Annotated in this window: 48 protein-coding genes and 1 tRNA gene (1 of these 49 only partly in view); 20 read left to right on the top strand and 29 right to left on the bottom strand. The window is 69.9% G+C overall.

Annotated elements, in window-relative coordinates; all coding sequences use genetic code 11:
* Positions 1–337 precede the first annotated feature (337 nt).
* A complete protein-coding gene (locus AB0D14_RS19220; RefSeq protein WP_362780396.1) occupies positions 338–1,825 on the top strand; it encodes a DUF4157 domain-containing protein in 1,488 nt (495 codons plus the stop codon).
* An 82-nt stretch (positions 1,826–1,907) separates the two neighbouring features.
* Here the strand turns inward: AB0D14_RS19220 and AB0D14_RS19215 are convergent, their stop codons facing one another.
* The 3 genes from AB0D14_RS19215 to AB0D14_RS19205 all read right to left on the bottom strand — a co-directional run bounded on the left by AB0D14_RS19215 (position 1,908) and on the right by AB0D14_RS19205 (position 6,735).
* Positions 1,908–3,395: an oxidoreductase gene (locus AB0D14_RS19215; RefSeq protein ID WP_362780394.1), complete on the bottom strand. Its 1,488-nt coding sequence runs from the start codon at positions 3,393–3,395 to the stop codon at positions 1,908–1,910.
* Between the two features lie 256 nt (positions 3,396–3,651).
* The gene (locus AB0D14_RS19210; RefSeq protein WP_362780392.1) at positions 3,652–5,928 is read right to left on the bottom strand and encodes an MMPL family transporter; all 2,277 of its coding nucleotides are present in this window, start codon (positions 5,926–5,928) and stop codon (positions 3,652–3,654) included.
* Positions 5,929–6,144: 216 nt separating this feature from the next.
* Positions 6,145–6,735, bottom strand: a complete 591-nt coding sequence (locus AB0D14_RS19205; RefSeq protein WP_362780389.1) for a TetR/AcrR family transcriptional regulator — start codon at positions 6,733–6,735, stop codon at positions 6,145–6,147.
* A gap of 336 nt (positions 6,736–7,071) precedes the next feature.
* Here AB0D14_RS19205 and AB0D14_RS19200 point away from each other — a divergent pair, with 336 nt between their 5' ends.
* Positions 7,072–10,491, top strand: a complete 3,420-nt coding sequence (locus AB0D14_RS19200) for a S41 family peptidase (protein WP_362780451.1) — start codon at positions 7,072–7,074, stop codon at positions 10,489–10,491.
* A 157-nt stretch (positions 10,492–10,648) separates the two neighbouring features.
* Here the strand turns inward: AB0D14_RS19200 and AB0D14_RS19195 are convergent, their stop codons facing one another.
* The 4 genes from AB0D14_RS19195 to AB0D14_RS19180 form a co-directional block, all read right to left on the bottom strand.
* The gene (locus AB0D14_RS19195; RefSeq protein WP_362780386.1) at positions 10,649–10,924 is read right to left on the bottom strand and encodes a hypothetical protein; all 276 of its coding nucleotides are present in this window, start codon (positions 10,922–10,924) and stop codon (positions 10,649–10,651) included.
* Between the two features lie 81 nt (positions 10,925–11,005).
* Positions 11,006–11,896 (bottom strand): SDR family oxidoreductase, encoded by an 891-nt coding sequence (locus AB0D14_RS19190; protein ID WP_362780383.1) that lies wholly within the window; start codon positions 11,894–11,896, stop codon positions 11,006–11,008.
* Positions 11,893–12,819 carry an alpha/beta hydrolase gene (locus AB0D14_RS19185; RefSeq protein ID WP_362780381.1) on the bottom strand — a complete coding sequence of 309 codons (927 nt, stop codon included), beginning with the start codon at positions 12,817–12,819 and terminating at the stop codon, positions 11,893–11,895. The genes AB0D14_RS19190 and AB0D14_RS19185 overlap by 4 nt, the downstream gene beginning before the upstream one ends.
* The gene (locus AB0D14_RS19180) at positions 12,816–14,408 is read right to left on the bottom strand and encodes an NAD(P)/FAD-dependent oxidoreductase (protein WP_362780378.1); all 1,593 of its coding nucleotides are present in this window, start codon (positions 14,406–14,408) and stop codon (positions 12,816–12,818) included. The genes AB0D14_RS19185 and AB0D14_RS19180 overlap by 4 nt, the downstream gene beginning before the upstream one ends.
* A gap of 169 nt (positions 14,409–14,577) precedes the next feature.
* Here AB0D14_RS19180 and AB0D14_RS19175 point away from each other — a divergent pair, with 169 nt between their 5' ends.
* Positions 14,578–15,201, top strand: coding sequence for a MerR family transcriptional regulator (locus AB0D14_RS19175; RefSeq protein WP_362780450.1), 624 nt, complete (start codon positions 14,578–14,580; stop codon positions 15,199–15,201).
* 124 nt (positions 15,202–15,325) lie between these two features.
* Here the strand turns inward: AB0D14_RS19175 and AB0D14_RS19170 are convergent, their stop codons facing one another.
* Positions 15,326–16,129, bottom strand: coding sequence for an exodeoxyribonuclease III (locus AB0D14_RS19170; protein ID WP_362780375.1), 804 nt, complete (start codon positions 16,127–16,129; stop codon positions 15,326–15,328).
* 86 nt (positions 16,130–16,215) lie between these two features.
* Between AB0D14_RS19170 and AB0D14_RS19165 the strand changes: the two genes are divergently transcribed.
* Positions 16,216–16,692 (top strand): GNAT family N-acetyltransferase, encoded by a 477-nt coding sequence (locus AB0D14_RS19165; protein ID WP_362780372.1) that lies wholly within the window; start codon positions 16,216–16,218, stop codon positions 16,690–16,692.
* Positions 16,693–16,834: 142 nt separating this feature from the next.
* Here AB0D14_RS19165 and AB0D14_RS19160 read toward each other — a convergent pair whose 3' ends face one another.
* From AB0D14_RS19160 to AB0D14_RS19150, 3 genes are read right to left on the bottom strand one after another with little or no spacing between them, the layout of a single operon-like run.
* A complete protein-coding gene (locus AB0D14_RS19160; RefSeq protein ID WP_362780370.1) occupies positions 16,835–17,878 on the bottom strand; it encodes an alpha/beta fold hydrolase in 1,044 nt (347 codons plus the stop codon).
* 25 nt (positions 17,879–17,903) lie between these two features.
* Complete coding sequence (locus AB0D14_RS19155) at positions 17,904–18,404, bottom strand: DinB family protein (RefSeq protein ID WP_362780367.1); 501 nt, start codon at positions 18,402–18,404, stop codon at positions 17,904–17,906.
* Positions 18,405–18,457: 53 nt separating this feature from the next.
* Positions 18,458–19,084 (bottom strand): class I SAM-dependent methyltransferase, encoded by a 627-nt coding sequence (locus tag AB0D14_RS19150; RefSeq protein WP_362780364.1) that lies wholly within the window; start codon positions 19,082–19,084, stop codon positions 18,458–18,460.
* An 88-nt stretch (positions 19,085–19,172) separates the two neighbouring features.
* Between AB0D14_RS19150 and AB0D14_RS19145 the strand changes: the two genes are divergently transcribed.
* Positions 19,173–19,781 carry an XRE family transcriptional regulator gene (locus tag AB0D14_RS19145; RefSeq protein ID WP_362780361.1) on the top strand — a complete coding sequence of 203 codons (609 nt, stop codon included), beginning with the start codon at positions 19,173–19,175 and terminating at the stop codon, positions 19,779–19,781.
* 368 nt (positions 19,782–20,149) lie between these two features.
* Here the strand turns inward: AB0D14_RS19145 and AB0D14_RS19140 are convergent.
* The 7 genes from AB0D14_RS19140 to galU all read right to left on the bottom strand — a co-directional run bounded on the left by AB0D14_RS19140 (position 20,150) and on the right by galU (position 25,927).
* Positions 20,150–20,223: transfer RNA gene (locus AB0D14_RS19140), tRNA-Ala, on the bottom strand.
* Between the two features lie 115 nt (positions 20,224–20,338).
* Positions 20,339–21,718 (bottom strand): gephyrin-like molybdotransferase receptor GlpR, encoded by a 1,380-nt coding sequence (gene glpR, locus AB0D14_RS19135; RefSeq protein ID WP_362780359.1) that lies wholly within the window; start codon positions 21,716–21,718, stop codon positions 20,339–20,341.
* A 177-nt stretch (positions 21,719–21,895) separates the two neighbouring features.
* Positions 21,896–22,525, bottom strand: coding sequence for a GNAT family protein (locus tag AB0D14_RS19130; protein WP_362780357.1), 630 nt, complete (start codon positions 22,523–22,525; stop codon positions 21,896–21,898).
* A 26-nt stretch (positions 22,526–22,551) separates the two neighbouring features.
* On the bottom strand, positions 22,552–23,121 hold the full coding sequence (locus AB0D14_RS19125) for a MogA/MoaB family molybdenum cofactor biosynthesis protein (protein WP_362780354.1): 570 nt from the start codon (positions 23,119–23,121) through the stop codon (positions 22,552–22,554).
* Positions 23,118–23,597: a cyclic pyranopterin monophosphate synthase MoaC gene (gene moaC / locus AB0D14_RS19120; protein ID WP_361051903.1), complete on the bottom strand. Its 480-nt coding sequence runs from the start codon at positions 23,595–23,597 to the stop codon at positions 23,118–23,120. The genes AB0D14_RS19125 and moaC overlap by 4 nt, the downstream gene beginning before the upstream one ends.
* A gap of 100 nt (positions 23,598–23,697) precedes the next feature.
* Entirely contained in the window at positions 23,698–25,020 is a 1,323-nt protein-coding gene (gene glp, locus AB0D14_RS19115; RefSeq protein WP_362780351.1) for a gephyrin-like molybdotransferase Glp, read from the bottom strand.
* A gap of 4 nt (positions 25,021–25,024) precedes the next feature.
* Positions 25,025–25,927 carry a UTP--glucose-1-phosphate uridylyltransferase GalU gene (gene galU, locus AB0D14_RS19110; protein ID WP_362780349.1) on the bottom strand — a complete coding sequence of 301 codons (903 nt, stop codon included), beginning with the start codon at positions 25,925–25,927 and terminating at the stop codon, positions 25,025–25,027.
* 95 nt (positions 25,928–26,022) lie between these two features.
* Here galU and AB0D14_RS19105 point away from each other — a divergent pair, with 95 nt between their 5' ends.
* Positions 26,023–26,637 carry a 5-formyltetrahydrofolate cyclo-ligase gene (locus AB0D14_RS19105; RefSeq protein WP_362780347.1) on the top strand — a complete coding sequence of 205 codons (615 nt, stop codon included), beginning with the start codon at positions 26,023–26,025 and terminating at the stop codon, positions 26,635–26,637.
* A gap of 128 nt (positions 26,638–26,765) precedes the next feature.
* On the opposite strand, the gene AB0D14_RS19100 is transcribed toward AB0D14_RS19105, so the two are convergent.
* Complete coding sequence (locus AB0D14_RS19100) at positions 26,766–29,543, bottom strand: penicillin acylase family protein (RefSeq protein ID WP_362780345.1); 2,778 nt, start codon at positions 29,541–29,543, stop codon at positions 26,766–26,768.
* A 304-nt stretch (positions 29,544–29,847) separates the two neighbouring features.
* Between AB0D14_RS19100 and AB0D14_RS19095 the strand changes: the two genes are divergently transcribed.
* The 6 genes from AB0D14_RS19095 to mscL all read left to right on the top strand — a co-directional run bounded on the left by AB0D14_RS19095 (position 29,848) and on the right by mscL (position 35,803).
* Positions 29,848–31,380 (top strand): potassium/proton antiporter, encoded by a 1,533-nt coding sequence (locus AB0D14_RS19095; RefSeq protein ID WP_362780448.1) that lies wholly within the window; start codon positions 29,848–29,850, stop codon positions 31,378–31,380.
* Positions 31,381–31,679: 299 nt separating this feature from the next.
* Positions 31,680–33,077, top strand: coding sequence for an MFS transporter (locus AB0D14_RS19090; RefSeq protein WP_362780343.1), 1,398 nt, complete (start codon positions 31,680–31,682; stop codon positions 33,075–33,077).
* Positions 33,078–33,183: 106 nt separating this feature from the next.
* Positions 33,184–33,549, top strand: a complete 366-nt coding sequence (locus AB0D14_RS19085) for an FmdB family zinc ribbon protein (protein WP_362780341.1) — start codon at positions 33,184–33,186, stop codon at positions 33,547–33,549.
* A gap of 96 nt (positions 33,550–33,645) precedes the next feature.
* Positions 33,646–34,488, top strand: coding sequence for an S-methyl-5'-thioadenosine phosphorylase (locus AB0D14_RS19080; RefSeq protein WP_362780339.1), 843 nt, complete (start codon positions 33,646–33,648; stop codon positions 34,486–34,488).
* A gap of 73 nt (positions 34,489–34,561) precedes the next feature.
* A complete protein-coding gene (locus AB0D14_RS19075) occupies positions 34,562–35,185 on the top strand; it encodes a hypothetical protein (protein ID WP_362780338.1) in 624 nt (207 codons plus the stop codon).
* Between the two features lie 135 nt (positions 35,186–35,320).
* A complete protein-coding gene (gene mscL, locus AB0D14_RS19070; protein WP_362780335.1) occupies positions 35,321–35,803 on the top strand; it encodes a large conductance mechanosensitive channel protein MscL in 483 nt (160 codons plus the stop codon).
* 73 nt (positions 35,804–35,876) lie between these two features.
* On the opposite strand, the gene AB0D14_RS19065 is transcribed toward mscL, so the two are convergent.
* Positions 35,877–36,053 carry a hypothetical protein gene (locus AB0D14_RS19065; RefSeq protein WP_362780333.1) on the bottom strand — a complete coding sequence of 59 codons (177 nt, stop codon included), beginning with the start codon at positions 36,051–36,053 and terminating at the stop codon, positions 35,877–35,879.
* A gap of 128 nt (positions 36,054–36,181) precedes the next feature.
* Here AB0D14_RS19065 and AB0D14_RS19060 point away from each other — a divergent pair, with 128 nt between their 5' ends.
* The 3 genes from AB0D14_RS19060 to AB0D14_RS19050 all read left to right on the top strand — a co-directional run bounded on the left by AB0D14_RS19060 (position 36,182) and on the right by AB0D14_RS19050 (position 39,594).
* Complete coding sequence (locus tag AB0D14_RS19060) at positions 36,182–37,210, top strand: P1 family peptidase (RefSeq protein ID WP_362780330.1); 1,029 nt, start codon at positions 36,182–36,184, stop codon at positions 37,208–37,210.
* 276 nt (positions 37,211–37,486) lie between these two features.
* Entirely contained in the window at positions 37,487–38,692 is a 1,206-nt protein-coding gene (locus tag AB0D14_RS19055) for an Ig-like domain-containing protein (RefSeq protein ID WP_362780445.1), read from the top strand.
* Between the two features lie 155 nt (positions 38,693–38,847).
* The gene (locus tag AB0D14_RS19050) at positions 38,848–39,594 is read left to right on the top strand and encodes a DUF6227 family protein (protein WP_362780328.1); all 747 of its coding nucleotides are present in this window, start codon (positions 38,848–38,850) and stop codon (positions 39,592–39,594) included.
* 176 nt (positions 39,595–39,770) lie between these two features.
* Here the strand turns inward: AB0D14_RS19050 and AB0D14_RS19045 are convergent, their stop codons facing one another.
* From AB0D14_RS19045 to AB0D14_RS19030, 4 genes are all read right to left on the bottom strand, one after another.
* On the bottom strand, positions 39,771–41,885 hold the full coding sequence (locus AB0D14_RS19045) for a fructose-specific PTS transporter subunit EIIC (protein ID WP_362780326.1): 2,115 nt from the start codon (positions 41,883–41,885) through the stop codon (positions 39,771–39,773).
* A gap of 190 nt (positions 41,886–42,075) precedes the next feature.
* Complete coding sequence (gene pfkB / locus AB0D14_RS19040) at positions 42,076–43,023, bottom strand: 1-phosphofructokinase (protein WP_362780324.1); 948 nt, start codon at positions 43,021–43,023, stop codon at positions 42,076–42,078.
* 121 nt (positions 43,024–43,144) lie between these two features.
* On the bottom strand, positions 43,145–43,906 hold the full coding sequence (locus AB0D14_RS19035) for a DeoR/GlpR family DNA-binding transcription regulator (RefSeq protein ID WP_362780321.1): 762 nt from the start codon (positions 43,904–43,906) through the stop codon (positions 43,145–43,147).
* Positions 43,907–44,195: 289 nt separating this feature from the next.
* Positions 44,196–45,653 (bottom strand): MFS transporter, encoded by a 1,458-nt coding sequence (locus AB0D14_RS19030; RefSeq protein ID WP_362780443.1) that lies wholly within the window; start codon positions 45,651–45,653, stop codon positions 44,196–44,198.
* A gap of 328 nt (positions 45,654–45,981) precedes the next feature.
* Here AB0D14_RS19030 and AB0D14_RS19025 point away from each other — a divergent pair, with 328 nt between their 5' ends.
* Positions 45,982–46,959, top strand: a complete 978-nt coding sequence (locus AB0D14_RS19025; protein ID WP_362780318.1) for a WYL domain-containing protein — start codon at positions 45,982–45,984, stop codon at positions 46,957–46,959.
* Between the two features lie 576 nt (positions 46,960–47,535).
* On the opposite strand, the gene AB0D14_RS19020 is transcribed toward AB0D14_RS19025, so the two are convergent.
* A complete protein-coding gene (locus AB0D14_RS19020; RefSeq protein ID WP_362780316.1) occupies positions 47,536–48,534 on the bottom strand; it encodes a sigma-70 family RNA polymerase sigma factor in 999 nt (332 codons plus the stop codon).
* A 180-nt stretch (positions 48,535–48,714) separates the two neighbouring features.
* Between AB0D14_RS19020 and AB0D14_RS19015 the strand changes: the two genes are divergently transcribed.
* Positions 48,715–49,233 (top strand): N-acetyltransferase family protein, encoded by a 519-nt coding sequence (locus tag AB0D14_RS19015; protein ID WP_362780313.1) that lies wholly within the window; start codon positions 48,715–48,717, stop codon positions 49,231–49,233.
* A gap of 16 nt (positions 49,234–49,249) precedes the next feature.
* Here AB0D14_RS19015 and AB0D14_RS19010 read toward each other — a convergent pair whose 3' ends face one another.
* A complete protein-coding gene (locus AB0D14_RS19010) occupies positions 49,250–50,050 on the bottom strand; it encodes a class III extradiol ring-cleavage dioxygenase (RefSeq protein WP_362780310.1) in 801 nt (266 codons plus the stop codon).
* Positions 50,051–50,227: 177 nt separating this feature from the next.
* Between AB0D14_RS19010 and AB0D14_RS19005 the strand changes: the two genes are divergently transcribed.
* Entirely contained in the window at positions 50,228–50,731 is a 504-nt protein-coding gene (locus AB0D14_RS19005) for a MarR family transcriptional regulator (RefSeq protein ID WP_362780308.1), read from the top strand.
* Positions 50,732–50,849: 118 nt separating this feature from the next.
* On the opposite strand, the gene AB0D14_RS19000 is transcribed toward AB0D14_RS19005, so the two are convergent.
* On the bottom strand, positions 50,850–52,388 hold the full coding sequence (locus AB0D14_RS19000) for an MFS transporter (RefSeq protein ID WP_362780306.1): 1,539 nt from the start codon (positions 52,386–52,388) through the stop codon (positions 50,850–50,852).
* A gap of 266 nt (positions 52,389–52,654) precedes the next feature.
* Positions 52,655–53,299 (bottom strand): helix-turn-helix domain-containing protein, encoded by a 645-nt coding sequence (locus AB0D14_RS18995; RefSeq protein WP_362780304.1) that lies wholly within the window; start codon positions 53,297–53,299, stop codon positions 52,655–52,657.
* Between the two features lie 339 nt (positions 53,300–53,638).
* Here AB0D14_RS18995 and AB0D14_RS18990 point away from each other — a divergent pair, with 339 nt between their 5' ends.
* Both AB0D14_RS18990 and AB0D14_RS18985 read left to right on the top strand, forming a co-directional pair.
* Positions 53,639–54,934 carry a M6 family metalloprotease domain-containing protein gene (locus tag AB0D14_RS18990; RefSeq protein WP_362780301.1) on the top strand — a complete coding sequence of 432 codons (1,296 nt, stop codon included), beginning with the start codon at positions 53,639–53,641 and terminating at the stop codon, positions 54,932–54,934.
* Positions 54,935–55,181: 247 nt separating this feature from the next.
* Positions 55,182–56,777, top strand: coding sequence for an IclR family transcriptional regulator C-terminal domain-containing protein (locus tag AB0D14_RS18985; RefSeq protein WP_362780441.1), 1,596 nt, complete (start codon positions 55,182–55,184; stop codon positions 56,775–56,777).
* Positions 56,778–56,973: 196 nt separating this feature from the next.
* Here AB0D14_RS18985 and AB0D14_RS18980 read toward each other — a convergent pair whose 3' ends face one another.
* A protein-coding gene (locus tag AB0D14_RS18980; protein WP_362780298.1) for an enolase C-terminal domain-like protein crosses the window boundary here: on the bottom strand, positions 56,974–57,069 show its 3' portion. 1,233 nt of this gene lie beyond the right edge of the window; the window shows 96 of its 1,329 coding nt (coding positions 1,234–1,329); its start codon lies beyond the right edge, outside the window — the gene reads right to left on this strand; its stop codon occupies positions 56,974–56,976.

Below are 57,069 nucleotides of genomic sequence, written 5' to 3'. Positions count from 1 at the left end.
CTAGGGCCTGTCCCAGTGCCGCGACACTGGTCGGTGGGTGGGTGTGGGTCTGTGCAGCACGTATCTGTGCAGCACGTAGTTGATCGCGGGGTTGTCCGCACGGGTCGGCTCCGGGTCGCCCAGGCGCCGGTTGACGAAACGCCTCGACGCGCAGGACCAGTGTGCGGTCGCGGGTCTCCGGTGGCAGCCGGACGTCGTCGTCCACGGCGTGGGCGAACACCGCGGGCAACAGCTGTGCATCCATGGATGCCCTCGGGGTCCTTCCGTCCGCCGGTCCTCCTGAGGTTTCCTGGTCTGTCTGCTCCTGCCCAGCATCCTGTGAAGGAGAAGATTTCTTTTGCACGGCCACGAAGAGAAGTTGAACAAGAAAACTCCACCGGGCGGCGTCAAGGGGCGGCAGCCCGTCTCGCGTGCTCGGTCCACCGCCTCGCCTGCCACGGTGTCGCACGCCGCGACGGGCGCGGGAGCGGCCGCCCGGAGCCCGGCGTCGATGCTGGCGCTGCAGCGGTCCGTGGGCAATGCCGCCGTCATCCAGTTGCTGGCCAGCGAGCGGCACAGTCATTCCTCGTCGTGTGGTCACTCGGCGTCTGTCGACGTGCAGCGTCGTGTGGGCGCACCTGAGCACCGTGACGAGGCCGAGGAGCATCAGCGTCAGGCCGACAACGTGCGTGAGGTGCTGAAGTCTCCAGGCCGCCCGATGGACGAGCCGACGCTCAACGAGATGCAGGCACGGCACGGCGGCGTGGACTTCTCCACGGTCCGCGTGCACGACGATGCGAAGGCGCAGCGTTCGGCGGCCGAGATCGGGGCCCGTGCGTACACCTCGGGCGAGAGCATCGTGCGGGGGAAGGACGGTACCGACAAGAAAACCCTGGCGCACGAGCTCAAGCACGTGCTTCAGCAACGCAAGGGCCCGGTCGCGGGAACGCCGACCGGGGGCGGGCTGACGATGAGCAACGAGAACGACCACCACGAGCGCGAGGCCGAGGCCTCCTCGAACGAGGTCATGTCCGGCCCTGTGCCCGTTCAGTCGGCGCCGTCGGCAGAAGGTGCGGAATCCGGGTCCCCGGATGCGGTGCAGCGGTCGGCGTCGCAGGAGGGGAGCACGGACTCCGGATCGCTGAACACCGTGCAGCGTGCCAAAACCAAAGAGGAATCGAGAAGTTCCAGGAGCTCGGGGAAGCGGAAAGCGGACCGGGAGAAGGGCGAAAGTCCGCCGCGCGAGCGGCGGAAGACCCGCGGCAGCGACCGTCCTGAGGCAGATCTGGACAGGCCGGTCCTGACATTCGCTTCCGAATACACCGGCGATGCCCACCAGAACATCGACTACGACACGAACATAGGATTCCAGCAGACCGCCACCTTGCAGAATCCCGCGAACTCCACCTCGAGCGTCGCAGCCAACTACCACTTCTGGCAGGAGGTCACCGACTCGAGCGTGCAGGTCGTCGAATCCATGGGATTGAAGCGCAACCAACGTAGCCGCCGGAACTGGCAGGTGGACGGCCCGTATCGTCCGAACTACGACGACTGGAGCATCACCAATGGTGCTCAGGCCATCTCCTTCACCGACTCGCCCGGTTTCACCGGCACAGCGAGAATGTCCCAGGGGTACTTCTTGAAGTCCTACGAGGTCAGCTTCCGCTGGAAGGTCGCCAAGAACACCGGGCAGAGCTTCAGGAACACGACGGCCGGGTGGACCAGCCCTGTCATGACGCACACGGTGACGTCAGACTTCGACCCCGACAGCCCGAGGGACTCGTCCCATGTCGTCCACCAGGCGGCAGGCAACCGTGCGTGGCAGGTCGACCTTTCGGGGACGTAGGGAACACGTGGCGGGGAGCGGCGGCGTTGCGTGGGCGGGGGAGCCCGGGTCACGTCTTGTTCAGTGGCCTTCAGTGGCCCGGTCACGTCTTGTTCAGTGACCGGGTCACGCCCGCGACGACCGCCGTCGTCAGCAGCCAGCCCGCCGCGATCAGAGCGTAGGACAGCCATTGCGCGCCGCTGCCTTCCGGCCAGTACCAGGCGGTGCGCTGGCCGAGGCCGCCGATGGGGATCAGCAGGTCGAGGGTGTAGACGAGGGCGCTGAACGGCGGGCCCTTGCCGGGCTCGGCCCGTATCGGCGTGTGCGCGCCGAAGACAACTCTGCCGAGGATGGTCAGAGCCATGATCCACACTCCGGCCAGCCAGGGGCGGTAGCCGTAGCCGACCAGGGCGTCGAGCAGGTGCCCCCACACCCGCCCGGCCGGATGCAGGATGCTGCGGCGGTGACGCTGCTTGGCCAGAAGCACTTTGCGGGCGTCGTCCTCATGGCCGACCTGCCGGTACCAGCTCGCCAGTTGCTCGTAAGGCTGCGGGGCGTAGCCGGGTTCACGCCGGATCCACTCCACGCGGCGTGTCGCGTCGTAGCCTCGTAGGCCGTCCTTGGGCTGGATGGAGGCGTAGGTGAACCCTTGTAGCCGCACGATGCGCGGCCAGCTGCCCTCGCCGTCGTGAAGGGCTGTGACCTGGGCTCCCCGGAGGTCCACAGCGCCGGAAGGTGGGGCGGCGGGGGTGAAGTGCACATCGCCTGCCTGCATCCGTGAGCAGTCCAGGGCCACGTCCTCGCCGTTCAGGACGGCGCCGTCGAAGGTGAGCTGATCCGATATCTGCGCGCCGCGCAGACATACGGTCCCCTGCGCGGTGAACCCTTTGGAGAAGACCAGGGTCGAGGCCACGGCGTTGTCCGCGAGGAGTGCCGGACCACCGGGGTTGTCCAGTCGGGCTCCCTCCATGAACAGGCCGCCGGGCAGGTGGGCTCCCAGCAGCCGTATCCCGCCGTGTGCGGTGAAGCCTCTGCGGCAGAAGATCGCGCCTTCCATGACCAGGCCGCCGGCGAACAACGCCCAACCGTCCGGGGCCGACAACATCGCCTCGCTCAGTTTCAACTCGCCTGCGATCCGGGCTCTCATGAGCGAAACTCTGCCGTCGAGAACCGATCGCTGCAGATTGAGAGTGCCCTCGATCCGGGCCAGCGTGGCGTCCATGCCGGGCGCCCGACTGCCGATGAACCCAACCGTCCGGGTGGCCGCTCCATAGAGGTTGGGAGCCTCCTCGAACCAGCAGCCCTCAAACCGCAGCATGTGCCCGATCTCCGCGCCGGCGAGATCGAGACGACCGGTGATCCGCGCGCCGGCCACCCACAGAGCGGTGACCGCCCCCGGCGGCGCCTCGTTCCCTCCCCGCGCCAAAGCCGTGACGACGGCCGCCCGGAGCGTGCGCTCGGGCCCCCAGTCCGCCCCTCCGGTCGGATCGTCCTCGCCCGGCGTGCCCGCGCGCAGGTCCACCCGGCGGCCTTCGGGGAAGGCGTCCCACACCTCACGTTCGGGCGGGGTCAGTTCTTCGTACGGCAGCATCGACACAGCGTAGACAGCACAGGCCCGGAACAGCCCCGGAACAGTTCCGGATGGCGTCGCCGTGACCACGTCCACCCGGACCACTGGGCCGGACCGCCTGCCGGACCGCCTGCCAGACCGCGGGCGCATCCGTACCGTCACGGAACTCCGGTCACCGGCACCGGGGTTCCGGCAGGGACCGGAAGAGGAGGAAGCCGGTGAGGGCCGTCCGTCCCCACGGAGCCCTCACCGGCTGGTTGTTGATGGAGCCGGTGCGTCAGACGCCGACCAGCTCCCGGTCCTCGTCCACGCCCTTCGGGCGGTCGTCGAGTGCCCGTAGGCCCTCGCCCTCGACATCGACGTTCGGCAGGGCGCGGTCCAGCCACTTCGGGAGCCACCAGGCCTTCTTGCCCAGCAGGGCCAGGACCGCCGGGACGATCGCCATGCGGACCACGAAGGCGTCGAAGAAGACGGCGATCGCGAGGCCGAAACCGATCATCTTGATCATCGAGTCACTGGCGCCGATGAAGCCGCCGAACACCGCCATCATGATGATCGCGGCGGCCACCACGACCCGGGCGCTGTGCCGGAAGCCGGTCACGATGGCCTGGCTCGGCGACTCGCCATGGACGTACGCCTCACGCATCCGGGTCACGAGGAACACCTCGTAGTCCATCGCGAGGCCGAAGACCACGCCCACCATGAAGATCGGCATCATCGACATGATCGGGCCGGACTCCTCGACGCCGATCAGTCCGGCCAGCCAGCCCCACTGGAAGACCGCGACCACGGCACCGAGCGCGGCGAGCACGCTCAGCAGGAAGCCGAGCGCCGCCTTGAGCGGGACCAGGATGGAGCGGAAGACCACGATCAGGAGCAGGAAGGCCAGGCCGACCACCAAGGCCAGGTACGGGACCAGTGCGTCGTTGAGTTTCTGCGAGAAGTCGATGTTCATCGCGGTGGTGCCGGTGACCAGTACCTCGGCGTCCGTGTCCGCCTTGGTGTCGGCGCTCTGTCCACGGATGGCGTGCACCAGGTCCTCGGTCTGCGCCGAGGACGGCTTGGAACCGGGGATCACGGTGATCGTCGCGGTGTCGCCTGCCTTGTTGGGCGTCGGCGGGGTCACCGTCACGACGTCCTTGAGACCCTTGATCCCGTCGGCCACGTCACCGAAGGCGGCCTTCGGGTCGTCGCTTTCCTTGGCGTCGACCACGATCATCAAGGGGCCGTTGAAGCCGGGGCCGAAGCCCTCGGACAGCAGGTCGTACGCCCGGCGCTGCGTCGTGGACGTCGGCTGCGAGCCGTCGTCGGGCAGGCCCAGCTCCAGCTGGGCGGCCGGCACGGCGACCACGCCCAGGCCGACCACACCGAGCAGCAGCACGGCGGCCGGACGGCGGATGACGAAGCTCGCCCAGCGGGTGCCCATGTTGGGTTTGCCCGCCTTGCCGGCCGCCTTGTCGGCCGCCTTGTCGGCCGTCGTCTCGGACGGCTCCTCGGCCGTGCTGGTGTTCTTGGCCTTCTTGGCCTTCTTGCCCTTCGCGCCTGCCGGGCGGATCTTCCTGCCCGCGTATCCGAGCATCGCCGGGATCATCGTCAGGGCGATGAGGACGGCGACCACGACCGTGCCCGCCGCGGCGAGGCCCATCTTGGTCAGCATCGGGACGTTGACGACCGCGAGGCCGGCCAGGGCGATGACGACCGTGAGGCCGGCGAAGACGACCGCCGAACCGGCGGTGCCGGTCGCGCGGCCCGCCGCCTCCTCACGTCCGCGGCCCTCGGCCAGCTCGGCCCGGTAGCGGGAGACGATGAACAGCGCGTAGTCGATGCCGACCGCGAGGCCGATCATCAGCGCGAGCGTCGAGGTGGTGTCGCCGAGGTCGAGCGCGTTGGCGAGTGCGGTGATGGTGGAGACGCCGATACCGACGCCGATGATCGCTGTCAGCAGCGGCAGTCCGGCCGCGACCAGCGAGCCCAGGGTGACGACGAGGACGACCGCGGCGAGGGCGAGGCCGATGATCTCGCCGGTCGCGCCCATCTCGGCCCCGGCCTCCAGCGCGTCACCACCGACGTCGACGGTCAGCCCGGTGGCCCGGGCCTTCTCCCCCGCGGCCTCCAGGGCGTCCCTGGTCGAGTCCGCGAGTTCCATACCGGGGGCGTCGTACTTCACCGACGTGTAGGCGACGGTCCCGTCCTTGCTCACGGCGTTCGTCGTGAACGGGTCGGTGACGGAGACGACCTCGGAGCCGTCGCCCAGTGTCTTGACGGTCCTTTCGACGGTCGCCTTGTTGCCGGCGTCCGTCATCTTCTGGCCCTCGGGCGCCTTGAAGACGATGCGCCCGGTCCCTCCGTCGGCGCTGGCGCCGGGGAAACGCTGCTCCAGCAGGTCGAAGGCCTTCTGCGCCTCGGTGCCGGGGATGGAGAAGGAGGTGGTGCCCGCGGGGGGCGCGGAGGCCGCGCCGACACCCGCGAGCGTCAGCAGGGCCACCCATATCAGGACGGCGAAGTGCCGTCGCCTGAAGGCGAGTCGGCCGAGTTTGTAGAGGAACGTTGCCACGAGGGCGTACTCCCGATCAGGTCGGTGATGGCTGGCATCAGGGCAGGGATCATCGGCCCGACGACGTGAGCGGTCGCGTCAGGTACACGTGCACTGGGGAGGTGTGCGCGATGTTCGTGGGGCGCAAAGGGTCGAGTCTCGGGGCGTGCGACTCGGGTGGGCCCGTGGGTTCGGGGGCCCGTGGGTCAGGGGTTCGTGGACGCGTAGGCCCGTGGGTCAGGCGACGAGGGCTGGGAGAACCACTGCGTCGATGTACGAGGACAGGTAGGTCTGCGTCGGCGGCTCGTTGTCGATCATCGTCCGGGCCACGAAAGCACCGATGATCATGTGCAGCACGTAGTCAATCGCGGGGTTGTCCGCACGGACCTCACCGCGGTCGACGCCTCGCTGCACCACCGTGCGCAGCTCTGCCAGTTCCGGTTCGACCAGCCATTCCCGCAGGGCGGTCAGCAGATCGGGGTTCGTGTGAACCGCCGTACCCAAGGCCCGCATCAGGGCTGAGTCCTGCTCCATCCGGCAGTCGTCCTGGCGGGTCGTCAACGCCTGGAAGTCACCCCGCAGGGAACCGGTGTCCACACTGGCGATGTCGACCGGCTTGTGATGCCGGATCGCCCTCGCCACCAGCTCGGCCTTGCCGCCCCACTGGCGGTAGAGCGTGGCCTTGCTGGACCGGGTGCGGGTCGCCACGGCGTCCATGGTCAAGGAGTCGTAACCGACCTCCCGGAGCAGGTCGAGCACGGCCTCGTACAGCTCGGCCTCGCGCTCGGGCGTGAGCCGACTGCGACGCGTCGTTGCTGTCTCAGCCATCCCATTCACCGCTTCTGCTCGAACGAAACCGTCTCGTACGCCTATGAAGATACCCTGAGCGCCAACGAAACGAAACCGTTTCGTACGTGTGGTGCATCACGCGTTTTCCGGGAACCACGAGTTGCCGGGCCCCGCCCACCGGAAAAGCATGGGTGAGTGAGCGACGAGTCCGAGTACGGGTACGGGAGCGGGACCGGCTCCGGGGCGGCATTCGGCTCTGGGTCCGGAGCCGCGTTCGGGAGCGGGTCCGGGGCCGCGTCCGGGAGCGGGTCCGAGTCCGGGGCGGGAGCGGCGGCCGGAGCCGGGGCGCAGTCCGGGGCCGAGTCCGGCTCCTATCTGCGCTTCCCGCATATCAGCGGCGACCTCCTCTGCTTCGCGGCCGAGGACGATCTCTGGGTGGCACCCCTCGACGGGCCCGGCCGCGCCTGGCGGCTCACCGTCGACCGTACGAAGGTGAGTCACCCCCGTTTCTCCCCCGACGGCCGCCACATCGCGTACACGACCTGGCGCAGCCTCGTGCCGGAGATCCATCTGGCGCCGGTGGACGGCGGCCCGGCCCGGCGGCTCACCTACTGGGGCAACGCCGACACTCAAGTCTGCGGCTGGTCGCCCCCCGATGCGGACGGGAACTGCGACATCCTCGCCGTCGCCTCGCACGGCGAGCCCTTCTCGTACTTCACCTGGGCCTACAGCGTGCCGATCGACGGCGGCCCCGGCGGCAAGCTGCCGTGGGGCCCGGTCTCCGACATCGCGGTCGCGGACTTCGACGACGAGCGCAAGACCCTGCTGCTCACCGGCACACCGCCGCACGAGCCCGCCGCCTGGAAGCGCTACCGCGGCGGTGCCACCGGGAGGCTCTGGCTGCACGGGCAGCGCATCCTCGCCGGCCTCGACGGGCATCTGGACTCGCCGATGTTCGTCGGCGGCCGGATCGCGTTCCTCTCCGACCACGAGGGCATCGGCAACCTGTACTCGTGTCTGCCCGACGGGTCCGACCTGCGGCGACACACCGACCATAACGCCTTCTACGCCCGGCACGCGTCGAGCGACGGCGCCAGGGTCGTCTACCAGTGCGCAGGCGACCTGTGGATCGTCGACAGCCTGTCCCCGGACTCCCGGCCCCGCCGTCTCGACGTACGGCTCGGCGGGCCACGCGCGGGACGCCGTCCCTACCAGGTGCCGGCCGCCCAGCACGTCGACGGGATCTCCGTGGACGAGACGGGCCGGGCGAGCGCCGTCGTCGTACGCGGCAGCCTGTACTGGCTCACGCACCGCGACGGTCCGGCGCGCACCATCGCGGACACGCCGGGCGTCCGCGTCCGGCTGCCGGAGATGCTCGGTTCCGGCGGCCAGGTGGCGTATGTGACGGACGCGGACGGTGAGGACGCCGTCGAGATCGCGTATCTGCCGCGCGCGACGGGCGTGCGCGAGCCGCGCCGGCTGGCCTCCGGCGAACTGGGCCGCGTCCTGGAACTCGTCTCGGACCCCCAGGGCGAGCGGCTCGCGATCGCCTCGGACGACGGCCGGCTGCTGTTGCTGGTCGTCGACGGACCCACCGGAGCCAACGGAGCCAACGGACCCAGCGGGACCAGCAGAGCCAAAGGGACCAGCAGGACCAACGGAGCCAGCGAGGTCACCAGAACCGTCGGAACCAGCGAGGTCACCGAAGTAACAGAGCTCATCCGGTCCATCAACGGGCCGGTGCGCGACCTCGCCTTCTCCCCCGACGGGACATGGCTGACCTGGTCGCATCCGGGCATCGGCCGTACCCTCCGCCAGATCAAGATGGCGCGGATCGCGGGGCCGGGCGCGCCCACGATCGTCGACGTCACCAACGGCCGCTTCGAGGACGAGAACCCGGTCTTCACCCGGGACGGCCGCTTCCTCGCCTTCCTCTCGTGGCGCGGCTTCGACCCGGTGTACGACGTCCACACGGGCGACCTCTCCTTCCCGCTGGGCTGCCGCCCGTATCTGGTGCCGCTGTCCTCGGCGACCCCGTCCCCGTTCGCGCTGACCCCCGAGGGCCGCCCGGCGGCCGGTGGCCTGGACGACGAGGGAGCCGGGGGCGGCGGCGCGGGGAGAGGGACAGGCTCAGGGGGCAGCACGGTGACCGTGGAGATCGAGGGCCTGGAGAGCCGCGTGACGCCCTTCCCGGTCACGGCCTCCAAGTACTCGGCGCTGTACCCGGTCGCCGGCGGCGGTCTCGTCTGGCTGCGCTGGCCGATCTCGGGGGCGCTGGGCGAGACGTTCGCGAACCCGGACGACACGAGCGGCCGGCCCACCCTTGAGTACTTCAACATCTCCAAGGGGAAGAAGTCCGAACTCGTCGAGCACCTCGACTGGTTCGCACTCAGCGGCGACGGCAGCCGTCTCGTCGTGGTCGACGAGGGAGACCTGCGGGCCGTTCCGTCCACCGAGTCCGGCGACAGCGACTCGACCGTCTGGATCGACCTGCGCCGCATCCTGCACGAGGTCGACCCGGCCGCCGAGTGGCGCCAGGCGTACGCCGAGGCGGGCCGCCTCATCCACGCCTACTTCTGGGAACCGGGAATGTGCGGCATCGACTGGGCGGGCATCCTCGACCAGTACCGCCCGCTGGTCGAACGGGTCGCGTCCCCCGACGAGTTCGCGGACCTGCTCCGCGAGGTACTGGGCGAACTGGGCACCTCGCACGCGTACGTCTCCGCAGCGCGCCGCAACGAGGGCCCACCGCACTATCAGCGACCTCAGGGCCTGCTGGGCGCCAACTTCGTTCGCAGGAACAGCGGTTGGATTGTCACGCGCATCCTGCCCGGCGACTCCTCGGACTCCAGGGCGCGTTCACCGCTGGCCGGTACGGGCATCCGCGAGGGCGCGCGGCTCACCCACGTGGACGGCCGCCCGGTGAATCCGGTCACCGGTCCGTACCCGCTGCTCGCCGGGGCGGGCGGTACGACGGTGGAACTCACGTTCACCTCCGCGGAGGACTCGGAGGACGCAGAGGACGCCGCAGGTAGCGCAGGGGGCTCGGAGGGCGCGGGCCGGTCCCGCCGGGTCGCGGTGGTCCCGCTCGTCGACGAGCGCCCCCTGCGCTACCAGGACTGGGTGGCCAAACGCCGGGAAGTGGTACGGGAACTGAGCGGCGGCCGATGCGGTTACCTGCACATCCCGGACATGGGCGGCTCGGGCTGGGCCCAGTTCAACCGCGATCTGCGCATGGAGGTGTCACGCCCCGCCCTCATCGTCGACGTACGCGGCAACGCGGGCGGTCACATCAGCGAGCTGGTCATCGAGAAACTCACCCGCACGATCATGGGCTGGGACCTGACCCGCAACGCCCAGCCGGTGTCGTACACGTCCAACGCCCCGCGCGGCCCGGTGGTCGCCCTGGCCGACGAGATGACCTCTTCGGACGGCGACATGATCACGGCGGCCTTCAAACTGCTCGGCCTCGGCCCGGTGGTGGGCCAGCGCACGTGGGGCGGGGTGGTCGGTATGACCGGCCGCCACAGCTTGGGCGACGGCTCGGTCATCACGGTCCCGATGAACGCCGCCTGGTTCGGCACGTACGGCTGGTCGGTCGAGAACCACGGCGTCACCCCGGACCTGGAGATCCTCCGCACCCCCCTGGACTGGGCGGAAGGCCGCCACGCCCAACTGGACGACGCGGTCCGGCTGGCCCTGGACCTCCTGACCACCCACCCGGCAGCGACCCCGCCCCCCTACACCAACCTCCCCGACAGATCCCGCCCGCCTCTACCGCCCCGCGCCCTGTAGACCTCCGCGTCTCCGCGCCTCTGCACCTCTGCACCTCTGCACCTCTCAAGAAAACTGCAACAAAAAACGTGGGGTGCCCCGGAGAAGAAGGGCACCCCACGTCAGATCGTCAGATCCGGCCAAGGCCGAACACTGAAGCGTCAGCGTCAGCGTCGGCTCAGACGTCGAGCTCGTCGAGCCGCTCCCGCGAACCCTGCTGACGCTGCGCGTCCTCAGGCATCCGCCGCTCCGAACGCTCGGGGCGGTCGGGGCGGTCGGGGCGCTCCGAACGCTCCGGACGCTCACGGTCGGGGCGCTCCGAGCGTTCCGGACGCTCACGGTCGGGCATCTGCTGCCCACGCTCGCCCGCTTCGTCGCGCCGCTCGCCGAACTTCTGCTTCGCGTTCCGCTGAAGCTCGTCGGACTTGTCCTGGAACTGGTCCTTCATGGCCATGAGGTTCACTCCCGTTTGTGGGTGAGGGGATCGGGCCTCGACCAGCGTGACACGCCCGGACATCGCGCGCATTTCGGTCAGTTACGAACGGTGACGCAGAGTTTCACGGGCGGTCTCGTCGGCGGCCCCACCGGCCCCGACGAGCCCCTTCCCCACACTTCCCAGCCGCGGCGCGAACCGCCGCATCTCCCGCTGCCCGACCGTCCCGATGAGCGCCGGGAGATACCCGCGCACCCCCTGCATCCCCCGCAACCACCACTGCCCGTACACATGACTGGACCGCCGCTCGATCCCCGCCACGATCCGGTCGACGGCCGGCCCCAGCGGGTACGTCCTGTTGGCGGGCCACGGCAGCCGCTGGCGCAACTCCCGCATCACGTCGTCCTGATCGGCCCCGCGCACCATGTCGGTGTCGGTCCACGACAGATACCCGACCCCGACCCGTACGCCCTTGTACCCGACCTCGGCCCGCAGGCTGTGCGCGTACGCCTCGACGCCCGACTTGGACGCGCAGTACGCGGTCATCATCGGCGCGGGCGTGATCGCGGCGAGTGAGGCGATCTGCAGCAGATACCCACGGCTCTCCATGAGGACGGGCAGGAAGGCCCGGGCCGTGACGGCCGACCCGATGAGGTTCACCTCGATGACCCGCCGCCAGGCGACCGGGTCGGAGTCCACGAACGGCCCGCCGTTGGCGACACCGGCGTTGGCGACGACGATGTCGACCTTCCCGAACCGCGCCTTCACCTCCCGCGCGACCTCCGCCATCGCCTCGTGGTCGGTGACGTCGGCGTGCCAGTAGCCGCTCTCGCCGTGCAGCCGCCCGGAGACGCCCTTCAGTTCCTCCAGCTCCAGACCGACGAGCGCGACCATGGCGCCGCGGGCGGAGAGCTTGCGGGCGAGGAGTTCCCCCACGCCCCGCGCGGCCCCCGTGACAACGGCGACCTGTCCTTCCAGACCGACCCTGCTCATGCACCCTCCTTGATCACTGCGTACGTGGAGACGAGGTCCCGTATCCGGGCGGTGACCAGGTCGGGTGCCTCCACCGGGGTCATGTGCCCGATGCCGGGAAGCTCGGTGGAGCCGACGCAGTTCGGCAGCGCGGCGACCAGGGAGCGAGCGTGCACGGCGGGCGTCAGCCGGTCGGCCGTCCCCACGACCACCTCGGTCGGCACGGTCAACTCCCGTACCGCGTGGTCGAGGTCGAGCAGGTCGAGCACCTTCGACCAGGAGTACCGCACCTGCCGGGGACACGCGTGCACGATCCGCGCACACGCCTCGACCATCACCGGCGCCGAACCGGGGCCCATCGTCCCGTACTTGAGGATCCGCCGGGCGAGCGGCGTGACCGGTCCGAGCGGTGCCCGCGAGCCGAGGATCCGCTTCGTGAGCCAGGTCCGCGCACGCCCGGCCCGCATCGGCAGCAGCAGCGACTCGGCGACCAGCCGCGAACTGCCCGTGCTGCACAGCAGTACGGCGGCGGCGTGCTCCCGGAACCCGGCCCGCCCGGACGCGGCCATCAGCGTCATCCCGCCCATGGAGTGCCCGGCCAGGACCGCCTTCTCGCCCGGCGCGAGGGTGGCCGCGAGCACCGCCTCCAGGTCGTCGGCGAGCGCGTCCGTGCTGCACACGGGGTTGGCGGGGCTGCGCCCGTGTCCTCGCTGGTCGTAGACGATCACCCGGTGACCGGCGGCGAGGCCGCGTATCTGCGCGGCCCAGAAGGCGGTCGAGCACGTCCATCCGTGCGCGAGCACCACCGCGGGGGCGGCGGGGTCGTCCACGGCTCCGTGCACCTCGACGTGCAGCCGCGCCCCGTCGGCGGAGATCGCTGTCAGCTCGCGCGCGGCGGTGGGCGGTGCGTAGGCCCCGGTGGCCTCGTACGTCAGTCGGCTCATGCTTCGGCCTCGGCCTTCTTCTCCGTACGGCGTGTGGGTCGCGGGGGCTGCGCGGCCGAAGCCGTTACGGGTTCAGATGTCGGCACCGGCACCGGCACCGACACCGGCGCTGACGCCGGCTGCCGGATCAGGTCGTACTCCGCCAGGTCGACGCGCCGGGTGGCGCCGCGGAACTCGGTGGTCGTGCCGGGCCACACCGTCGTGTTGACGCCGTTCCCGTCGAGGTACCAGCTGTCGCAGCCGCCGGTGGACCAGACCGTGCGCTTCATGCGCTCCTGGACCCGGTCGTTCCAGGCGTCGACCGCGCCGGGGCGTGCGTCGAGGGCCGCCCGGCCACCGAGCACGTCCAACTGCCGTACGTAGTCGGCCAGGTAGTTCAGCTGGGACTCGATCATGAGGATCATGCTGGAGTTCCCGAGGCCCGTGTTGGGGCCGATGATCGTCATCCAGTTGGGGAACCCGGCGGCGGTCGCGCCCCGCAGCGACCTCATGCCGGACGACGACCATGTCTCGGCGAGCGTCCTGCCCTCCGCACCGACGACCCGGTCGGCGATGGGCATGTCGGTGACGTGGAAACCCGTACCGAAGACGATCGCGTCGACCTCGGCCTCGCTGCCGTCGGCCGCGACGACGGTGGAGCCGCGGATCTCGCTGAGTCCGCTCGCGACCACGTCCACATTGGGCTGGGCGAGGGCCGGGTAGTACGTGCTGGACAGCAGGATGCGCTTGCAGCCGATGCGGTAGGAGGGGGTCAGCTTGGCCCGGAGCTTCGGGTCCTTGATGGCACGGGACATGTTCCGCTTGGCGATCTGCTCGACCAGGCCCAGCTCGTCGGGGCGCTTCGTGAACGCCTGGACCTGCAACTCCCGGATGCCCCACAGGAGTCCGCGCCGGAGCCGGGCGGTGACGGGAAGCGTCCGGTGCAGCAGCCGCTCGGCCCCGCTGATGGCCCGGTCGAGGCGCGGCATCACCCAGGGCGGGGTGCGCTGGAAGAGGGTGAGCTTTTCGACCTGCGGCTGGATCGCCGGCACGATCTGGATGGCCGAGGCCCCGGTGCCGATCACCGCGACCCGCTTGCCGCGCAGGTCGTGGTCGTGGTCCCAGCGGGCCGAGTGGAAGACCTTGCCGGGGAAGGTGTCGAGTCCGGGGACGTCCGGCACCTTCGGATCGGAGAGCGGCCCGGTGGCGGACACGACGATGTCGGCCGAGAGGGTTCCGCTGCTGGTCTCGATCACCCACCGCAGCTGCTCGGCGTCCCAGCTCATCAGCTTGACCTCGGAGTTCAACCGCAGATGCGACCGCAGTCCGAAGACGTCGGTGACGTGCTCCAGGTAGGCGCGGATGTGTTCCTGCCCGGAGAAGGTGCGCGGCCAGTCGGGATTGGGCGCGAACGAGAACGAGTAGAGATGGGACGGCACGTCACAGGCGCAGCCGGGATAGCTGTTGTCCCGCCAGGTCCCGCCCACGCTGCCGGCCCGTTCCAGGACGACGAAGTCGGTGACGCCCTCCCGGCGCAACCGCACGGCGGCGCCCAGTCCCCCGAAACCGGAACCGATCACCGCCACCCGTACATGTTCGTGCTCGGTCATGCCGATGCCTCCATGCCGATGCCTCCGTGCCGCGTACGACCACGCCAGTGAACACTGGCGCAATGGCGAGAGTAGAGCAGCTCCGTACTGATGGGTAGGGGTTGCGCGCACGAAAGTTACCGGCGGTACGCCGTAGGGTGCCGGTGTGGCGGACAAGCGGGAGTACCGAATGGAGGAGCTGGCCGGGGAGGCCGGCATCACCGTGCGCACGCTGCGCTTCTACCGTGAGCGGAAGCTGATCCCGCCACCGCGCCGCGAGGGCCGGATCGCCTGGTACGACGAGGACCACCTCGCCCGCCTGCGCACGATCGCCGCACTCCTGGAGCGCGGCCACACGCTCAACGGCATCGCCGAACTGGCCGAGGCCTTCGACCACGGCCGTGACGTCGGCGAACTGCTCGGTCTCGGCGCGCCCACCGAGGAGACCCCGGTCCACCTCTCCCCCGAGGAACTGGCCGACGTCTTCGCGGGCCAGGCGACCCCGGAGAACCTCGCCGCGTCCCTCGACCTCGGCTACCTCGCCACCGACGGGACGGACCTCGTCCACATCAGCCGCCGGCTCCTGGAGTCCTCGGCGGCCCTGGTCCGCGAGGGCGTCCCCCTCACGGACATCCTCTCCGCCGCCCGCCGCGTCCGCGAACACGCCGACGCCCTGGCCGAGGTGTTCACCGACCTCGTCCTCACCCCGGAACGCACCCCGGAGGACCTCCAGCGCCTCAGGCCCCTGGCCAAGAGCGTGGTGGAGGCGGAACTGTCGATGGCCCTGGACCGGCGACTGCAGAAGCGACCGTGAGCCCCGGGACGACATCCCGCCTGCCCGCAAGGGCCTCTTACCAGCTGCCGCCCACCTACCGCCGCCCTACTGCTCGCCCGCCGCCCGCCTGCCCCTTGCCACATGTCCATGCCGATGTCACATGTCACATGTCGAAGACCACGGTCACCGGCGCGTGGTCGGACCAGCGCTCCCCGTGGCTCGCCGCCCGCTCCACGTACCCCTTGACCGCACGCCGGGCGAGTCCGGGAGTCGCGACGGCGAGGTCGATCCTCCAGCCTGAATCGTTGTCGAAGGCCCGCCCCCGGTACGACCACCACGAGTACGGCCCCTCCACATCCGGATGCAGCGCGCGTACGACGTCGACGTATCCGCCCTCCGCCGCGTCGAAGACCTGCCCCAGCCACTCCCGCTCCTGGGGCAGGAACCCGGAGTTCTTCTGGTTCGCCCGCCAGTTCTTGAGGTCGGCGGGGTGGTGGGCGATGTTCCAGTCGCCGCACACCACGACCTCGCGCCCGTCGGCGGCGGCCCGCTCGCGCAGCCCCTTCAGATAGGTGAGGAACTCGCCCATGAACCGGATCTTCTCGTCCTGCCGCTCGGTCCCGACCTCACCGGAGGGCAGATACAGGCTGGCGACGGTGACACCGGGCAGGTCGGCCTCGACATAGCGCCCACTGCCGTCGAACTCGGCGGACCCGAAACCGATCTGGACGCGGTCGGGCTCGCGGCGCGTATAGAGGGAGACACCGGCCCGCCCCTTCGCGGCGGCGGGGGCGTGCACGACATGCCACCCCTCGGGCTGCCGCACGCCCTCCGGGAGCTGCTGGGGCTCGGCCCGTACCTCCTGGAGGCACAGCACGTCGGCGGACGTCTCCGCCAGCCATTCCACGAAGCCCTTCTTGGCGGCGGCCCGCAGCCCGTTCACATTCACAGAGGTCAGAGTCAGCACCCGGGCACGATACCGGCACACTGGACGAGCACACGCGCCCCCTGTTCCCGCATTCCCTCCTACTGTATAGAAGTACGATAGCCAGCATGGATATACGCCGGGTCGCCTTCGACCACCCCGACGCCGTCAAGCTCAACGACCAGGTACAGGCCGAGTACGCCGTGCGCTACGGGGACGAGGGCGACGTCACCCCGCTCGACCCGTCGATGTTCAGGCCGCCGCTCGGCCTCTACCTGATCGCGTACGACGGCCTGGGCCGGCCTGTGGCCACCGGCGGCTGGCGTACCCAGGACGAGAACGACGAGGGCTACTCGGACGGCGACGCGGAGCTGAAGCGCATGTACGTGGTCGACGAGGCCCGCGGCAACGGCCTGGCCCGCCGCATCCTGGCGGCACTGGAGGCCGACGCCCGCGCGGCCGGCCGCACCCGCATGGTCCTGGAGACCGGCAACAAGCAGCCCGAGGCCATCGCCCTGTACGCGTCCAGCGGCTACGAGCCCTGCGTCAAGTTCGGCCACTACCGCTTCCACGAGGACAGCCGCTGCTTCGCGAAACCTCTGTGAGGACAGGGCGGCTTACGCGGCACGGGCCGCACGGGCGGCGCGTGACTGTGGCCTCGGCCACCCGGCTGCGGCTCGAAGGAACGCGGCCCCGGTCGGCTTCGCTCCCGCCCCGGTGGCGTGGTCATCCGCCCCGGTGGCGTGGTCATCCGTCGAGGAAGCGCAACAGCTCGGCGGTGACGAACTGAGGGTTCTCCTCTACGAGCCAGTGCCCGGCTTTCGGCACGTCCACCGCCCGCACGATGTTGGTTATCCGCGGGGCCACCGTGCCCTGGATCGCGTCGAGCTGTCCTTGGGCGGTCATGAGCAGGGCCGGGACACGTGTCGGTGCCGCTGCCACGGTGTCGCGGACGTCCTTGTCGAGGGCGCGGTAGAGCTCGAAGCCGCCCGCCAGGACCTTGGGCCGGCTGTAGGTTCGTGCGTACTCGTTGATCTCGGTGGTGGTGAACGGGGACCGGTCAGAGGTGCCACCGAACGCCGTGCCGCCGAACGAGACCTGGGGATAGAACAGTGCCAGGTACTCGCGGACATCGTCGCCCACGACCGCCTCGGGGACCCGTCGCTGGGAGTGAAAGGCGATGTGCCAGCTCAGTGAGCGGTAGGTGGGTCCGTCGATCGCGGGCCCAGGCAGCGGCAGGTCGAGGTAGCCGAGGCGTGCGGTGTCGTCGGGGAATTGGCTGGCGTACTGGAATGCCACTGCGGCGCCGAGATCGTGCCCGATGACACGGGCGTCACTCACCCCGAGCCGATCGGCGATCAGCGTGTGCACGTACCGTGCCAGCGTGGCTTTGTCGTAGCCGGTCGGTGAGCCCTTGCTGTCACCCAGTCCGGGAAGGTCGATGGCGTAGATGGTGTGGTGCTTGGCGAGTTCCGGCATGACCGGCCACCAGCCGTACCAGGTCTGTGGCCAGCCGTGGATCAGCACGACCGGCGTGCCGCTGCCGCCGGTCACGTAGTGCATACGGACGCCGTCGACGTCGGCGAACTCGTGCCGGAAGGTGTTCTTGAACCGGGGATCCTCCTGGGTGGCGGCGGCGTAGGCGGGAACATCGTCGCCGGCTGTCGGCGTGGACGTGGACGTGGAACAGGCTGCGGTGACGATCGTGAGCAGGAGGGTGAGCATCACGGTCGCCACCGTGTGTGCGGGTCGGAGGAAGCGGCGCGGCAACGGCCGTGGTGCTGTGATCATGTGTTTCCGTCCTGGAGAAGGTGGATCAGCGGCCGGTCGTGCCGTCGATGAGTTCGCGGAGGATGTCCGCGTGACCCGCGTGCCGGCCGGTCTCCTCGATCATGTGGGTGAGTGCCCAGCGGATGCTGGGAGCGGGCCGGGCCGTCCGCGGCCGGGGGACGGGTGCGCCGGGATCGGTGCACCCGTCGAGAACGTCGTTCGCGCGCTCGACCGCGTCTCGGTAACGGGCGACGACATCGGCCACGCCGGCCGCCGGTGCGGCCGCGAACGTCGCCTGCCAGTCGGTGACGTCGTCCCCGAGGAACATCGAGCGCTCGACGAACGTCAGGTGGTTGAGCAGGCCGAGCAGGTTCGTGCCCGACGGCACCGCGGCTGTTAGCACCTGCGGCTCGGGGGCACCATCGACCTTCCCGGCGATCGAGGTCCGGAGGTAGTCGAGGAATCCGCGCAGGACCTCGATCTCGCTGTTTCCGGTCCGGGGCGGTGGGGTGTCGCGGCGCTGGCTGCGGCGCGCGGTGTTGGACATCGCGGCCTCCCTTCCTTTGTCTCCTTTGTCGAGGGCGGGCGCCAACCGCCGTGTCAGAGGGTGCGGCGGATGAGAAGGACGTGGTCGGTGACCTCGGCGGTGCGCCCGTCCGGTCCGGTCGCGATCCGGCTGGGTGCGTCGGCCCGCTCGACCGTCCATGTCTCCGGGGCCAGGTCGATACCCGCGGCGACTTCCCGCGGGCTCGGGTAGCGGATGTCGGGATCCTGGTTCCACGACCACGGCGCGACCGAGCCGTGGTCGACGACCAGCAGCCGCCCGCCCGGGCGCAGTGCGTGCGCGGCCGAGCGCAGGACGGTGGCCCGGTCCAGGTCGAAGGGGGTCTGCAGGTAGTGGGCGCAGATCAGGTCGAATCCGCCGGGCGGGAAAGCCTTGCGCAAGTCCGCCCGTACGGTGGTGACGTGGTCGCCCAGGCCGTGTGAGCGGGCGAGGGCGGCGAGCCGCTCGACCGCCACGGCCGAGATGTCGGCGGCGGTGACCTGCCACCCCAGGCGGGCGAGCCACAGCACGTCGCCGCCGTCACCGCATCCGAGGTCCAACGCGTCCCCGGGCGGCAGGCCCGTCACCGTCTCGGTGAGGCGGGCATTCGGCTGCGGGTTGCCGGCTGCCGACCGGGCCGCGTAGACGCCGTCCCAGAACGCGACCGCATCAGTGGTGCTCATCAGGACTCCTTGTGTCGGGGTGCACTCAGTCTTGACAGGCGCACCACGAACTGGCACGAAATCTTGCGTTAATGGCAAGGTGGGCCTCATGGATCCCAAGACGGACGACGACGTGCTCGACGCGGTGGGGCCGCGGCTCCGTGCGCTGCGTCGTGACCACGGCATCACCCTCGCCGCTCTCGCGGCGATGACCGGGGTGTCGGAGAGCACCCTCTCCCGGCTGGAGAGCGGGCAGCGCCGGCCGAGCCTGGAGTTGCTGCTGCCGCTGGCCCGTATCTACGACGTTCCGCTGGACGACCTCGTCGGTGCCGCGCGCACCGGCGATCCCCGGATCCACCTCAAGCCGATCAGACGGTTCGGAATGACCTTCGTTCCCCTGTCCCGGCGACCGGGCGGGGAGCACGCCTTCAAGATGATCATCCCCGCCCGGCCGGAACCACTCGAACCGACCCCGCAGACCCACGAAGGCTTTGAATGGCTCTACGTGCTCAACGGACGCCTGCGACTCGTGACCGGCGAGCGCGACCTGACGCTGCCGCCCGGTGAGGCGGCCGAGTTCGACACGTCCTTGCCCCACTGGCTGGGCAGCGCCGACGGCGGCGCGGTGGAACTCCTCATCCTGTTCGGCCTGCAGGGGGTGCGTGCGCATGTACGCACCGACCCTCATCGGTCGTCTCAGTCCGGAAGCCGACGGTGAACTCAGCGAGAGATTCTGTATTCCCGATTCCCGTCAGCAGCGAGCCCTGCCTCGGGGAACATCGGTACAGCCGTTGGCGCTGAGAACGGTCATGGTCGGCCAGCACATCGGCCGGTTCCTCCCGGACGACCCGCTCAATGCCCCCGTGGCCGGTGGCTGGTGGCCCGTGGTCGAGCACCTGGCCGGGCCGGCGCGCACAGTCATGCCCGTGCACCTGCCACAACCCCCGCGACGCCGGCCACGACACCACAACCTGCGCGCCCAGACCTCCCGACGAGCCCAGAAACGACGAAATCCCGTCCGATCGAAGTGATCGGACGGGATTTCGTGAACCGCTTACGAGCTAACTCGTGAACGGCCCGATGCGGTGGACCTGTGGGGATTTGAACCCCAGACCCCCTCGATGCGAACGAGGTGCGCTACCAGACTGCGCCACAGGCCCTTGCAACGAGTGAAACTCTAGCATCCCGGTCAGGGTGCTCGGAAATCCGTTCCTGGAGGCTCTCCCGCTGGTCAGGGGCAGGGCCTCCGGTGGTCTCCTGAGGTGTCGTCACTCGTCACTCGTTGGCGGCGCGCGGCCGGTCGCCGTCCTCGTACTGGTCGAAGAGGGGTGTGCGGCCCCGTTCGCGTGCGCGGCGGGCCGCGGCCGCTCGCCGGGCGTCCGCTGCGCTGTCCGAGCTGTCGTCCCCGTCGGGCTCGCCCAGCTCGTCCTCCGCCTCGACCGGGTCGGCCTCCTCGGCCGTCGCGCGGTCCGCCTTCGGCTCGACCGCGCTGGACCGGGCCGAGCTCCACGCGTCGGGTGCGCCCAGGTCGACGTCGGACGTCGCGCGCGGAGCGACCGGCGCCGTCACATACGTCGGCAGAGGCACCGGAACGGGATCCCAGCTCTCGCCTCGGGCGGGCCCGTGCCGGCGCTCGCGCTGCTGGTCGACCCACTCCGCGTGGTCGGTCTGCTCGACGAGGGCACGGCGGCCGGCGGCGAGCGCGGACATACCGGGGTCGGTATCGGACTCGGGTCCGTCCTCCGGCCCGTCGGCGGCGCCCGGGTCGGTCGGGGGCCGCCGACGCGGCTGCCGCTCCCGCAGCCGCTGCGCCGCGACCTCGGCTCGCCTGCGGTCCATCACATACGTGAAGCGCCGGCGCTCCTGGGAGCGCAGGTACGCGATGTAGATGCTCAGCATCACCGCGGGCACCCCGGGCGCCCACAGGAACGCGAGCCCGCCGACGGCCGCCACGATCGCACCGAGCGAGAAGGCGAAGAAGAGGACCACGGTCGTACGCCGTCGGCGCGCGAGCACCTTAGAGCGCCGGGCGCGAGCCGCGGCCTCCGCCGCGGCGGCCCGTCGCGCGGGAGACGACGCCGACGCCCCGTTCGACAAAGGCTTACCGCCCTGCTGGGGCACGGGTCGGCCGCCCACCGCCCGGCCCTGCGCCTGGCCCTGCTTCGGCGCCGGGTGGGACTGGGCGTGCGCCTGGGCGTGGGCCTGGGAGCCGGGTTTCGGCGCCGTCGCGGACGCCTGCCGCGACGCCTGTTTCGGCGCCGGCCTGGAAGCCTGCTGCGCCTGCGCCTGCGCATCGGACCGCGCGCCGTCCCGGGTGTCGCGGGTGTCGCGGGCATCCCGGGTGTCGCGGGCGTCGTCGACGTCCGCACGTACTTCACGGCGCGTCGGAGGCATGGCGAAGGCCCGGACGTCCACCGAGTCGGTGACGCCGTCCGGGTCGGCGCGTTGCTCCCCCTCGTCGGTGGAGCGCGCCCGCAGGTCCTTGGCGTACCGGCGCTCCATGCCCGCCCGTCCGGACAGAAGCCGGATGGCGGTGCTGAAGCGTTCCGTCGGACGGGCCTCGTTCAGCTCGTCCTGCCTACGGAGCCACATCGGCACCAAGTAGGCGGCCCAGGCCCCGACAATGACTGCGTAGATGAGGCCGCTGCTGCTCACGCCTCACACGGTAGAGGGGTTTGCATGAGGCCATCTGCCAATTGAGCCGGTGTGTCGCACGATCTGGCTGATATTTCGAGCTTTTTTTGTGACCGATGCGATCAGCAGGCCGCCGAGAGGGCGAAATTATCGTCCGAGGATGGTCGATCCCCGATCATTTTCGAACACCTATTTCATTTATGCCGTGTTGCGGGGCGTGTCCCGTGGTGAGTTTTCGGACGCGTTCCTGGAGCGTGTCCGCCGCCAGCGGTTCAGCAGTCCTTCGGGAATCTCCTCGGCTGTGAGCGCGAAGACGAGGTGGTCACGCCAGGCCCCGTCGATGTGGAGATACCGTGGACGAACGCCTTCGTCACGGAATCCGAGTTTCTCGACGACCCGCCGGCTCGGCCCGTTCTCGGGCCGAATGCAGACCTCGATGCGGTGCAGACCAACGGTTCGGAAGCAGTGGTCGGACGCGAGTGCCACGGCCGTCGGCATCACCCCGCGTCCGGCGACCGCCTCGTCCACCCAGTAGCCGACATGGCCCGAACACATGGAACCCCAGGTGATTCCGGCGACTGTCAGCTGCCCGACGAGCCGTCCCTGGTACTCGATGACGAACGGCAGCATCCGTCCCGAGTTCGCCTCGGCGCGCAGATGCCGGACCATTTGCCGGTACGTCGGCCGGTGGATGATCGGCCCGCTGGGCGTGGGCGGCGGGATGGTCGCCTCCCAGGGGCGCAGCCAGTCCCGGTTGCGCCGGTTGACGTCACGCCAGGCTCGCTGGTCGCGCAGCTTTATGGGCCTGAGGACCACATCGCCGTCCACCAGCTCGACCGGCCAGGATGGGCTGTTCAGCTCGCACCCCCACGGCCGCCGGGTCTGGGGTGGTCGCCGCCGCGGATCTGGTCGACGGCATGCGTCAGGAGGGGTTCGAGGACGGCCAGTCCGTCCCTGACCCCGCCGGTGGAGCCCGGCAGATTCACGATCAGTGTCCCTCGCACGACTCCGGCGAGACCCCGGGAGAGTGCCGCCGTGGGCACCTTTTCCCTTCCGAACGCTCTGATGGCCTCGGGAATGCCCGGCACCTCGTACTCGATCACCTTCCGCGTGGCCTCCGGGGTGCGGTCGGTGGGCGAGATGCCCGTGCCGCCTGTGGTCACGACGACGTCGTAGCCGGCCCGGGATGCCGCCCGCAGAGCGTTCTCGACGGGGTCCCCGTCGGGAACCACCCAGGGGCCGTCGACGACGAAGCCGAACGTCGCGAGTCCCTCCGCGATCAGGGGCCCGCCCCTGTCCTCGTAGACACCTGCCGCCGCGCGGTTCGAGGCCGTCACCACAAGAGCGCTGTACGGAGCGGCCAGCGCGCCGCCGAAGGGCGGCTCGGCCGGTGCCGATGGCGGCGTTGGCGGCGGCGCCGTCATGTCCGGCTCCAGTCGCCCGACTTGCCGCCTGTCTTCTCCTCCACGCGCACGTCCGTGATGACCGCCCCCTTGTCGACCGCCTTGACCATGTCGATCACGGTGAGAGCCGCCACGCTGACCGCGGTGAGGGCCTCCATCTCGACGCCCGTGCGGTCGGTGGTCCTGACGGTGGCCAGGATCTCGACGGCGTCGTCCGCGACCGACAGGTCAAGCTTGACACCCGACACCGACAACGGGTGACAGAGCGGGATCAGGTCCGGTGTGCGCTTGGCGCCCATGATGCCCGCGATGCGCGCGGTGGCGAGAGCGTCGCCCTTGGGCACTCCCTCGCCGCGCAGCAGCTCGATCACGCGCGGCGAGACCAGGACGCGGCCGCTCGCGCGGGCGGTACGTGCCGTCACGTCCTTCTCGGACACGTCGACCATGCGGGCGGCACCCGCCTCGTCGATGTGGGTCAGTCTGTCCTGCGTACTCATGCTGTGGCGGCGCTCCCGGTCGTGCCTGTGGTGCGCGACACGGTACCCCCTAGGGGGCTTCTGATGGATCCCGCGGAGATCCATCAGAAACCCCGAACCCCTAGCCGAGGAGAACCACGTCGACCTCGGTGCCGGGTTCCACGGACTCGTCGGACTCCGGGACCACGATCAGCGCGTCGGCTTGCGCGAGGGCGGCGATCAGGTGGGATCCGGCGCCGCCGACGGGGGTCACTTCCCCGTCCGCGTACCGTCCGCGGAGAAACTGCCGGCGTCCGGCGGGTGAGGTGAGCGCCTTCTTCGTACGGAGCGTCGCCCTGACGGTGGGCCGGTGGATGTCGTCCAGGCCCGCCAGGGTGCGGATCGCCGGGCGCACGAACAGCTCGAAGGACACGTACGAGGAGACCGGGTTGCCCGGCAGCGCGAGCAGAGGGGTGTGCTCGGGGCCGATGGAGCCGAAGCCCTGGGGCTTGCCGGGCTGCATGGCGATCTTGCGGAAGTCGATGCCGCTGCCCTCCTCGTCCTCGTCGCCGACCGAGGAGAGCGCCTCCTTGACGACGTCGTACGCGCCGACGCTGACGCCGCCCGTGGTGACCACGAGGTCGGCGCGGATGAGCTGGTCCTCGATGGTGGCGCGGAGCGTCTCGGCGTCATCGGCGACCGCGCCCACCCGGTAGGAGATCGCTCCGGCGTCCCGGGCCGCGGCGCACAGCGCGAAGCTGTTGGAGTCGTAGATCTGGCCCGTCTCCAACTCGCTGTCGGGCTGGACGAGTTCGCTGCCGGTGGACATGACCACCACGCGTGGACGCGGCCGTACGCGGACGGTCCCCCGTCCGATCGCGGCGAGCAGGCCGATCTGCGGGGGGCCGAGGACGGTGCCCGCGGACAGGGCGCGGTCGCCGACCTGCACGTCGCTGCCCTTCGCGCGCACATGCGCGCGTGCCTGCGCCGGGCGGTGGACGTGCACCTGCCCCGAGGCGCCCTCGGGTGACGTGCTGCGGGCGCGCATCCCGGAGACGGGGCCCTCGCCGAGCCCTCCGTCGGTCCACTCCACGGGGACGACGGCCTCGGCGCCGGGCGGCAGCGGGGCGCCCGTCATGATGCGGGCGGCCTGGCCGGGGCCCACATGGAGAAGCTCGGCCTGGCCCGCCGCCACATCGCCGACGACGGTGAGGACCGCCGGGTACTCCTCGCTCGCGCCCGCGACGTCGGCGACCCTGACCGCGTACCCGTCCATCGAGCTGTTGTCGAACGGCGGCAGGGACATCGGCACCGTGACGTCCTCGACCAGGACGCAGCCCTGGGCGTCGAGGAGCTGCAACTCGATGGGTTCCAGGGGCCGCACGGTCGCGAGGATGTCCTCAAGGTGCTCGGACACCGACCAGAGGTGGTCCTGGCCGGTGACACGGGTCGCGGCGCTGCTCAAGTTGCTACATCTCCTTGGTGACGTAACTGTGAAGCCAGGTCCGGAAGTCCGGGCCCAGGTCTTCACGTTCGCACGCGAGCCGGACAATGGCACGCAGGTAGTCCCCGCGGTCCCCGGTGTCATAGCGGCGGCCCTTGAAGACGACGCCGTGCACGGGGCCGCCGACCTTCTCGTCGTCCGCGAGCTGCTGGAGGGCGTCGGTGAGCTGGATCTCACCGCCGCGGCCGGGCTCGGTCCTGCGGAGTATGTCGAAGACGTGCGGGTCCAGGACGTACCGGCCGATGATCGCGTAGTTGCTGGGGGCGTCCGCCAGGTCGGGCTTCTCGACGAGGCCCGTCACCTTGACGACGTCGTCGTCCTCGGTGGCCTCGACGGCCGCGCATCCGTAGAGGTGGATCTGCTCGGGCTCGACCTCCATGAGCGCGACGACGCTGCCGCCGTGCTGCTCCTGGACGTCGACCATGCGCTTGAGCAGCGGGTCGCGCGGGTCGATCAGGTCGTCGCCGAGGAGCACGGCGAAGGGCTCGTGGCCGACGTGCGGGGCGGCGCACAGCACGGCGTGGCCGAGGCCCTTGGGGTCGCCCTGGCGGACGTAGTGCATGGTGGCGAGGTCGCTTGACTCCTGCACCTTCGCGAGCCGGCCCGCGTCGCCCTTCTTCTGAAGGGCCGATTCCAGCTCGTAGTTGCGGTCGAAGTGGTCCTCAAGAGGGCGCTTGTTGCGGCCCGTGATCATGAGGACGTCGTCGAGGCCCGCGGACGCGGCCTCCTCGACCACGTACTGGATCGCAGGCTTGTCCACGACCGGCAGCATCTCTTTGGGGGTGGCCTTGGTGGCCGGCAGGAACCGGGTGCCGAGACCTGCTGCCGGGATGACAGCCTTGCTGATCCTTGGGTGCGACTGAGTCATGCCTGACACCATATCCGGTGCCTTTGCAGGGGAATCTGTGACTCAGGTTAATTCGCTCTCATATGAGCACATTGTGAAAGGGACGAAACAAGTCTATGAGTGGCCTGGGACCCGAAGAGGAGTCTGGCAAGCGGTTGTTGCGGCGAGAGCTCCTCGCGGTGAGGGGCCGGTTGACGGCAGATGACGTGCGGGAGACGGCAGCCGCACTCGCCGCCCGCGCCCTGGAACTGCCCGAACTGGCGCAGGCGCGCACGGTGGCGGCCTATGTCTCCGTGGGGAGCGAACCGGGCACCCGTGCGCTCCTCGACGCACTCCACGCGCGCGGAGTGCACGTCCTGCTCCCGGCGCTCCTCGCGGACAACGACCTCGACTGGGGCACCTACGACGGCCGGGACTCGCTCGTCCGCGTCCGACACGGGGGCAGGATGGCCCTTCTGGAGCCCGCGGGCGAGCACTTGGGCCCGTCGGCCGTGCTCACGGCCGACGCCGTGCTGCTGCCGGGCCTGGCCGTGGACGGGCGCGGAATGCGGCTCGGTCGCGGCGGCGGATCGTACGACCGGGTGCTCGCGCGCCTGGAGCGGGCGGCCGCGGATCCGGCCCTGGTCGTGCTGCTGTACGACTCCGAAGTCGTCACCCGCGTCCCCGAGGAGCCGCACGACCGGCCCGTGCACGCGGCGGTGACTCCTTCGGCGGTACGCCGCTTCCGCTGACCCCCTCGGGTCTCTCCGGTCTCTCCGTAGGCGCCCGCTATGAGGCCGCTCATGAGAAACGGTCCTCCACGCGTGCGTGGAGGACCGTTTCTCATGTGTTCTCACGTGTTCTCACGTGATGGTGATTTTCATGGCTTCAGTACGAGCGTGTCCGACGTGGCCTTGTCGACCGCCCGGTCCGAGGAGGCCCATGGCAGCAGTTCGCCCTTGACCCACTTGCTCGTCTGGTCGATGTAGTGGGCGCTGTACGCGTGGCCGGAGGCTCCGGTGAGGTTGATCCACTTGGACTTGTCGAAGTCGTCGAGGTTCACCACCATGCGCATCGACGGCACCCAGACCACCGAGTAACCGCCCGCCGCGTTCCATCCGGTGGCGTTCACCGCCGCCTCGCCGCCGCCCATGTTGTACGGGCCGCGGTTGAGCATGTACTGCAGGAACCCGGGACCCTCGATGCCCAGGGTCTGGTTCTTCAGGTACAGCCGGTGCAGCCGGCCCCAGTTCCAGGTGTCGATGTCCTTGCCGAGCTTGGCGGTCAGCTCCCAACGGGCGTCCGAGAGGGCCCGCTGGAAGAGCTCGTCACGGCTGTCGACGGCGTCGTCGGTGCGCGTCCTGGGCGCCGACCACCAGTCGTTGTCCTCGTCGTCGAGGATCTTGCGGACGACCTCGAACCAGCGGTCGCCGCCGTCCGGCTGCGCGCTGTCCGCGTCGCGCTGGCCACACTCGCGCACCTTGTCGTCGTCCACGTCCACCGGACCGGTGGAGTCGGCCGGTTCGACGGACAGGCACTGGCCCTTGACCCGCAGCTCCTTGGGCAGCTTGTTGCCGAAGGCGAGCTTGAGGATGTTGCGCCAGGTCGCGTTGAAGTACGCGGCCGCCGCCGAGTCGGCGTCCTGGGTGTAGTTCCAGCCCTCCAGGAGCTTCTGCGCCTCACGGACGTCCTTGTCGGCCACGTCGATCTTGAGCAGCTTGGGCACCAGCAGCTTGGCGATCTCGCTGCTGTTGTCGAGCTGCATCTGACGCATGTCGTCCGTCGAGACCTTGCCGCCGTTCTTGGTCTTCGACGCGATGAGGTCGGCGATCCGCTGGCTGCGGGTGCCGTAGCCCCAGTCCGTGGTGAGCGTGTACGGGTAGTCGTCCTTGTCGACCACGGCCTGGTTGGCGGTCACGATGTAGCCGCGTTCCGGGTTGTACTCGTACGGCAGCTCGGCCTGGTCGATGTAGCCGGTCCAGCGGTACTTGGAGTCCCAGCCGGGCGACGGGAGCGAGCCGTCGCCCTCGCCGCGGGTGGGGATTCTGCCGGGCATCTGGTAGCCGATGTTGTTCTCGCGGTCCGCGTAGACCAGGTTCTGCGAGGGGACGTCGAAGAGGGTGGCGGCCTTGCGGAAGGCCGTCCAGTCGGTGGCCCTGTTCATCGCGAAGACGGCGTCCATCGAGGTGCCCGGGTCCAGGGCGGTCCACCGCAGGGCGATGCCGTAGCCGTCACCGCGGTCGGGGGCCGCGTTGTCGACGCCGGCCTTCTTGCCGACCTTCACGAGTTCGTCGTCGCGGTCGGACAGCAGCGGTCCGTTGTTGGTCTCCCGGACGACGATGGTCTTGCTCGCGCCGCCCGCGACGTCGATCTTCTCCCTGCGGGTGGTGAAGGGGAGCACCTTGTCGTCGTACTCGTAGCCTTCCCCGCTGAGCTTCTCCAGGTAGAGGTCGGTGACGTCGGCACCGGAGTTGGTCATGCCCCAGGAGATCTCCTGGTTGTGGCCGATGACCACACCGGGCATGCCCGCGAAGGTGTACCCGGAGACGTCGTACTGGCACTTCTCGGAGACGCTCTTGCAGTGCAGGCCCATCTGGTACCAGACCGACGGCAGCGAGGGCGACAGGTGCGGGTCGTTGGCCAGCAGCGGTTTGCCGCTGATGGTGTGGTCGCCGCCGACGACCCAGGAGTTGGACCCGATGCCGTTGCCGTTCACGCCGACGGCCTCGGGGACGTCGTCCAGCAGGTTGTAGAGGCCCGACAGCTGGCTCTGCAGCCCCGAGGGGGCCGAGGCGGAGGTGCCGTTCGCCACCCCGGTGCCGGTGCCGGCAGAGGACTGCGTACCGCCGGTACCGCTGTCGCTGTCGCCGTCCTGTTCGTACTCCCCGGCGACGCTGTCGTACTGGCCCTCCTGCACGATCGGCTTGTTCCGGTCGTACGGGTACTCCGGGTACAGCTCGGCGATCTGCTTCGGGCCGAGACGGCTGGTCATCAGGGAGCGGTCGATCTCGTCCTGCATGTTGCCGCGCAGGTCCCAGGCCATCGCCTTGAGCCAGGCCACGGAGTCGACCGGGGTCCACTTCTTGGGCGCGTAGTCGTTGGAGAAGCCGAGGGCCGCGTACTCCAGGGAGATGTCGGCGCCGTCCTTGCCCTTCAGGTAGGCGTTGACCCCCTTGGCGTACGCCTGGAGATACTTCTTCGTCGCGGCGGACAGCTTGGTCTTGTACTCCTTCTCCGCCACCCGCTCCCAGCCGAGCGTGCGCAGGAACTCGTCGCTGTCGACCTGGCTCTCGCCGAACATCTCGGAGAGCCTGCCCCCCGTCATGTGGCGGCGGACGTCCATCTCGTAGAACCGGTCCTGCGCCTGGACGTAGCCCTGCGCCATGAACAGGTCCTCGTCGGTCGAGGCGTAGACCTGCGGGATCCCGTAACCGTCCCGTTTGACGTCCACGGGGCCCGACAGACCGTCGAGGGTGATGGAACCCTTGCTCTGCGGGAAGGAGGCACGGACCGTGCTGATGCTCCAGAACGCGCCGTAGGCGACGCCGCCGATGATGGCCAGAACCAGGATGATCAGGACCAGACGGGCTCGGCGCCCCTTCTTCCTGCCGGACTTGCCGGGCTTTTGGCCGGAAGATGCGGTGGTGTTGGGGGGCATCGCTGTCCTTGCTGTCCTCACGCGAGCGGCAGACGGGCTTGTCCATTTGACTGAACGCTGGAGCAACCATAGGCGCAGGGCCAACCCGGACTTGACGCGGTGTCGGGTACCCGGGCGGACAGAAGTTCGATCTTGCCCTGGCAAGCGTCAAGAAAGTGTCAAGAGTTAGGTAAGGTAACGAAGTAGTTGAACCACCGAAGTAGTTGAAAACGGTCACAGTCCCGCTTCCATGGGGACCGGACCGGCCTCACGACCTACAGGCACCAGTGATCCGACTGGTCAAACTGATCTACTCGGAACAGCGATCGGAACAGCGAGAAGGGAACAGCTGCTGACTGTCCACCACCTCAACCAGCTCTTGCTCGTCTGCTCGCTCGTTCTGCTCGTCGCGGTGGCAGCGGTTCGGATCTCCTCGCGCAGCGGGCTCCCCAGCCTGCTCGTCTACCTGGGCATCGGCATCGCCATGGGCCAGGACGGCATCGGCGACGTCCACTTCGACAACGCCGAACTGACCCAGGTCATCGGATACGCGGCCCTGGTCGTGATCCTCGCCGAGGGCGGTCTGGGCACGAAGTGGAAGGAGGTCAAGCCGGGGCTCCCGGCGGCCTCCTCACTGGCCCTCGTCGGCGTCTCGGTGAGCGTCGGCATCACGGCGACGGCGGCCCACTACCTGATCGGGCTGGAGTGGCGGCAGGCGCTGATCGTCGGCGCGGTGGTGTCCTCCACGGACGCGGCGGCCGTCTTCTCGGTGCTCCGGAAGGTGCCTCTCCCCTCGCGCGTGACGGGCATCCTGGAGGCCGAGTCAGGATTCAACGACGCCCCGGTCGTCATCCTCGTCGTCGCGTTCTCCACGGCGGGACCGGTGGATCACTGGTACCACCTGCTCGGCGAGATAGCGCTGGAGCTGACCATCGGAGCGGCCATCGGGCTCGCGGTGGGCTTCCTGGGGGCGTACGGGCTGCGGCATGTGGCGCTGCCCGCCTCCGGTCTCTACCCGATCGCGGTGATGGCCATCGCGGTCACGGCGTACGCGGCCGGGGCGCTCGCTCATGGCAGCGGCTTCCTCGCCGTGTATCTGGCATCGATGGTGCTGGGCAACGCGAAGCTCCCGCACTGGCCCGCCACCCGCGGCTTCGCCGACGGACTCGGCTGGATCGCCCAGATCGGCATGTTCGTGCTGCTCGGCCTGCTCGTCACACCGCACGACATGGGCGACGACATCTGGCCGGCGCTCGTCATCGGCCTGGTGCTGACCATGGTGGCGCGGCCGCTGAGTGTCGTGCTGGCCCTGCTGCCGTTCCGCATGCGCTGGCAGGAACAGGCCCTGATGTCCTGGGCCGGACTGCGCGGCGCCGTGCCCATCATCCTGGCCACGATCCCGATGGTGAGCGGCATCGAGGAAAGCCGTCGCATCTTCAACATCGTCTTCGTCCTGGTCGTCGTCTACACCCTCGTCCAGGGCCCGACGCTCCCCTGGCTGGCCCGGAAACTGGGCCTGTCCAAGTCCTCGGAGACCGCCGACCTGGGGATCGAGTCGGCGCCACTGGAGCGGCTGCGCGGGCACCTGCTGTCCGTCGCGATCCCGGAGGGGTCCAAGATGCACGGCGTCGAGGTCGCCGAGCTGCGGCTGCCTGCGGGCGCCGCGGTCACGCTGGTCGTACGCGGCGGAGAATCGTTCGTTCCGCTCCCCTCGACCGTGCTGCGGCGCGGGGACGAACTGCTCGTCGTGGCGACGGACCCGGTCCGGGACGCCGCCGAGCGACGGCTGCGCGCGGTCGGCCAGGGCGGCAAGCTGGCGGGCTGGCTGGGGACGGGCGGGAACGACACCGAGGATTGAGGATTGAGGAGCATCGAGGCGGAGGGCGCCGTAGAGGACGACGCGGCAAGCAAACCCAGGCCCGGGGCGAGAGAGTGCTGGTTTTCACAGGTGGACCGTCATTCGCCCCTGTATCATCAAGGCACACCTGATCGAACCAACTCTGCCTGACGCAGTGCTGGCGCGACCGTATGGCGGCCGCGGTGCCCCTCGCAGAGGGCGGCCCGGTATCTACCGCAGTTCCGCGCAAGAGGACAGCTCTCGGCGCCCCGCGCCCCATGAACGGGGCCGCGCTACCAGGTGGCAGAAAGGCACGGGCCGTGGCATCCACGGTCACCTCGGAGACCACCGGAACCCCGGTCTCCCCCCGCCCGGGATACGGACAGCTGCTGCGTACGCGCGGCGCCTGGACGTTCCTGCTCCCCGGCTTCGCCGCACGCCAGCCGTTCGCGATGCTGACCATCTCCATCGTGCTGCTCGTGCAGCACACCACCGGCTCGTACGGGGCCGCCGGCGCCGTCGCCGCCGCGACCGGTGTCTCCATGGCACTGTTCGCGCCGTTCACCGGCCGCCTCGCCGACCGGCACGGCCAGCGGGCGGTGCTGCTTCCCGGCGTCGTCGTCCACGCGCTGGCGGGCCTCTCCCTGACCGCGCTGGCGCTCGCGGACGCTCCCCTGTGGGCACTGTTCGCGGCCGCCGTGCCGACCGGCGCCTCGGTGCCGCAGGTCGGGCCCATGGTGCGCGCCCGCTGGGGCGTCAAGCTGCAGGGCTCACCCCTCATGACGACCGCGGCGGCCTTCGAGTCCGTCACGGACGAGCTGACCTTCGTGTTCGGCCCCCTTCTGGCGACCGCCCTGTGCACCGCCGTGAACCCGGCCGCGGGCCTGCTCACGGAGGCCGCGCTCAGCCTGGTCGGCGGTCTGCTGTTCGCCGCCCAGCGCGGCACCCAGCCGTCCGTCGGTGTGGGTCCTGGGGCCGGGGCTGGGGCCGGTACGGGTTCCGGTTCCGGTGCGGGTCGCGGTGCCGGTGCTGGTCGTGGCGCCTACGGGCACGCGCGCGTGACGCACGCTTCCGCGCTGTCGGTCCCGGGAGTACGCGTTCTGATCGTGGCCTTCCTGGGCATCGGTGCCGTCTTCGGCGGGATGCAGGTCTCGCTCGCCGCATTCAGCGAGTCGATCGGCGAGCCCGGTCTGAACGGTGTCCTGTACGGGACGTTCGCCGCGGGCAACATGCTCTCCGGCGTCGTCTGCGGCGCGATCGCCTGGAAGGTGGCCCCGCCCCGCCGCCTCGTCATCGGGTACGCGGCCCTCGCGCTGACCGCCTCCGGGCTGTGGGCGGCACAGTCGGTGGTCGTCCTCGCCGGGATCGGCCTCCTGGTCGGCATGTGCATCGCACCCACCCTGATCACCGGCTACACGCTCGTCGAGGAGCTGGTGCCGACGGGCGCCCGCACGGAGGCCTTCACCTGGCTGACCGGCGCGGTCGCACTCGGCCAGGCGGCGGCCGTCATGGTCGCCGGACAACTGGAGGACCGGCTCGGGGACGGGGCCGGCTTCCTCGTCCCGATGGGCGGCACACTGCTCGCACTGGCGACCCTGGTGGCCCTGCGCTCGCGGCTGGTGCCGCCGCACGTTCCCAGAGAAATACGTCACTGTGGCTCCGCCGCTGACGCGGCTTCTCCCTTGGGCGCAAAGGCCGTTGCGACGCTCAAACCCTGACCACCACCCGTGACCAGGTGACGTGCGTTACTCCAATCGCTGCCGACACAGGTTAATATGGACGATCGTTAGCACTCACTCAGTGAGAGTGCCAGGAGGAAGACAAGTGCCGACCTACCAGTACCAGTGCACCGAGTGCGGCGAGGGCCTCGAGGCGGTGCAGAAGTTCACCGATGACGCCCTGACCGAGTGCCCCAACTGCAGTGGCCGCCTGAAGAAGGTGTTCTCCGCCGTAGGCATCGTCTTCAAGGGCTCCGGTTTCTACCGCAACGACAGCCGCAGCTCGTCGTCGAGCAGCAGCGCCGCCTCGGCATCGAAGTCCTCGGGCTCGTCGTCCGACTCGAAGCCGGCTTCTTCGTCGGACTCGAAGTCGTCCGCCTCGTCCGGCTCGTCGGACTCGAAGTCATCGTCGTCCTCGGGTTCATCCTCGTCGTCGTCCTCGGGTTCGTCGTCCGGCAGCAACGCCGCCTGACGCTGTCTCGCGCCTTTTCTTACGGAACCCTGTCGCCCCGCCTCTTCGCGGACGGCAGGGTCTTCGGCGTTTCGTGGCCCGGTTAGGGTGCCGTTCATGGCGAACACGGAGAACGTCGAGATCGGCGTCATCGGCGGATCGGGTTTCTACTCGTTCCTCGACGACGTGACCGAGATCCAGGTGGACACCCCCTACGGGCCGCCCAGCGACTCCCTCTACCTCGGCGAGATCGCCGGACGGCGGGTCGCCTTCCTCCCCCGCCACGGCCGCGGCCACCATCTACCGCCGCACCGCATCAACTACCGGGCCAACCTGTGGGCGCTGCGCTCCGTCGGCGTGCGCCAGGTGCTCGGGCCGTGCGCGGTGGGCGGGCTCCGCCCCGAGTACGGGCCGGGGACGCTGCTCGTGCCGGACCAGTTCGTGGACCGTACTCAGTCCCGGGCGCAGTCGTACTTCGACGGGCTGCCGCTGCCCGATGGCAGCACGCCGAACGTGGTGCACGTCTCGCTGGCGGATCCCTACTGCCCCGTCGGGCGCGAGGTCGCGCTCGCGGCGGCGCGCGGGCAGGACTGGGAGCCGGTGGACGGCGGGACGCTGGCCGTGATCGAGGGGCCGCGGTTCTCCACCCGCGCGGAGTCGCTCTGGTACCGGGCGCAGGGCTGGTCCGTGGTGGGCATGACCGGGCATCCCGAGGCGGCGCTCGCCCGTGAACTGGAGCTCTGCTACACGTCGATGACTCTGGTCACCGACCTCGATGCGGGGGCCGGGGCCGGGGAGGGCGTCTCGCACGATGAGGTGCTGCAGGTGTTTGCGGCGAATGTGGGGCGGTTGCGGGGAGTGTTGTTCGACGCGGTGGCTGGGCTGCCGGCGAACGGGACGCGGAATTGTCTTTGTGCTGCGGCGTTGGGCGGGATGGATCCCGGGGTCGAGTTGCCGTAGGGGGCGGTGGAACCGCCCCTTCGGGTGACGGGGTTATCCACAAATGGGCGGTCGTCCACGGGCGCCGACGGGAATGGGCGTGAGGCCGCAGTCTGGGAGCGCGAGCCGATCTTCGACCTCAGACCCCAGACCCAGACCCCAGGCGGTGGTACCCGTGTCGCAGTTGTCATCCTTTCCGCGTCCGTTGGGCACGGACGTTCCCGGCACGTGCGAGGTTCCGCACTTCGATCCCGTGCGGGTGCGGGGAAGGGGGGACCAGGTGCGTCGGCTGGTCCGGCACCGTCGGCGGGCGTTGGCAGCCGGCCTCGCGGTGACCGCGGCGGCACTCGTCGCGGCCGGGCCCGGGGATGGGGATGGGGCGGAGCGGGACACGGGACCGCCTCAGGCCCGTCCGGTGGTCGATTCCGTACGGGAGCGGCGCCCCGTCGAGATGGTGACCGCGCCGGTGCGCATCGCCGACGGCGCGACTGTGCGGCTGCTCAGGCCCGGCGACCGGGTCGACGTGGTCGCGGCCGGGCAGTCGGCGGCCGGTGACGCCCGGGTGGTGGCGCGGGGCGCGCGGGTGACGAAGGTCCCCGAGTCCCCGGACAGCGTGTCCGAGGGCGGCGCGCTCGTCGTCCTGTCCGTGCCACGCGGGACTGCGACCCGGCTGGCCGGGGCAGGCGCGACCTCACGACTGGCGGTGACCTTGTGCTGAGCATGGCCGCGATGGCGGCCGCGCGGCTGTCAAGTCGCTCGTTGGAGGTAGGGAACTGGACAGGGCTGCCGCCCCCTGACGTAGGTTGCGGAGCTGTCCATTCCATGATCTGTGCAACTGAGAAGGGGCTCTTGGGTGAGCGAGAAGAAGAAGGACCCGAGCATCTGGGACGGCTTCAAGGCCTTCCTGCTGCGCGGGAACGTCGTCGACCTGGCTGTCGCGGTGGTCATCGGCGCTGCCTTCACCAACATCGTCAACTCGCTGGTGAAGGGAGTGATCAATCCGCTGGTCGGCGCCTTCGGCACCAAGGACCTCGACAAGTACAGCTCGTGTCTGAAGGACCCCTGCAACTTCGATCAGGCGACGGGCATCGCGAAGAGCGGCATCCCCATCATGTGGGGCACCGTTCTCAGCTCGACCCTGACCTTCTTGATCACCGCAGCCGTCGTCTACTTCCTGATGGTGCTGCCGATGTCCAAGTACCTCGCCCGGCAGGCGGCCCGCCAGAAGGCGAAGGAGAACACGCAAGAGGTGATCGAGGTGACCGAGCTGGCGGTGCTGAAGGAGATCCGCGACGCCCTGGTGGCGCAGCGCGGCTCCGGGCCCAGCGAACGATAGGAGGCACTGCCCGTCGGGCCCGCGGCAACCGCTGTTGCCGGGCCCCGCTGCGAGCGCGGCGGGCGCTGCGGACTCAGAGGTGGTGGGGCGGCTTCTCGTCGAGAAAGCGGGCCAGGTCCGCGGCGCTGTCACCGGTCGGCCGCTCGCCCCATCCGCTATCCGTGTCGTCCGCGGACGGCCGGCTCAGCGGATCGTCGAAGACCAGCGCGGCCTTGGGGTCACGCGGTTCGGGGGTCGGCGCTTCACTCATACCCCCAGGGTACGCGCAGGGGGGCGCATCGCCTCGGGCCCGGCCGCCCAGCGGCGGGACAGGGCGCCCGGGGGTCTCCGGCTTCTCGGATCCCTTCTCCAGGTGATTCGGGGGTCGACACTGGGGCCATGACAGTTGACGCTCTGACCGAGGTGACCGGGCTGCGTGTGGGGCATGCCACGCGGATCGGCGACGGGTGGCTCACCGGCACGACAGTCGTCCTGGCCCCCGAGGGTGGCGCGGTCGCGGCCGTGGACGTGCGCGGTGGCGGGCCCGGCACCAAGGAGACTGACGCGCTCGATCCGCGCAATGTGGTGCAGAAGATCGAGGCACTCGTACTGACCGGCGGCAGCGCGTACGGGCTGGACTCGGCGACCGGTGTGATGGCCTGGCTGGAGGAGCGGGGGCGTGGGGTGCGGGTCGGACCTGATCCGCACCATGTCGTGCCGGTCGTGCCGGCGGCCTGCGTCTTCGATCTGGGACGGGGTGGCGACTTCCGGGCCAGGCCGGACGCGGCGATGGGCCGGGAGGCGGTGGAGGCCGCCGCTGCGAGCGAGTTGGGCGCGCCCGTGCGGGAAGGATGCGTGGGCGCCGGGACCGGGGCGGCCGTCGGAATGATGAAGGGCGGGGTCGGCACGGCGAGTGCCGTTCTCGAATCGGGTGTCACGGTGGCGGCGCTCGTCGTGGCCAACGCGGCGGGCTCGGTGCTGGAGCCGGATAAGGGGGCGCTGTACGGGGAGTTGGTCCAGGGGTGTATGAGCTGGCCGGCCGCGGAGCTTCATGAGGCGGCGCGGGCGCGGCTGGCCGAGGCCGCGGCCAAGAACACGGTTCCGCCGCTCAACACCACGCTGGCGGTTGTCGCCACCGACGCCGACCTGTCGAAGTCACAGGCCCAGAAGCTCGCGGGCACGGCACACGACGGCATCGCGCGAGCCGTCCGGCCGGTACATCTGCTCAACGACGGCGACACGGTGTTCGCACTCTCCACGGGCGCGCGTCCGCTCGCGGCGGAGAACCCCCTCGCGCTGAACGAAATCCTCGCGGCGGGCGCGGATCTGGTGACGCGCGCGATCGTACGGGCGGTGCGCGCCGCCGAGTCGGTGGAGGGGCCGGGCGGAGTGTGGCCGGCGTACAGGGAGTTGTACGGGAGGGCGTAGGTCAGGGCTGGGAAAGGGGACAAGGGGCAGCGGACCGGGGCGACGGGGGCGGGGGGAAGGGGGAGGGGGCCCGGGGCCAGGGACCCCGGGGGGCAGGGCGAGGGGCAGAAGGTAGGCAAGGGGGTTGTGGGGCGGGGGATTGTCCCGACTCTGTCACGTGATGGTGTTCGGGGCGGGCTCAGGGAACCCGGGCGGTCGGTGTTCCACTCCTTCTCCATGGATCTTCTCCACGGATCGGAGCAGACCATGCCCAACCACAAGAACCTGGAGCAGCCCGTGACAACGCCCGACACAACAGCGAGGCGCACGCTGGTGGCCTGTGCCGCCCTGATGGTCGGCGCCCTGACTCTCACCGCTTGCGGCAGCGACGCCAAGGCCGACAACAAGGCCGGGGGGTCCCTGTCCTCCGGGGCAGGGATCGTGATCTCCGCGAAGGACGGTTCGACGGGGGCGTCGATCAACTCGACCGGCGTGAAGGTCGGCGACGGAAAGCTGACCGAAGTGAAGATGACGGAATCGGCGACAGGGACGTCCGTACCCGGTTCGATCGCCGCGAACGGGAAGAGCTGGAAGCCCAAGGAGCGGCTGGAGCGGGGGGCGAAGTACCGGATATCCGCCACCGCCAAGGACGAGGACGGCAAGACGGCCGCGGCCAATTCCACCTTCACCACGGTGTCCACGGACAACAGCTTCATCGGCACCTACACGCCCGACGGCGGCGCGAAGGTCGGGGCCGGGATGCCGGTGTCCTTCACCTTCGACAAGGCGATCACCGACAAGAAGGACGTCCAGTCGCACATCGAGGTCACGTCCAGCAGCGGGCAGAAGGTGGTCGGGCACTGGTTCGGCACACAGCGGCTGGACTTCCGGCCCAGGGCGTACTGGAAGGCCGGCTCCAAGGTCACGACGAAGGTCGACCTGGACGGTGTCGAGGGCTCGAAGGGCGTCTACGGGGTGCAGGACAAGACGGTCACCTTCACGGTCGGACGCTCCCAGGTGTCCACGATCGACGCTGCCACGCAGACCATGACGGTCGTGCGTGACGGGAAGACCGTCAAGACGATCCCGATCTCGGCGGGCAGCCCGGACAACAGCACGTACAACGGGCAGATGGTGATCGCCGAGAAGTTCCGGCAGACCCGGATGAACGGGTCGACGGTCGGCTACGGCGGGGAGTACGACATAGCGGACGTGCCGAACGCGATGCGGCTGACAACCTCGGGCACCTTCATCCACGGCAACTACTGGTACAACCAGGGCAATCCGCCCTTCGGCAAGGAGGGCACCAGCCACGGCTGCATAGGTCTCGCGGACGTGCAGGGCGCCGGGGGCGACACAACCGCCAAGTGGTTCTTCGACAACTCGCTCGTCGGGGACGTCGTGACGGTCAAGAACTCTCCCGACAAGACGGTCTCGCCTGACAACGGCCTCAACGGCTGGAACATGGCGTGGAGTGCCTGGACCGCCGGAAGCGCCATCTGACCTAAGAGTTTTGAGGCTTTGCAGGGCCGCGCGGGAACTTCTCCCGTGGTCCCGGCGTTTTCTGTGTACGTTTTCTCGGTTCCCGGACATGATGTCCGACCGAGGGGCTACGGTATGCACCCACAAGGTGACATGCAGCAACGCCGGGAGAAGCCTTGAGCGTTCCGTACGAGACGGCAGCGTACGAGCCACCCGAGTCGCCCGAGTCTCCGGAGGAGCATCTCGCGCGACTCCTCGGTCGCGCCCTGAACTCCTTCGAGCTGCCGGACGACACGATACAGCGGCTCGACCGGGCGCTGGCCCACGACAGTTCACTGCACTCCGCGCATCACAGTGCGGGGCTGCACCGCGAAACCTATCGCCACACCTGGCTGCTGGCCGATGGGAGCGCGCTCACGCTCTGGGAGCTCGTCCACAACACCGCGCCGAGCCGCGACACCCAGCACGAGGTCTACGAGGACGAGGAGGAGCTCCGCGCCGCGACCGCGCGCCTGCCGCTGCCCTCGGACACTCCTGACTTCGAACTGCCCGTCCTGGTACGGCTGTCGATCGCTCCCGAGCCGTTGCACGCCTATGTTCTGGACGACTCGGCGGACCACGGCCGGCGGCTGCTGCGCCGCGCCGAGAACACGGACCGGCCGGGCGAGGACATGGCCGAACTGCTGCGTATGGCGTTCGCACACCAGATCACCCAGGCCTTCGGGCGGCCGTGCCGGGCCGGTCGGAGGGGGCTGTGCTTCTCGCTCTACGAGCACGCGTTCCTGCTCGTGGACGGCCGCGAGCTGTCCTTGTGGGAGGTCGAGCACACGGCCACGCCCGACGGACGGCACATGTGCGAGGTGTATCCGTCGGAGAACGAGGCCCGGGAAGCCATGGAGCGACGGGCAGCCAACCTGCGCTGACGTCGCATGTCGCATGTCCTGCGTCGCACGGCGTCCGCGTCCGCATCCGCGTCCGCATCCTCATTCTCGTCGGTCGGATACGTACAGACACGGCCGTGGCCCGGGACTTGGTCCCGGGCCACGGCCGTGTGCTGCTCTCAGCGGAGCGCGGAGGAGTGCGAAGAAGGGCGGAGCGCCTACGCGGCGACCGGCTCCTTCGACTGTGTCGCCGTCGCGGCCTCGGGGGCCTTCGCCGTACCGCCGTCCGGAGTCTGCTTCCGCAGACCCTTCAGGACGATAACCAGGCCGGCCGTGACCGCCGTGCCGACCGCGATGGCCAGCAGGTAGAGGAACGGCTTGCCGATCAGGAAGGTGACCCAGACGCCGCCGTGCGGGGCACGCAGGGTCGAGCCGAACGCCATGGTCATGGCGCCGGTGACCGCGCCGCCCGCCATCGAGGCCGGGATGACCCGCAGCGGGTCGGCGGCCGCGAACGGGATGGCGCCCTCGGAGATGAAGGACGCGCCGAGAACCCAGGCGGCCTTGCCGTTCTCCTGCTCGGCCGGGGTGAAGAGCTTCTTGCGGACGGTGGTCGCCAGCGCCATGCCCAGCGGCGGGACCATGCCCGCGGCCATCACGGCTGCCATGATCTTCATCGCCGAGTCGCTGGGGTCCTGCACGGCGATACCGGCCGTGGCGAAGGCATAGGCGACCTTGTTGACCGGACCGCCCAGGTCGAAGCACATCATCAGGCCGAGCAGGACGCCGAGCAGCACCGCGTTCGTGCCGGAGAGGCCGCTGAGCCAGTCCGTCATGGCCTTCTGGGCCTCGGCGATGGGCTTGCCGATCACGATCAGCATCAGGAAGCCGATGACGATGGACGAGATCAGCGGGATCACGACCACCGGCATGATGCCGCGCAGCACCGGCGGGATCTTGACTCGCTGAATGGCGAGGACCACCGCGCCGGCCAGCAGACCCGCGACCAGACCGCCGAGGAAACCGGCGTTGATGTTGACGGAGATCATGCCGCCGACGAAGCCGGGCACGAGACCCGGCCGGTCGGCCATCCCGTACGCGATGTAACCGGCGAGGACGGGGATCAGGAAGCCGAAGGCGACGCCGCCGATCTGGAACAGCAGCGCGCCCCAGCTGTCGATCTGGCCCCAGTTGAACACTTCGGTGACCGGTTTGGCCTCGTTGACCTGGTAGCCGCCGATCGCGAACCCCAGCGCGATCAGCAGACCGCCCGCGGCCACGAAGGGGACCATGTAACTCACGCCGGTCATCAGCCACTTGCGGAGCTTGGTGCCGTAGCCGTCGCCGGGGTCGCCGGCCCGGTCCACCGGTGTGCCGCCGGACTGGGCGGCCGAGGTGGCCTCGCCGCGCTCGGCCCTGCCGCGTACGTCGGCGATCAGCTCGGCGGGCTTGCTGATGCCCGCCTTCACTCCGACGTCCACGGTGGGCTTGCCTGCGAACCGGTCCTTCTCCCGTACGGGCACGTCGTGCGCGAAGATCACGCCGTCCGCCGCGGCGATGACGGCCGGGTCGAGCCGGGTGAAGCCCGCCGATCCCTGCGTCTCGACGACGATCTCGACGTCACCGGCCTCGCGGCCCGCGTTCTCCAGCGACTCGGCCGCCATGTAGGTGTGCGCGATACCGGTGGGGCAGGAGGTGACGGCAACAATCCGGAACGGCCGGCTGCCTTCCTCGGTCACGGAGGCGGCAGAAGCGGAGGCAGCGGCCGGGGCGGGCTCAGGCCCGGCTCCGGCCCCTGATCCGGCCTCGGACCCGGACCCGGATCCGGACTTGGCCTTCGCGTCGGGCTCGGATCCGGCCGTCGCGTCGGGCTCGGGGCCCGCCTCGGGGGCCTCGTCCCCGCGGATGAGGGCCGCCGCGGCCGTCGCGTCGTCCACCGACCGCAGCGCGGACGTGAACTCGGCGTTCATCAGTTGGCGGGCCAGCGACGACAGGATGGTGAGGTGGGCGTCGTCCGCGCCGGCCGGGGCGGCGATCAGGAAGATCAGGTCGGCGGGGCCGTCCGGCGCACCGAAGTCGATCCCGGCCGTACTGCGCCCGAAGGCCAGGGTCGGCTCGGTGACGTGCTCGCTGCGGCAGTGCGGGATTCCGATGCCGCCGTCGAGGCCGGTCGGCATCTGGGCCTCGCGGGCGGCCACGTCGGCAAGGAAGCCGTCCAGGTCGGTCACCCGCCCCAGGGACACCATGCGCTCGGCGAGGGCACGGGCCGCCGCTTCCTTCGTATCGGCGGACAGGTCGAGATCGACCAGGTCCGCGGTGATCATCTCGCTCATCGCGGGCTCCTTCGCACGCGTATCGCCCGGGGGGAGTCGTGGGCGGGGGCGGGGGTGGGGACGGGGGTGGGAACAGGGACGGGGGTGCTGCAGCCGAGGCTGCGGACCAGGACGGTGGTTGCTCCGGCTGCTCCGGTCGCTCGGGGCGCTCCGGCTGCTCCGGCTGCTCCGGGGTGGGCCGAGTGGATGCTCATGGCGCCGGCTCCGTCAGTACGCGGTCCACCGGGATCTCCGCGGTGACCGTCACCGCGGCCAGATCGAGATTGGCCGGGCCCGGCATCACGCTGCCCGGCAGCTGGACGGCCGCCGCTCCGTGGGCCACGGCGGAGGCGAGCGCGCTCGGGCCGTTTCCGCCGGCGATGAGGAACCCGGCGAGGGAGGAGTCGCCCGCGCCCACGTTGCTGCGTACGACGTCGACGTGGGCGCTCGCGAACCACGCGCCCTCCTCGCCGACGAGCAGTTGTCCGTCCGCGCCGAGGGAGGCCAGCACGGTCAGGGCGCCCAGCTCGCGTAGTTCTTCGGCGGCCTTGACCGCGTCGCCCACCGTGGCGAGCGGGCGGCCGACCGCCTCGGCGAGTTCCTCGGCGTTCGGCTTGACGAGGTCGGGCCGTTCGCGGAGGGCCGCGAGCAGTGCCGGCCCCGAGGTGTCCAGTGCGATCCGGGCGCCCGCCCGGTGGGCACGGGCGACCAGTTCCGCGTACCAGGAGGGTGCGAGGCCACGGGGCAGGCTGCCGCAGCAGGCGATCCAGTCGGCATCGCGGGACTGTTCACGCACGGTCTCCAGGAGCGACTCCTCCTCGGCGGGAGTGAGCTCGGGCCCGGGTGCGTTGATCTTGGTGAGGACACCGTCCGCCTCGGCGAGAGCGATGTTCGAGCGGGTCGCCCCGGCGACCGGGACCGGCGCGACCTCGATACCCTGCGCGTCGAGCAGGTCGGCCACGAGGGCGCCCGGGGCGCCCCCCAGTGGCAGGACCGCGACGGTGCGCCTGCCTGCCGCGGCGACCGCCCGCGAGACGTTGACGCCCTTGCCGCCCGGGTCCATGCGCTCTCCGGTGGCCCGGATGACCTCGCCGCGGTCGAGCGACGGGACCTCGTACGTACGGTCGAGGGACGGGTTCGGGGTGACGGTGACGATCATGCGGACTCGTTTCTGGGACACACGGCACTGCGGTTCTGGAGACTTGTGGATGCTTCTCTGTGCGCTTCTAAAAGCGTTCTGGAAGCCTTTATTCAGATGCTTTCAGATGTCTTCAGGTGCTTCAGACACGCAGCACCTCCGTGCCGCCACGTTCGATGGCCGTGGCGTCTTCGGGGCTGAGCCCGCTGTCGGTGATCAGCAGGTCCACTTCGGCGAGGCCACCGAAGCGCGCGAAGTGCTCCTGGCCGTGCTTGGCCGAGTCGGCGAGCAGCACCACGCGGCGCGCCGCGGCCAGGGCCGCACGCTTCACGGCGGCCTCGGCGAGGTCAGGGGTGGTCAGGCCGTGCTCGATGGAGAAGCCGTTCGCGGCGACGAAGACCACGTCCGCGCGGATCTCCCCGTACGCCCGCAGCGCCCAGGCGTCGACCGCCGCGCGCGTACGGTGCCGGACGCGGCCTCCGATGAGGTGGAGCTGCATGCCGGGGTGGTCGGCGAGGCGGGCCGCGATGGGCAGGCTGTGCGTCACGACGGTGAGCGTCGCCTCCAGCGGGAGGGCCCCCGCGAGGCGCGCGACGGTCGTACCGGCGTCGAGGATCATCGTGCCCTTGTCGGGCAGCTCGGCGACGGCCGCCTTGGCGATGCGGTCCTTCTCATCGGCGGCGGTTGTCTCGCGCTCGGCGAGGTCGGGTTCGAAGTCGAGCCGGCCGGCCGGTATGGCGCCACCGTGGACCCGGCGCAGCAGTCCCGCCCCGTCGAGGGCCTTCAGATCCCGCCGGATGGTCTCGGCCGTGACCTGGAACTCCTCCGCCAGGGACACCACGTCCACACGCCCACCGTCACGCGCGAGCCGGAGGATCTCCTGCTGCCGCTCTGGTGCGTACATGTCCGTTCGCCTCCACCTTGTGCCCGATTCTGTGGTTTAACTCGGAGGCTACGCCCGAGTTTCCGGAAAGTAAACAGGTCCGGGCATCGATGTGGGCATGAACGGACATCCGGCTTGCCACCCCAGGAGCCTGGAGCGCGGCGAGGACCGGAGCACGGCGAGGGCTGAAAGCACGGCGAGGCCCGGCCCCATGAAGTCCATGAAGGGGTCGGGCCTCGCCGCACCAGATCCGCGTAACACCGCGTGAGCAGTGCGCCGCCGTGCTCAGCCGTGCTCTGCTCAGCCGTGCTCAGCCGACGAGTTCGGGCTCCTGCTCCTTGGCGGGCGCGGGTGCGACCTCCGTGGTGTCCGTGGTCTCCGCTCCTTCCACGTGCTGGGCGGGACGCTTCGGGAGGGCGAACATCAGGAGGAAGATCGCCGTCATCACCACGGCGACCCAGACCAGCGCGTGCTGGAAGGCGTCGACGAACGCGGGGCCCACTTCGAGCGGCGACAGCTGGTCGGACATCGTGCCGAAGAAGACGACGGAGACCAGGCCGAGGCCGAGCGCGTTGCCCATCTGCTGCACGGTGTTGAGGAGGCCGGACGCCGAACCGGAGTGCTCGCGCGGGACCTCGGAGAGGATCGCGTCGGTCAGCGGAGCGACGATCAGGCCCATGCCCAGCCCCATGACGACCAGCGGAAGGGCCATCTGCCAGGAGGCGATGGACATGCCGTACCGCTCCGACTCCCAGATGTAGAGCAGGACACCGACCGCCATGGTGAGCGCGCCCGCCTGGAGCACCTTCCGGCCGAACCGCGGAACCAGCTGCTGCACGGACAGGCCGGCCGCCAGCGACACCGCGATCGAGAAGGGCACGCCCGTCAGGCCCGCCCGCAGCGGGCTCCAGCCGAGACCGGTCTGCATGTAGAGCGTCCAGACCAGGAAGAAGATGCCGAGGCTGATCCCGAAGACGGTCTGTACGGCGATGCCCGCCGCGAAACTCTTCACCTTGAACAGGGACAGCTCGACAAGGGGGGACCCGTCACGCGCCGTCTTCCTCTTCTCGTACGCCACCAGCGCCCCGAAGACGACGAGGGCGCCGCCCATCGAGACGTACCCCCATGTCGGCCAGCCCAGCTCACGGCCGCGGATGAGCGGGTAGAGCAGCATCAGCAGGCCGAGGGTGACCAGTGCGACGCCGACCAGGTCGAGCTTCAGGGCGTGCGGAGCCTTGGACTCGGTGATGAACTTCCGGCCCAGGATGAGGCCCGCGACGCCCACCGGCAGGTTGATGAGGAAGATCGGCCGCCATTCCAGGCCGAACAGGTTCCACTCCGTGAGCAGCGCGCCGAGGAGGGGACCGGAGACCGCGCCCAGGCCCACGATCGCGCCGAACAGCCCGAAGACCTTGCCGCGCTCGTGCGCCGGGAACGTCGCGTGCACGATCGACAGGACCTGCGGCACCATCAGCGCGGCCATGGCGCCCTGGAGGATCCGGGAGGCGACGAGCATGTCCGGGTTCGCCGCGAAGCCGCAGAGCGCGGACGCGAGGGTGAAGCCGCCGATACCGATGAGGAAGAGGCGCTTGCGTCCGTGGATGTCTCCCAGGCGCCCGCCGGTGATCAGGCCCGCGGCGAAGGCGAGCGCGTACCCCGCGGTGATCCATTGAATCTGGCCGTAGGACGCACCCGCGTCCCGCTGGATCGACGGGATCGCGATGTTGACGATCGTCACGTCGACCAGGTCCATGAAGGCGGCGGTCATCACGATGGCCAGCGCGTACCAGCGACGGCGGTCGGACGTCGTCGGAGCCGACGTCGTCGGGGCCGCTGTCGACGAGTCCGCCGTCGACGCATCGGCCTCCTGGCCGGGGGGCGTGGGGGTGTTGCTTGGCGAGGTCATGATGTGAAGGTAGGAGGTATGTAGGTCAGTTCGTGTCCTAGTTCTGCGGCATTCTCGGAGTCGTCGGGAGAGGCTGCGGGGCGTGCGGACCGTACGGGCGCGTCGCGGCTGGTCGCGCCCACGCGGCGGAGCCGCAGAGTGTCCCGGCCCCGTGCCCCTTCGGCGCTCGGTTCCACCACAGGGAGGCCCCATGAGTACGGATACTCCGGCGCGGCTGCTTCAGTTGTTGTCTCTTCTCCAGACGCCCCGGGAGTGGCCCGGTGGAGAGCTCTCGGACCGGCTCGGTGTCTCACGGCGGACCGTGCGGCGGGATGTCGACCGGCTTCGGGAGCTGGGATATCCGGTGCAGGCGACGAAAGGCGCGGACGGCGGCTACCGGTTGGTCGCCGGGAAGGCCATGCCGCCGCTGGTCCTCGACGACGAGGAGGCGGTGGCGATCGCGGTGGGCCTGCGGGCCGGTGCGGGGCACGCGGTCGAGGGCGTCGACGAGGCCTCGGTCCGGGCGCTGGCCAAGCTCGAACAGGTCCTGCCGAGCCGCCTGCGCCACCGTGTCGCCACCCTCCAGGCCGCCACCACTCCCCTGACGACGGGCGACGGCGCCAGTATCGCGCCCGAGACGCTGACCATCATGGCCTCCACGATCGCGGGGCGGGAGCTGCTGCGGTTCGCGTACCGCGCGGGGGACGGGACGGAGAGCCGGCGCCGGACCGAGCCGTACCGGCTCGTGTCGACCGGCCGCCGCTGGTATCTCGTCGCGTACGACCTCGACCGTGAGGACTGGCGCACGTTCCGGGTCGACCGGGTGTCCGACCCCTTCGCGGCCGGGGCCCGCTTCACGCCGCGCGAGCTGCCCACGGGGGACGCGGCCGAGTATCTGCGGCAGTCGATGTACCGGCGGCAGGAGACGTACGAGTTCGACGTGACGTTCGCCGCGCCCGCGGAGTTCATCGCGGCGCGGCTGCCCGCGTGGCTGGGGGCGCCCGAACCGATCGACGACCAGCGGTGCCGGTTGCGGGCCCCGGCCGGTGACTCGGTGGAGTGGCTGGCGGTGCGGCTCGCGATGGTGGACTGCGAGTTCACCGTGCACGAGCCGCCGGAACTCGTGCGCTGTGTGCGGGACTTGGGAGGACGACTGAGCCGGGCCGTCGGGAGCCAGGACAGGTCCTAGGACCGCGGCAGGGGCCACAGGCGGCCCGACGGTACGGGCGGGGCAGGATGTGCCCCCGTGACACAATGTGCCGCCTGGGTCACCCCGGGGTTCAGGTTCGGGGTGGCCCAGTCACTGTGCCCGCCCGAGCCACCGCGCCCGGACAGCCGCACGGCCCGCGAACACAGCCGCCCAGCCCGCAAGCGCAGCCGCACGGCACGGCCCGCCGGCAAAGCGGCACAGCCGCAGAGCCGCACAAACGCAGCCGAGCCCCGGCGCCAGGGGGGGGAGGCGCCGGAGCTCGGCTCTGGAAGAGTCCCGGCACCGGGGGGAGTGCGTCGGGACTCGGCTTTGGGGGCCCTGGAGTTTTGTGCCCCGGGGCCGGTGTTTTGAAGCGACTGTAAACGGACTTTTGTGCGACCCGGTCGGAGGCCTAGACCAACGATGCCGTGAGGCGGGGCTGCCGCGACCCACGCCTACATGGCCCGCGGTAAGGTCGCGTGCCCCCGAAGTGCGAACCCAATCCTCCCGGCGAGAACTAGTTTTTCTCACCCGGTACGCGGGCGCTCCCGGGGCCGGGCGAGCCGGCCGGAGGGCCTACGCCGCGGCGTCGAATCCCGTGGACCGGGCCAGCTTCTTCAGCTCCATCAGCGCGTGCTTCTCGATCTGCCGGATGCGCTCACGGGTGAGGCCGTGCTCCTTGCCGACCTCGGTCAGCGTGCGCTCGCGGCCGTCCTCGATTCCGTACCGCATCTTTATGATCGAGGCGGTGCGCTGGTCGAGGCGGCCGATGAGGTCGTCCAGCTCCTCGCTGCGCAGCAGCGTGAGCACGGACTGCTCGGGCGACGCGGCCGAGGTGTCCTCCAGCAGGTCACCGAACTGGGTGTCGCCGTTGTCGTCGACCGCCATGTTCAGTGAGACCGGGTCGCGGGCCCAGTCGAGCACGTCGACGACGCGCTCCGGGTTGGAGTCCAGCTCAGAGGCGATCTCAGCGGGCTCCGGATCACGGCCGTGCTCGCGGTTGAACTCGCGCTGCACACGACGGATCCGGCCCAGCTCCTCCACCAGGTGGACGGGGAGCCGGATGGTACGGGACTGGTCGGCGATGGACCGGGTGATGGCCTGACGGATCCACCAGGTCGCGTAGGTCGAGAACTTGAAGCCCTTGCGGTAGTCGAACTTCTCGACCGCGCGGACCAGGCCGGCGTTCCCCTCCTGGATCAGGTCCAGCAGCGGCAGACCGCTGCGGGGGTAGCGTCGCGCGACCGCGACGACCAGGCGGAGGTTCGACTTGATGAAGACTTCCTTGGCCCGCTCGGCGGCGTCGACCAGCGCTTCGAGCTCCTCGGAAGAGGCCTTCACCTTCGTCCCGGTGGCCTTGCCATCGAGGAGCTGCCGCGCATAGACGCCGGCTTCGATGGTCTGGGACAGCTCGACCTCCTTGGCGGCGTCGAGCAGCGGTGTACGCGCGATCTCGTCGAGATACATGCCGACCAGGTCGCGGTCGGCGATCTCGCCGCCTACGACGCGAACACTGCGTGCCGCGTCGGTCTCGCCGGAGGCGGACTTACGACGGGCGACGGCACGGGTTGCCATGCGTGCTCCCTTGCGATGGTGGGCCTACGGGGACCGGTGGTGCCGGGTTGGTGGCTCGGACACTCTCCCGAGTGCCCTGCATCCGATGGAAACAACGACTGGAATCCGGACAGAATTCCCAACCCGCCCCTCGATTTTTCTGATCTTGCAGTACCCTGTGCTGCCGTAAAAGGAGGCAGGGTGCCGTCGGAACATATAGAGGTGCAGGTCAGGCCGGGAGCCGAGGGTGACCTCGATGCCCTCACGGACATCTACAACCACTACGTGCTTGAGACGGCGATCACGTTCGACACCGAGGCCTTCACACCGGAGGAGCGCCGCCCCTGGCTGCTCTCTCACCCTGAAGACGGCCCGCATCGACTGATGGTTGCCGTGGACGCGGACTCACAGCGGATTCTCGGGTACGCCACCTCGAGCGCGTTCCGGCCGAAGCCCGCGTACGAGACGTCCGTGGCGGTGACGGTCTACCTCGTCCCCGACGCGGCCGGGCGGGGTGTCGGCACACTTCTCTACGAGGCCCTGTTCGAGGCGCTCGCGGGCGAGGACCTCCACCGGGCGTACGCGGGGATCGCGCAGCCCAACGAGGCGTCGGTACGGCTGCATGAGCGGTTCGGCTTCCGGCACATCGGCACGTACCGGGAAGCGGGCCGCAAGTTCGGGCGGTACTGGGATGTGGCGCGGTACGAGAAGGATCTCTGAGAAGCCGGGCCGCGGATCAGCCGAACTGCACCGACCGCTTGGCCAGTCCCAGCCAGAAGCCGTCGATCACGGACCGCTGACTGTCCAGCTCGCCGACGGCGTCCGCTGCACCCATGGTCACGAACAGCGGAGCGAAGTGCTCCGTGCGCGGGTGGGCGAGCTGCCCGGCCGGGGACTTGTGGAGGAAGTCGAGGAGTCCGTCCACGTCCGCGGAGTCGAGGGCCTGGTGGCCCCACGCGTCGAACTCGGCCGACCAGCCGGGCACACCGCCGTGACGGATGGCAGCCAGGTTGTGGGTGAAGAAGCCGGAGCCCACGATGAGGACGCCCTCGTCGCGCAGCGGGGCCAGTTTGCGGCCGATGTCCATGAGGCGGACGGGGTCGAGCGTGGGCATGGAGATCTGCAGGACCGGTATGTCGGCCGCGGGGAACATCTCCACGAGCGGGACGTACGCACCGTGGTCGAGGCCGCGGTCCGGGATGTCCTGGACCGGCGTACCGGGGGCGCGCAGCAGCTTGCGGACGGACTCTGCGAGCGCGGGGGCGCCCGGGGCCTCGTACCGCACCTTGTAGTAGTGCTCGGGGAAGCCCCAGAAGTCGTAGACCAGCGGGACGGGTTCGGTCGCGCCGAGGGCCAGCGGGGCCTCCTCCCAGTGGGCGGAGACCATCAGGATCGCCTTGGGCCGCGGCAGGTCGGCGGACCAGGCGGCGAGCTGGCCGGGCCAGAGCGGGTCGTCGGCCAGCGGCGGGGCGCCGTGCGAGAGGTAGAGGGTCGGCATGCGCTCCACGACGGCACGGTCATCGGTGGTTGCGGACATGACTGCGACTCCCTCTCCTGCTGTTTCAGCAGCTGCTTGAAACAGCTGTCCGAAGTAGCTGCCCGAAGTAGCTACCCAGGTAGCCACCCAAGTAGCTGCTTGAAGTATCAAGCTTTACGGGACGGAGCTTACTCCCCGCTTGTTTAACTTTCAAGAAGGGCCTCGTACAGTGGATGCATGAACACGGCATCCGCTGACGGGCCGCGCTGGCTCAGTCACGAGGAACAGCGCACCTGGCGTGCGTTCATGCACGCCACCACTCTTCTTGAGGACCATCTCGACCGCCAGCTGCAGCGTGACGCGGGCATGCCGCACATCTACTACGGACTGCTCGTGCAACTGGTCGAGGCTCCGCGTCGGCGGCTGCGGATGACCGAGCTGGCGATGAAGGCGAAGATCACGCGGTCCCGCCTCTCCCATGCGATCGCGCGGCTGGAGAAGAACGGGTGGGTGCGGCGGGAGGACTGTCCGTCGGACAAGCGGGGACAGTTCGCTGTCCTGACGGACGAGGGTGACGAGGTGCTGAAGCGGATCGCTCCCGGCCATGTGGCCGCGGTGCGTCAGGCGCTCTTCGACCGGCTCACCTCCGAGCAGCAGAAAGCCCTCGGCGAGGCGATGCTCCTCATTGCCGAGGGACTTCAGCCGAACGAAGCGGGTGCGGACCTGCCCTGGCTCCGCTGAGGGAGGCCAGGGCAGGTCCTGGGACGTACGTACAGGGCGTCCCCTCCCTGTACGTACAGATGGCCCGAAGGGGTACGACCGGACGGTCGCTGTCAGTGCGTACGACCGGACGGCCGCCTCAGTGGGCGACCACCGGAACCCGCAGCTCGTCCTCGGCGCCCTCGTCTGAGCCGGTCGCCGTGGAGGTGTCCGGGCGGCCGGTGTTGATGAGGGTCGCGGCGATCGTCGCGGCGAGCACGAGGATGCCGACGGCGAACCAGATCGCGTTGGTGTAGCCGTGCACCTGGCCCTCCAGCTGGACCAGCTGCTGCTGGGCCTGCGAGCCGGCGCCGCCGATGTGGTCCTTGATGTACGACGTCGTCGCCGAGGCGGCGATCGTGTTCAGCAGGGCCGTACCGATCGCGCCGCCCACCTGCTGCGAGGTGTTGACCATCGCGGAGGCGACACCGGCGTCACGCGGCTCGATGCCGAACGTGGCCAGGGACATGGCAGGCATGAACGCCGTACCCATGCCGAGACCGAGCAGGATGATCCCGGGCAGGATCACGCTGGTGTACGAGGAGCCGATCTCCAGCTGGGTCAGGAACAGCATGCCGATCGCGGCGACCAGGAAGCCCGGGCCCATCAGCAGGCGCGGCGCTACCCGGGTCATCAGGCGGGTGCCGATCTGCGTGGAGCCCACCATCATGCCCGCGATCATCGGCAGGAAGGAGAAGCCGGTCTTGACCGGCGAGTAGCCCTTCACGATCTGCAGGTAGTACGTCAGGAAGAGGAACAGGCCGAACATCGCGATGATCGCGAGGCCGAGCGAGAGGTAGACACCGCCACGGTTGCGCTCGGTGATGACACGCAGGGGCAGCAGCGGGGCCTTGACCTTGGACTCGACAAGGACGAACGCGGCGAGCAGCACCACGGAGGCCACGAACAGGCCGACCGTCGTGGAGTCGCCCCAGCCGTCGGACTCGGCGCGGGTGAAGGCGTAGACGAGCGTGACCAGACCGAGGACGGAGAGGATGACACCCGGGATGTCGAGCGGCGAGCGGTTGCGGCCGCCGGACGGCTCACGGATGACGAAGTACGCGCCCGCGGCAGCGATGATCGCGAACGGGATGTTGACGAAGAACGTCCAGCGCCAGTCCATGTACTCGGTGAGCAGGCCGCCGAGGATGAAGCCCACGGCGCCGCCGCCACCGGCGATCGCGCCGTAGATGCCGAACGCCTTGGCGCGCTCCTTGGGCTCCGTGAACATCACGGCGAGCAGGGAGAGCGCGGCGGGCGCGAGCAGTGCGCCGAACGCACCCTGGAGGGCACGGGCGCCGAGCATCATCGCCTCGTTGGTGGCGGCGCCGCCGAGCGCGGAGGCGCCGGCGAAACCGATCAGACCGGCGACGAAGGTGCGCTTGCGGCCCCACAGGTCGGCTATCCGGCCGCCGAACAGGAGGAGTCCGCCGAAGGCGAGGGCGTAGGCCGTGATGACCCACTGCCGGTTGCCGTCGGAGATGCCCAGGTCCTGCTGGGCCGAGGGCAGTGCGATGTTCACGATGGTCGCGTCGAGCACGACCATCAGCTGGGCGAGCGCGATGAAGGTCAGCGCTTTCCAACGGTTGGAATCTGGAGCCGGCGCCTTGGCGGCGGTGGCCTGGACTGTTTCAGACATGGGTGTACCCACTTCAGGACTTCGTGGCGAAAAAACGTGACGGAGGGGACGACTCGTCACCGGTGACGTCTTCGTCGACTTCGTTGTCGACGCCCTCCTTGACGTCCGTATCGGTGACGACCGGTGGCTGTGGTGTGAGTAGTGAGGTGTGAGTAGTGAGGTGCAAGTGACGACGTGCGAGTGACGTGTGAGTAGTGACTCTCGGAGTGCGCGAATCTGATCGGTCGATCGGTCCGGTCGGTCCGCGGCCCGGTCGGGCTAGTCGGTCATGCTCGTCGCAGGTCCTCCATGGTCGCGGCCTCGCCGGGCAGTTCGGAGCGGGCGGGTGCCCGCAGCCCGTCCAGGAACAGCTGCAGGTGGCGGTGTACGAAGCGGTCCATGTTCGGGCACGCGGTGCCCGGCAGGGGCCGGGTGAGCTGGGTGAGGGCGACCATGAGGTCCCCGACTGCGACGTCGGGGCGGAGCCGGCCCGTCTGACGGGCGCGTTCCATGAGCGTCTCGATCAGCTCCTCGACCCGCTCGCGCGAGGCGACCAGGTCGGGGTGGTTCGCGTCGAAGGTCGCGGAGAGCATCGGGCACAGGGCGCCGATCCGCTCGTCGGCCGACGTGTGCACGAACCGCGAGAGCGCCTCGAAGGCGTCCCCGGTCTCGGCGAGCATCTGCTCGACCTGTTCCGAGACGCGGTCCATGACCGAGCAGACGACCTCACGCTGGAGGGCCGCCCGGTCCGGGAAGTTGCGGTACAGCGTGGCGTTGCCGATGCCGGCCCGGCGGGCGATCTCGTCGAGCGGCACCTCGGCACCGAACTCGACGAACATCTCTCGTCCGGCGGCGACGATCCGCTCCCGGTTGCGCAGAGCATCGGCCCGCGGGCGGGACACCTTGCGCTGTGCGGCGGTAGCGGTCTCCACGATGTACTCCTTCGAAGCTTCTCTCGGTGGTCTTTGGTTCTCTGGTCTTTGAGTCTTTGGATCTTCGAGTCTTTGGATCTTGGGTCTTCAGTTCTCTCTGATCTCTGCCGTCCGCACGATCTGGGGAACCTCTCCCCGCTTCGCGCCGACACAGGGCTAAACGGGGAGAGGGTCCCCGGTTATTTCCCGATCCCGAAGAGATTCACTGTGACCTGAGTCACGCCTCGCCAACTCCCACGATCGGTCTCCTCCAGCGCGCGCCCGCTCATTCGGCGGCCCAGGGTGATCGGACAGGGTGCAGCCAGAAACGGCCGGCTGCCTGGAGCGAAAGGCTTCTGCATGCAGCCGACCAGCCGTCGGATACGCCCGCTCCGCCGCACCGCAGCCCTCGCCTCGGTCGCGTTCCTCACCCTGGCGGTCAGCACCTCCGCCGGGCCCGGGCATCTGACAGCCGGCTCGACCTCGGCGGCGGGACCGGTCGCACGGGCCCGGTCCTCCCCGCTCGGCCCCTGCATGATCAGCGGCTCGAAGGGCGTGCAGATGTCGGAGGGCATCCCCACCCCCACGGGCTACGCGCGCTCCACCGGCACCGTCCGGGCCCTGAACCTGATGATCGACTTCGCCGACGCGCCCGGCCAGGGCAGCGCGCTCGACCGCTTCGGCGAGTTCTTCCCGCAGACCACCGCCTGGTTCCGCACCAGTTCGTACGGCCGCCTCGACTACCGCCCGCGGGCCCCGATAGGCGACTGGCTGCGGATGCCCAAGCCGTTCAAGGGGTACGGGATAGAACGCGGCGCCCCCTTCGACCCCGGCTACCGCGAGCTGGTCCAGGACATCGTGACCACCGCCGACCCGAAGGTGAACTTCCGGGACTTCGACCTGCTGAACGTCCTGATGACCCCGAACGCCGGCCCCTCCGCCCTGGACACCGTCCTCTCCGTCACCTTCGCCGGCAACACCGAGGCGCCGGTCGCGGACGGGGTGCCCGTCGCCAACGCGTCGTTCGTCTACAGCCGGCAGGACGACGGGTCGGGCTCGTACGCCGAGACCGGCTACCGCGTGCTCCCCCACGAGAACGGCCATGTCTTCGGACTGCCCGACCTCTACACCCAGGACGGGGGCGGCGCGGTCGGGCACTGGGACATCATGAGCGAGGACTGGGGCGCCGACAACGACCTGCTGGGCTGGCACAAGTGGAAGCTCGGCTGGCTCGACGACACCCAGGTCGGCTGCGCGGCTGCCGGATCCGGTACGACCGAGCATCTGCTGACCCCGATGGCCGAGCCCGGCACCGGCGGCAAACTGGTCTTCGTCCCGGTCGACGCGAAGACGGGGTACGCGGTCGAACTGCGTACCCAGGCGGGCAACGACGAGTCTGTCTGCAAGACGGGCGTGCTGATCTACAAGGTCGACGCGGACGTCGACACCGGCCACGGCCCGATCTCGGTGGTGGACTCCACGAAGGACAGCGGCGGCTGCACCCGCAGCCCGAACGTCCACGCCGAGCTGTCCGACGCCCCCTTCTCCCCCGGCCAGTACTTCAAGGACCTGAAAACCGGCATCCGCATCACGGTCGCCGGCGCCGACCCCACGGGCAACCACCGCGTGTACGTGACCCGCGGTACGCCCAGCTAGGACCTGGTCACAGCCGCCCCGACCGGGGCGCGGGGCTGTGACCACGGAGGGACCCCCGGAGCGCCCCGCGTTCATTACCGTGTTCGGGACACCGTAATGGGGAGCCATGCCACCGACCCACCTCACACCTGCCGAGCCCGACACAGTCACTCCCGCCGACGCAGTCACTCCCGCCGGCACAGTCCATCCAGCCGGGGCATTCGCCTCCGCCGAGTCAGTCACTCCCGCCGAGGCGGTCGCCCCGCTGATGCGCGGCATCACCGTGCTGCACCGGCTCACCGAGGCGGGCGGCACGCAGAGCCTCAGCGGCCTGGAGAAGGCCACCGGCCTCGCCAGGTCCACGGTGGACCGCATCGCGGCGACCCTGGCCCGCATGGGATACCTGCGCCTGGACGGCCGGGACGCCGTACTCGCGCCACGACTGATGGAGCTGGGCAACGCCTATCTGGCCGCGCTGCGGCTTCCCCGGCTGCTGGACACGCGGGCCGACGCGCTCGCGGACGAGCTGGACGAGTCGGTGTCCCTCGCGGTGGCCGACCGGGACGGGATCCGCTTCATCCACCAGGCCACCCGGCGGCGCGCGATGTCCCTGAGTTTCCGTATCGGCGATCTGCTGCCGGCCGAACGGACCGCGCCGGGCCCGCTGTTCGCCACGGAGTGGACCTCCGAGGACTGGACGCGGTGGCGGGACCGGCGGGCCGCGGATCCGCAGGACCGGGGCTTTCCGGCGGTGCCTCCGCGTGAACACCCCACCTTGGACGAGGGGTTCGAGGAACGGACGCGTCAAGCCGGCATCCAGGACTGGGCCCTCGACGACCAGTTGATCGAGCCGGGTCTCGTCGCCGTCTCGGTGCCCGTACGGGATCGTGGCGGGCGGGTCGCCTGTGTGGTGAGCGTGGTGAGCCACACCAGCCGCCACACTGCGGACTCGCTGCGGGACACCATGCTGCCCCGGCTGCGGGCGACCGTACGCGCCATGGAACGGGACCTGCACGGGGCCCCCGCCCAGCCGCCCGCCGCCTCCGCCGGGCTCGCCACCTGGACCGGCGCCTCGAAACAGGAGCTGGGCCGGGAGTTCATCGAGTCGCTGGCCCGCGGACTCACCGTGATCACGGCCTTCGGGGAGGGCCGCGCCGAACTGACGCTCACCGGGGTGGCGCAGGCGACGGGCCTCGCGCGAGCGACGGCCCGCCGTGCGCTGATCACCCTGGAACACCTGGGCCATGTCACGTCCCACGGCCGGACCTTCACCCTCACCCCCCGGGTCCTGGCCCTCGGCTTCCCGCCCCTGTCCCGTACGACGCTGCCGCAGATCGCGGCCCCGCACCTCGCCGATCTCGCGGCCCGGCTGCACGACTCGGCGTCGCTGGCGGTCCTGGCGGGCGACGAGATCCAGTACACAGCCCGCGTCGCCACCAGCCGCATCATGAGCGTCAACATCACGGTCGGCACACGGCTGCCCGCGTACGCGACCTCGCTGGGGCGGGTGATGACGGCCGACCTGTCACCGGCCGAGCGGGGCCCGTTCCTGACCGGCCTCCACGCGCTGACCCCGCACACCGTCACCGACCCGGGAACCCTCGCGGCCACCCTGGACCGCGTACGGGAGACCGGGTACGCCCTGGTCGACGGGGAGTTGGAGGAGGGACTGCGGTCGATCGCGGCCCCGGTCCGGGACCGTACGGGGAGGGTCGTGGCGGCCGTGAACGTGGCCATGCACAGCTCACGGCGGACGGTCGAGCAGTGTGTGGGCGAGGTGCTGCCCGAGTTGTCGGCCACGGCCGGGCTGATCGAGGCGGACCTACGGGTGGCGGGGCGGTTCACCCGGGTGCCTGTCGCATAGCCGGAGCGCACGCGTCTGCGGGCCGGTGGGGGCTGCTCGCGCCCCCACCGGCATGAAAGCTGGGGCGCAGCCCCGCTTTCAGGGGCGCGGGGAACTACGCGACCGGCCGCAGCGAACCCGCAGACCCACCGCCACGCCCGCCACGCCCGCTACGCGCCTCCCGGCGCGGAGAACTGGCGGAGAACTAAACGGAGAGCTAACGGACCAAGCAGGGCCGCTTCGCGTCGAACCGCCAGTCCTGCACCAGGTACTGCATCCCCGCGGCATCGTCGCGGGCCCCCAGCGCCTTCTG

This window comes from Streptomyces sp. NPDC048484 (assembly GCF_040651415.1).
Lineage (GTDB): Bacteria > Actinomycetota > Actinomycetes > Streptomycetales > Streptomycetaceae > Streptomyces.
Note: the sequence above shows the minus strand (reverse complement) of the source record. Positions and strands in the feature narration are given on the sequence as shown.

What these genes read in the sequence shown, in the direction of transcription:
- AB0D14_RS19215 (WP_362780394.1), bottom strand. Translation starts at nt 3,395, where the DNA reads ATGCTGCCGTACGAAGAACTGACCCCGCCCGAACGTGAGGTGTGGGAC.
- AB0D14_RS19205 (WP_362780389.1), bottom strand. Translation starts at nt 6,735, where the DNA reads ATGGCTGAGACAGCAACGACGCGTCGCAGTCGGCTCACGCCCGAGCGC.
- AB0D14_RS19195 (WP_362780386.1), bottom strand. Translation starts at nt 10,924, where the DNA reads ATGGCCATGAAGGACCAGTTCCAGGACAAGTCCGACGAGCTTCAGCGG.
- AB0D14_RS19190 (WP_362780383.1), bottom strand. Translation starts at nt 11,896, where the DNA reads ATGAGCAGGGTCGGTCTGGAAGGACAGGTCGCCGTTGTCACGGGGGCC.
- AB0D14_RS19185 (WP_362780381.1), bottom strand. Translation starts at nt 12,819, where the DNA reads ATGAGCCGACTGACGTACGAGGCCACCGGGGCCTACGCACCGCCCACC.
- AB0D14_RS19180 (WP_362780378.1), bottom strand. Translation starts at nt 14,408, where the DNA reads ATGACCGAGCACGAACATGTACGGGTGGCGGTGATCGGTTCCGGTTTC.
- AB0D14_RS19175 (WP_362780450.1), top strand. Translation starts at nt 14,578, where the DNA reads ATGGAGGAGCTGGCCGGGGAGGCCGGCATCACCGTGCGCACGCTGCGC.
- AB0D14_RS19165 (WP_362780372.1), top strand. Translation starts at nt 16,216, where the DNA reads ATGGATATACGCCGGGTCGCCTTCGACCACCCCGACGCCGTCAAGCTC.
- AB0D14_RS19160 (WP_362780370.1), bottom strand. Translation starts at nt 17,878, where the DNA reads ATGATCACAGCACCACGGCCGTTGCCGCGCCGCTTCCTCCGACCCGCA.
- AB0D14_RS19155 (WP_362780367.1), bottom strand. Translation starts at nt 18,404, where the DNA reads ATGTCCAACACCGCGCGCCGCAGCCAGCGCCGCGACACCCCACCGCCC.
- AB0D14_RS19150 (WP_362780364.1), bottom strand. Translation starts at nt 19,084, where the DNA reads ATGAGCACCACTGATGCGGTCGCGTTCTGGGACGGCGTCTACGCGGCC.
- AB0D14_RS19145 (WP_362780361.1), top strand. Translation starts at nt 19,173, where the DNA reads ATGGATCCCAAGACGGACGACGACGTGCTCGACGCGGTGGGGCCGCGG.
- AB0D14_RS19125 (WP_362780354.1), bottom strand. Translation starts at nt 23,121, where the DNA reads ATGACGGCGCCGCCGCCAACGCCGCCATCGGCACCGGCCGAGCCGCCC.
- moaC (WP_361051903.1), bottom strand. Translation starts at nt 23,597, where the DNA reads ATGAGTACGCAGGACAGACTGACCCACATCGACGAGGCGGGTGCCGCC.
- galU (WP_362780349.1), bottom strand. Translation starts at nt 25,927, where the DNA reads ATGACTCAGTCGCACCCAAGGATCAGCAAGGCTGTCATCCCGGCAGCA.
- AB0D14_RS19105 (WP_362780347.1), top strand. Translation starts at nt 26,023, where the DNA reads ATGAGTGGCCTGGGACCCGAAGAGGAGTCTGGCAAGCGGTTGTTGCGG.
- AB0D14_RS19100 (WP_362780345.1), bottom strand. Translation starts at nt 29,543, where the DNA reads ATGCCCCCCAACACCACCGCATCTTCCGGCCAAAAGCCCGGCAAGTCC.
- AB0D14_RS19080 (WP_362780339.1), top strand. Translation starts at nt 33,646, where the DNA reads ATGGCGAACACGGAGAACGTCGAGATCGGCGTCATCGGCGGATCGGGT.
- AB0D14_RS19075 (WP_362780338.1), top strand. Translation starts at nt 34,562, where the DNA reads ATGGGCGTGAGGCCGCAGTCTGGGAGCGCGAGCCGATCTTCGACCTCA.
- AB0D14_RS19065 (WP_362780333.1), bottom strand. Translation starts at nt 36,053, where the DNA reads ATGAGTGAAGCGCCGACCCCCGAACCGCGTGACCCCAAGGCCGCGCTG.
- AB0D14_RS19060 (WP_362780330.1), top strand. Translation starts at nt 36,182, where the DNA reads ATGACAGTTGACGCTCTGACCGAGGTGACCGGGCTGCGTGTGGGGCAT.
- AB0D14_RS19045 (WP_362780326.1), bottom strand. Translation starts at nt 41,885, where the DNA reads ATGAGCGAGATGATCACCGCGGACCTGGTCGATCTCGACCTGTCCGCC.
- pfkB (WP_362780324.1), bottom strand. Translation starts at nt 43,023, where the DNA reads ATGATCGTCACCGTCACCCCGAACCCGTCCCTCGACCGTACGTACGAG.
- AB0D14_RS19035 (WP_362780321.1), bottom strand. Translation starts at nt 43,906, where the DNA reads ATGTACGCACCAGAGCGGCAGCAGGAGATCCTCCGGCTCGCGCGTGAC.
- AB0D14_RS19030 (WP_362780443.1), bottom strand. Translation starts at nt 45,653, where the DNA reads ATGACCGCCGCCTTCATGGACCTGGTCGACGTGACGATCGTCAACATC.
- AB0D14_RS19025 (WP_362780318.1), top strand. Translation starts at nt 45,982, where the DNA reads ATGAGTACGGATACTCCGGCGCGGCTGCTTCAGTTGTTGTCTCTTCTC.
- AB0D14_RS19020 (WP_362780316.1), bottom strand. Translation starts at nt 48,534, where the DNA reads ATGGCAACCCGTGCCGTCGCCCGTCGTAAGTCCGCCTCCGGCGAGACC.
- AB0D14_RS19010 (WP_362780310.1), bottom strand. Translation starts at nt 50,050, where the DNA reads ATGTCCGCAACCACCGATGACCGTGCCGTCGTGGAGCGCATGCCGACC.
- AB0D14_RS19005 (WP_362780308.1), top strand. Translation starts at nt 50,228, where the DNA reads ATGAACACGGCATCCGCTGACGGGCCGCGCTGGCTCAGTCACGAGGAA.
- AB0D14_RS19000 (WP_362780306.1), bottom strand. Translation starts at nt 52,388, where the DNA reads ATGTCTGAAACAGTCCAGGCCACCGCCGCCAAGGCGCCGGCTCCAGAT.
- AB0D14_RS18990 (WP_362780301.1), top strand. Translation starts at nt 53,639, where the DNA reads ATGCAGCCGACCAGCCGTCGGATACGCCCGCTCCGCCGCACCGCAGCC.
- AB0D14_RS18985 (WP_362780441.1), top strand. Translation starts at nt 55,182, where the DNA reads ATGCGCGGCATCACCGTGCTGCACCGGCTCACCGAGGCGGGCGGCACG.